Origin of the sequence: Pelosinus propionicus DSM 13327, assembly GCF_900114615.1 — a bacterium.
Classification (GTDB): domain Bacteria; phylum Bacillota; class Negativicutes; order DSM-13327; family DSM-13327; genus Pelosinus; species Pelosinus propionicus.
Genome location: NZ_FOTS01000023.1, coordinates 1 through 57,671 on the forward strand (window position 1 = coordinate 1; position 57,671 = coordinate 57,671).

General features: G+C 37.3%; 57 protein-coding genes, 1 tRNA gene and 2 riboswitches. Of the genes, 53 read left to right on the plus strand and 5 right to left on the minus strand.

The features are described 5' to 3' along the window. Positions 1-133: 133 nt before the first annotated feature. The gene (locus tag BMZ99_RS13225; protein ID WP_090937971.1) at positions 134-1,888 is read right to left on the minus strand and encodes an Rqc2 family fibronectin-binding protein; all 1,755 of its coding nucleotides are present in this window, start codon (positions 1,886-1,888) and stop codon (positions 134-136) included. Positions 1,889-2,054: 166 nt separating this feature from the next. Between BMZ99_RS13225 and BMZ99_RS13230 the strand changes: the two genes are divergently transcribed. The 35 genes from BMZ99_RS13230 (at position 2,055) to fusA (ending at position 38,152) form a co-directional block, all read left to right on the plus strand. Continuing rightward, complete coding sequence (locus tag BMZ99_RS13230) at positions 2,055-4,805, plus strand: calcium-transporting P-type ATPase, PMR1-type (protein WP_090937974.1); 2,751 nt, start codon at positions 2,055-2,057, stop codon at positions 4,803-4,805. Positions 4,806-4,849: 44 nt separating this feature from the next. Continuing rightward, positions 4,850-5,686: a diaminopimelate epimerase gene (gene dapF / locus BMZ99_RS13235; protein ID WP_090937979.1), complete on the plus strand. Its 837-nt coding sequence runs from the start codon at positions 4,850-4,852 to the stop codon at positions 5,684-5,686. Positions 5,687-5,839: 153 nt separating this feature from the next. Then, positions 5,840-6,439 carry a hypothetical protein gene (locus BMZ99_RS13240; RefSeq protein ID WP_090937982.1) on the plus strand — a complete coding sequence of 200 codons (600 nt, stop codon included), beginning with the start codon at positions 5,840-5,842 and terminating at the stop codon, positions 6,437-6,439. A 137-nt stretch (positions 6,440-6,576) separates the two neighbouring features. Continuing rightward, positions 6,577-7,461, plus strand: coding sequence for a YicC/YloC family endoribonuclease (locus tag BMZ99_RS13245; RefSeq protein WP_090937985.1), 885 nt, complete (start codon positions 6,577-6,579; stop codon positions 7,459-7,461). Positions 7,462-7,502: 41 nt separating this feature from the next. Next, the gene (gene remA, locus BMZ99_RS13250) at positions 7,503-7,769 is read left to right on the plus strand and encodes an extracellular matrix/biofilm regulator RemA (RefSeq protein ID WP_007934670.1); all 267 of its coding nucleotides are present in this window, start codon (positions 7,503-7,505) and stop codon (positions 7,767-7,769) included. A 24-nt stretch (positions 7,770-7,793) separates the two neighbouring features. Continuing rightward, positions 7,794-8,408: a guanylate kinase gene (gene gmk / locus BMZ99_RS13255; protein ID WP_090937988.1), complete on the plus strand. Its 615-nt coding sequence runs from the start codon at positions 7,794-7,796 to the stop codon at positions 8,406-8,408. 20 nt (positions 8,409-8,428) lie between these two features. Beyond that, positions 8,429-8,635, plus strand: a complete 207-nt coding sequence (rpoZ, locus tag BMZ99_RS13260) for a DNA-directed RNA polymerase subunit omega (protein ID WP_090937991.1) — start codon at positions 8,429-8,431, stop codon at positions 8,633-8,635. A gap of 9 nt (positions 8,636-8,644) precedes the next feature. Further along, positions 8,645-9,841, plus strand: a complete 1,197-nt coding sequence (gene coaBC / locus BMZ99_RS13265; RefSeq protein WP_090937995.1) for a bifunctional phosphopantothenoylcysteine decarboxylase/phosphopantothenate--cysteine ligase CoaBC — start codon at positions 8,645-8,647, stop codon at positions 9,839-9,841. 56 nt (positions 9,842-9,897) lie between these two features. Further along, positions 9,898-10,001, plus strand: a riboswitch (SAM riboswitch). Positions 10,002-10,062: 61 nt separating this feature from the next. Then, positions 10,063-11,253 (plus strand): methionine adenosyltransferase, encoded by a 1,191-nt coding sequence (gene metK, locus BMZ99_RS13270; protein ID WP_090937997.1) that lies wholly within the window; start codon positions 10,063-10,065, stop codon positions 11,251-11,253. 224 nt (positions 11,254-11,477) lie between these two features. Continuing rightward, a complete protein-coding gene (priA, locus tag BMZ99_RS13275) occupies positions 11,478-13,910 on the plus strand; it encodes a primosomal protein N' (RefSeq protein ID WP_090938001.1) in 2,433 nt (810 codons plus the stop codon). A 41-nt stretch (positions 13,911-13,951) separates the two neighbouring features. Beyond that, entirely contained in the window at positions 13,952-14,446 is a 495-nt protein-coding gene (gene def, locus BMZ99_RS13280; protein WP_090938168.1) for a peptide deformylase, read from the plus strand. Between the two features lie 5 nt (positions 14,447-14,451). After that, positions 14,452-15,393 carry a methionyl-tRNA formyltransferase gene (fmt, locus tag BMZ99_RS13285; RefSeq protein WP_090938004.1) on the plus strand — a complete coding sequence of 314 codons (942 nt, stop codon included), beginning with the start codon at positions 14,452-14,454 and terminating at the stop codon, positions 15,391-15,393. Between the two features lie 13 nt (positions 15,394-15,406). Continuing rightward, complete coding sequence (locus BMZ99_RS13290; RefSeq protein ID WP_090938008.1) at positions 15,407-16,174, plus strand: DUF116 domain-containing protein; 768 nt, start codon at positions 15,407-15,409, stop codon at positions 16,172-16,174. 19 nt (positions 16,175-16,193) lie between these two features. Continuing rightward, positions 16,194-17,525, plus strand: coding sequence for a 16S rRNA (cytosine(967)-C(5))-methyltransferase RsmB (gene rsmB, locus BMZ99_RS13295; RefSeq protein ID WP_090938173.1), 1,332 nt, complete (start codon positions 16,194-16,196; stop codon positions 17,523-17,525). 8 nt (positions 17,526-17,533) lie between these two features. Then, positions 17,534-18,577 carry a 23S rRNA (adenine(2503)-C(2))-methyltransferase RlmN gene (gene rlmN, locus BMZ99_RS13300; protein ID WP_090938011.1) on the plus strand — a complete coding sequence of 348 codons (1,044 nt, stop codon included), beginning with the start codon at positions 17,534-17,536 and terminating at the stop codon, positions 18,575-18,577. Between the two features lie 221 nt (positions 18,578-18,798). Further along, entirely contained in the window at positions 18,799-19,563 is a 765-nt protein-coding gene (locus BMZ99_RS13305) for an FhaA domain-containing protein (RefSeq protein WP_090938014.1), read from the plus strand. Beyond that, positions 19,564-20,034, plus strand: a complete 471-nt coding sequence (locus BMZ99_RS13310) for an FHA domain-containing protein (protein ID WP_090938017.1) — start codon at positions 19,564-19,566, stop codon at positions 20,032-20,034. Positions 20,035-20,040: 6 nt separating this feature from the next. Continuing rightward, positions 20,041-20,760, plus strand: a complete 720-nt coding sequence (locus BMZ99_RS13315) for a Stp1/IreP family PP2C-type Ser/Thr phosphatase (protein WP_090938020.1) — start codon at positions 20,041-20,043, stop codon at positions 20,758-20,760. Positions 20,761-20,762: 2 nt separating this feature from the next. Then, positions 20,763-22,028 carry an FtsW/RodA/SpoVE family cell cycle protein gene (locus tag BMZ99_RS13320; RefSeq protein WP_090938023.1) on the plus strand — a complete coding sequence of 422 codons (1,266 nt, stop codon included), beginning with the start codon at positions 20,763-20,765 and terminating at the stop codon, positions 22,026-22,028. Then, a complete protein-coding gene (locus BMZ99_RS13325; protein WP_090938025.1) occupies positions 22,018-23,430 on the plus strand; it encodes a peptidoglycan D,D-transpeptidase FtsI family protein in 1,413 nt (470 codons plus the stop codon). The genes BMZ99_RS13320 and BMZ99_RS13325 overlap by 11 nt, the downstream gene beginning before the upstream one ends. 17 nt (positions 23,431-23,447) lie before the next feature. After that, on the plus strand, positions 23,448-25,328 hold the full coding sequence (gene pknB, locus BMZ99_RS13330) for a Stk1 family PASTA domain-containing Ser/Thr kinase (RefSeq protein ID WP_090938028.1): 1,881 nt from the start codon (positions 23,448-23,450) through the stop codon (positions 25,326-25,328). Between the two features lie 14 nt (positions 25,329-25,342). Further along, positions 25,343-26,218, plus strand: coding sequence for a ribosome small subunit-dependent GTPase A (gene rsgA / locus BMZ99_RS13335; RefSeq protein WP_090938031.1), 876 nt, complete (start codon positions 25,343-25,345; stop codon positions 26,216-26,218). 5 nt (positions 26,219-26,223) lie between these two features. Beyond that, a complete protein-coding gene (gene rpe / locus BMZ99_RS13340) occupies positions 26,224-26,871 on the plus strand; it encodes a ribulose-phosphate 3-epimerase (protein ID WP_090938033.1) in 648 nt (215 codons plus the stop codon). 42 nt (positions 26,872-26,913) lie between these two features. Continuing rightward, a riboswitch (FMN riboswitch) is annotated at positions 26,914-27,045 on the plus strand. Between the two features lie 111 nt (positions 27,046-27,156). After that, complete coding sequence (gene ribD, locus BMZ99_RS13345) at positions 27,157-28,287, plus strand: bifunctional diaminohydroxyphosphoribosylaminopyrimidine deaminase/5-amino-6-(5-phosphoribosylamino)uracil reductase RibD (protein WP_090938036.1); 1,131 nt, start codon at positions 27,157-27,159, stop codon at positions 28,285-28,287. Beyond that, positions 28,256-28,915: a riboflavin synthase gene (locus BMZ99_RS13350; RefSeq protein WP_090938039.1), complete on the plus strand. Its 660-nt coding sequence runs from the start codon at positions 28,256-28,258 to the stop codon at positions 28,913-28,915. Before ribD ends, BMZ99_RS13350 begins: the two co-directional genes overlap by 32 nt. A 15-nt stretch (positions 28,916-28,930) precedes the next feature. Next, a complete protein-coding gene (locus BMZ99_RS13355) occupies positions 28,931-30,139 on the plus strand; it encodes a bifunctional 3,4-dihydroxy-2-butanone-4-phosphate synthase/GTP cyclohydrolase II (protein WP_007934638.1) in 1,209 nt (402 codons plus the stop codon). A gap of 4 nt (positions 30,140-30,143) precedes the next feature. Next, complete coding sequence (gene ribH / locus BMZ99_RS13360; protein ID WP_090938041.1) at positions 30,144-30,608, plus strand: 6,7-dimethyl-8-ribityllumazine synthase; 465 nt, start codon at positions 30,144-30,146, stop codon at positions 30,606-30,608. Positions 30,609-30,647: 39 nt separating this feature from the next. Next, on the plus strand, positions 30,648-31,202 hold the full coding sequence (gene yfcE, locus BMZ99_RS13365) for a phosphodiesterase (protein WP_090938045.1): 555 nt from the start codon (positions 30,648-30,650) through the stop codon (positions 31,200-31,202). A 13-nt stretch (positions 31,203-31,215) separates the two neighbouring features. Beyond that, positions 31,216-32,091: an Hsp33 family molecular chaperone HslO gene (gene hslO / locus BMZ99_RS13370; protein WP_090938048.1), complete on the plus strand. Its 876-nt coding sequence runs from the start codon at positions 31,216-31,218 to the stop codon at positions 32,089-32,091. Between the two features lie 432 nt (positions 32,092-32,523). Then, positions 32,524-32,832 (plus strand): hypothetical protein, encoded by a 309-nt coding sequence (locus BMZ99_RS13375; RefSeq protein WP_245754961.1) that lies wholly within the window; start codon positions 32,524-32,526, stop codon positions 32,830-32,832. Positions 32,833-33,074: 242 nt separating this feature from the next. Next, positions 33,075-34,148, plus strand: coding sequence for a M42 family metallopeptidase (locus BMZ99_RS13380; protein WP_090938176.1), 1,074 nt, complete (start codon positions 33,075-33,077; stop codon positions 34,146-34,148). Between the two features lie 3 nt (positions 34,149-34,151). Further along, on the plus strand, positions 34,152-34,661 hold the full coding sequence (locus BMZ99_RS13385; protein ID WP_090938179.1) for a gamma carbonic anhydrase family protein: 510 nt from the start codon (positions 34,152-34,154) through the stop codon (positions 34,659-34,661). A gap of 21 nt (positions 34,662-34,682) precedes the next feature. After that, positions 34,683-35,099 (plus strand): nucleoside-diphosphate kinase, encoded by a 417-nt coding sequence (gene ndk / locus BMZ99_RS13390; protein ID WP_090938054.1) that lies wholly within the window; start codon positions 34,683-34,685, stop codon positions 35,097-35,099. 135 nt (positions 35,100-35,234) lie between these two features. Beyond that, positions 35,235-35,741 (plus strand): cob(I)yrinic acid a,c-diamide adenosyltransferase, encoded by a 507-nt coding sequence (locus BMZ99_RS13395; RefSeq protein WP_090938057.1) that lies wholly within the window; start codon positions 35,235-35,237, stop codon positions 35,739-35,741. Positions 35,742-36,067: 326 nt separating this feature from the next. Beyond that, a complete protein-coding gene (gene fusA / locus BMZ99_RS13400) occupies positions 36,068-38,152 on the plus strand; it encodes an elongation factor G (protein WP_090938060.1) in 2,085 nt (694 codons plus the stop codon). Between the two features lie 230 nt (positions 38,153-38,382). On the opposite strand, the gene BMZ99_RS13405 is transcribed toward fusA, so the two are convergent. After that, positions 38,383-38,458, minus strand: a tRNA-Gln gene (locus tag BMZ99_RS13405). 108 nt (positions 38,459-38,566) lie between these two features. On the opposite strand from BMZ99_RS13405, the gene BMZ99_RS13410 reads away from it, so the two are divergent. After that, positions 38,567-39,259 (plus strand): C40 family peptidase, encoded by a 693-nt coding sequence (locus tag BMZ99_RS13410; protein WP_090938062.1) that lies wholly within the window; start codon positions 38,567-38,569, stop codon positions 39,257-39,259. 145 nt (positions 39,260-39,404) lie between these two features. Here the strand turns inward: BMZ99_RS13410 and BMZ99_RS13415 are convergent, their stop codons facing one another. Beyond that, positions 39,405-41,084, minus strand: coding sequence for a DUF4127 family protein (locus BMZ99_RS13415; RefSeq protein ID WP_090938065.1), 1,680 nt, complete (start codon positions 41,082-41,084; stop codon positions 39,405-39,407). A 189-nt stretch (positions 41,085-41,273) separates the two neighbouring features. On the opposite strand from BMZ99_RS13415, the gene rsmD reads away from it, so the two are divergent. From rsmD to BMZ99_RS13430, 3 genes are all read left to right on the plus strand, one after another. Further along, entirely contained in the window at positions 41,274-41,843 is a 570-nt protein-coding gene (gene rsmD / locus BMZ99_RS13420; RefSeq protein ID WP_090938068.1) for a 16S rRNA (guanine(966)-N(2))-methyltransferase RsmD, read from the plus strand. Beyond that, positions 41,843-42,325, plus strand: a complete 483-nt coding sequence (coaD, locus tag BMZ99_RS13425) for a pantetheine-phosphate adenylyltransferase (protein WP_090938071.1) — start codon at positions 41,843-41,845, stop codon at positions 42,323-42,325. Before rsmD ends, coaD begins: the two co-directional genes overlap by 1 nt. Positions 42,326-42,544: 219 nt before the next feature. Further along, entirely contained in the window at positions 42,545-42,997 is a 453-nt protein-coding gene (locus BMZ99_RS13430; RefSeq protein WP_090938074.1) for an ATP synthase subunit B family protein, read from the plus strand. A 110-nt stretch (positions 42,998-43,107) separates the two neighbouring features. Here the strand turns inward: BMZ99_RS13430 and ylbJ are convergent, their stop codons facing one another. Beyond that, entirely contained in the window at positions 43,108-44,367 is a 1,260-nt protein-coding gene (gene ylbJ / locus BMZ99_RS13435; RefSeq protein ID WP_090938077.1) for a sporulation integral membrane protein YlbJ, read from the minus strand. Positions 44,368-44,498: 131 nt separating this feature from the next. Between ylbJ and BMZ99_RS13440 the strand changes: the two genes are divergently transcribed. Then, positions 44,499-45,323 carry a patatin-like phospholipase family protein gene (locus tag BMZ99_RS13440; protein ID WP_090938080.1) on the plus strand — a complete coding sequence of 275 codons (825 nt, stop codon included), beginning with the start codon at positions 44,499-44,501 and terminating at the stop codon, positions 45,321-45,323. Here BMZ99_RS13440 and BMZ99_RS13445 read toward each other — a convergent pair. Continuing rightward, on the minus strand, positions 45,265-46,512 hold the full coding sequence (locus tag BMZ99_RS13445; protein ID WP_090938083.1) for a nucleotidyltransferase: 1,248 nt from the start codon (positions 46,510-46,512) through the stop codon (positions 45,265-45,267). The two genes, BMZ99_RS13440 and BMZ99_RS13445, sit on opposite strands and share 59 nt — an antisense overlap. Before the next feature lie 283 nt (positions 46,513-46,795). On the opposite strand from BMZ99_RS13445, the gene BMZ99_RS13450 reads away from it, so the two are divergent. The 13 genes from BMZ99_RS13450 (at position 46,796) to rnc (ending at position 57,565) form a co-directional block, all read left to right on the plus strand. Continuing rightward, positions 46,796-47,992 carry an acetate/propionate family kinase gene (locus BMZ99_RS13450; protein ID WP_090938086.1) on the plus strand — a complete coding sequence of 399 codons (1,197 nt, stop codon included), beginning with the start codon at positions 46,796-46,798 and terminating at the stop codon, positions 47,990-47,992. Positions 47,993-48,090: 98 nt separating this feature from the next. Beyond that, positions 48,091-48,597, plus strand: coding sequence for a YceD family protein (locus BMZ99_RS13455; RefSeq protein WP_245754962.1), 507 nt, complete (start codon positions 48,091-48,093; stop codon positions 48,595-48,597). Positions 48,598-48,682: 85 nt separating this feature from the next. Beyond that, positions 48,683-48,865 carry a 50S ribosomal protein L32 gene (gene rpmF, locus BMZ99_RS13460; protein WP_090938091.1) on the plus strand — a complete coding sequence of 61 codons (183 nt, stop codon included), beginning with the start codon at positions 48,683-48,685 and terminating at the stop codon, positions 48,863-48,865. A gap of 148 nt (positions 48,866-49,013) precedes the next feature. Continuing rightward, positions 49,014-49,574: a transcription factor FapR gene (gene fapR, locus BMZ99_RS13465; RefSeq protein WP_090938093.1), complete on the plus strand. Its 561-nt coding sequence runs from the start codon at positions 49,014-49,016 to the stop codon at positions 49,572-49,574. A gap of 14 nt (positions 49,575-49,588) precedes the next feature. Further along, a complete protein-coding gene (plsX, locus tag BMZ99_RS13470) occupies positions 49,589-50,614 on the plus strand; it encodes a phosphate acyltransferase PlsX (RefSeq protein WP_090938096.1) in 1,026 nt (341 codons plus the stop codon). Next, on the plus strand, positions 50,598-51,617 hold the full coding sequence (locus BMZ99_RS13475) for a beta-ketoacyl-ACP synthase III (RefSeq protein ID WP_090938101.1): 1,020 nt from the start codon (positions 50,598-50,600) through the stop codon (positions 51,615-51,617). The genes plsX and BMZ99_RS13475 overlap by 17 nt, the downstream gene beginning before the upstream one ends. Next, positions 51,607-52,545, plus strand: coding sequence for an enoyl-[acyl-carrier-protein] reductase FabK (gene fabK, locus BMZ99_RS13480; protein ID WP_090938103.1), 939 nt, complete (start codon positions 51,607-51,609; stop codon positions 52,543-52,545). The genes BMZ99_RS13475 and fabK overlap by 11 nt, the downstream gene beginning before the upstream one ends. A 24-nt stretch (positions 52,546-52,569) precedes the next feature. After that, positions 52,570-53,514 carry an ACP S-malonyltransferase gene (gene fabD / locus BMZ99_RS13485; protein ID WP_090938106.1) on the plus strand — a complete coding sequence of 315 codons (945 nt, stop codon included), beginning with the start codon at positions 52,570-52,572 and terminating at the stop codon, positions 53,512-53,514. 1 nt (position 53,515) lies between these two features. Continuing rightward, positions 53,516-54,259, plus strand: a complete 744-nt coding sequence (fabG, locus tag BMZ99_RS13490) for a 3-oxoacyl-[acyl-carrier-protein] reductase (RefSeq protein ID WP_090938109.1) — start codon at positions 53,516-53,518, stop codon at positions 54,257-54,259. A 29-nt stretch (positions 54,260-54,288) separates the two neighbouring features. Then, complete coding sequence (locus BMZ99_RS13495; RefSeq protein ID WP_007934581.1) at positions 54,289-54,525, plus strand: acyl carrier protein; 237 nt, start codon at positions 54,289-54,291, stop codon at positions 54,523-54,525. 96 nt (positions 54,526-54,621) lie between these two features. Then, on the plus strand, positions 54,622-55,572 hold the full coding sequence (locus BMZ99_RS13500) for an NAD(P)H-dependent flavin oxidoreductase (RefSeq protein WP_090938111.1): 951 nt from the start codon (positions 54,622-54,624) through the stop codon (positions 55,570-55,572). A 16-nt stretch (positions 55,573-55,588) separates the two neighbouring features. Then, positions 55,589-56,830: a beta-ketoacyl-ACP synthase II gene (gene fabF / locus BMZ99_RS13505; protein ID WP_090938114.1), complete on the plus strand. Its 1,242-nt coding sequence runs from the start codon at positions 55,589-55,591 to the stop codon at positions 56,828-56,830. Between the two features lie 6 nt (positions 56,831-56,836). Continuing rightward, entirely contained in the window at positions 56,837-57,565 is a 729-nt protein-coding gene (gene rnc / locus BMZ99_RS13510) for a ribonuclease III (protein WP_090938117.1), read from the plus strand. Positions 57,566-57,671: the final 106 nt, after the last annotated feature.

The window sequence follows — 57,671 nt, forward strand, 5'->3', positions numbered from 1 at the left end:
TCCTCCGAAAGATTTAATACTATTGATTATAAACTCAAAAATACCCCTTGTATTGGACTTTTTCTAAAATGTCCAATACAAGGGGCTCAGTTCATAATGGCTAGCAAAGGTCTTTAATATTTGATAAAGATTATTAGTTTTTTATTAATGATGCAACTGTTTTTTCATCGGGTGTGATATAAATTGTATTTTGGTGATCGTAAATGACAAAGCCGGGTTTAGCACCAGTTGGTTTTTTTACATAACGTCGTTGGGTATAGTCAACAGGGACATTGGATGATTGATTCGCTTTACTATAGTAGGCAGCTAAGTGAGCGGCTGCTTCAATAGACTGTAGGGTGGGATTTTGAGAACCGGATCTTAAAATAACATGAGATCCTGGGATATCCTTAGTATGGAACCAGATATCATTATGTTGCGCCTGCTTAAAGGTGACAATATCATTTTGACGATTGTTTTTTCCAATTAATATGGTTAATCCTTCTGGGGTTACGGCTGTTAGCGGAGAGGAAGGAGGGATGGGCATACGACGTTTCGTTGCTTTTTTTAGATAGCCTGCGTTAATCAATTCTTCTCGAATATCACCAAGTTCAGAGCTATCAATAGCATGTTCAAGAGAAAAGGTGATACTTTCAAGATAGGCTATTTCTTCTATGCATTGACGTAGTTGTCCATCCAAAGATTCTTTAGCACGTTTTAATTTATTATACTTTGTATAATAAGACTGAGCATTTTCTAATGGTGAAAGCCTTGTATTAAAATTTATAGTTATTTTGTTGTCATCTAGTGAGTGGCTATATAAATTTTCCAAGGTAACTGTATCTTGATCTTGCGGCAAGTTATAGAGGTTTGCCATTAGAATATCACCGCATTCACGAAAGAAATCGGCATTGTCTGCATCAGCTAATTCTTGTATAAGAATTAGCTTTTTACGCTGCAAACGATTGTTTTCTTCGATGACAAGTTTTGATAAAATCGTCTGTTCAGGGAGCTGCTTTTTTCCGGAAAGGCTGTCTGTAAATTCAACTGCCTGACTCATAGTAGAGAAGTTGTGAACTGTGCATTTAGAAGCTAGATGTTCTAATGGAAAAGAGGAAATGCCAACAAGTTCGCCTTCTATATTAGTCATGACAGTGGGGAGCGATTCTCCCGATTTTATGTAAGTAATAATACTTTGTATTGCTTCATTTAATGCAAGTATATCTACATTGTCTAAGCTACGAGTGGCAATATCACTAGGTAAACCTGCTCTCCAAAGAATTTCCTTGGCAGTTATAGGACCAATGCCGATTCCTACCTGAATCATAGCTTTCGTGACAAGAGGTGTTGCTAGAGCTGTTATTGTATTGAAAAAATCAGATAGGGGCGCATTCAATACATTTAAACGCATTTGCCCAGGAGGAAATGTATATTCCATTCGAGGTAAGACTTGTCGTGAACGGCTTAAATTTGCGCCAATTCTTTTTATCGCATCCAGTATAATGTTATTTTGTTTGAGAATAATGTTACTATGTTTACCCATTAATTCTACTGTTAATTCTTTTGTTGTAATCGTGCCGTCTTCACCACGAAAATCAATAGAAATTAGTGCAATGCGATCAAGGCTATGCTGGTTGATGCCAGCAATACGTCCTCCCTCTAAGTGCTTTCGTAATAACATGCAAAAAGCTGGTGGTGTTGCTGGATTTTCCAAGGTTGCTTCAGTTAAATGGATACGGGGATGCTTAGGATTGACAGAGATGAGTAAGCGGAGATTTTCATTGCTCTGTCTAACCCAAAAAAGTAATGTGTATTTATCGGGCTGAAAGATTTTATCAATTCTGCCACCTGTAAGTTTATTATTTAATTCGATTAACAATGTTGATAGAGATAATCCATCTAGAGCCATATGACAGCCTCCATTTAATAAAATACGTACCATGATTCCTACTTCTAACTATGTCTTGTAATTTTCACTAGTATACCATTTTGCTATTGGACGGTCAATTTAGGTCTAATTAGAGGGGAAAGAGAATAACATGAATAAAAAAAGCACATGGTAGCGAGGTGGCATAGTGGCTGATAAATGGTATACGCGTACAGCGCAAGAAGCAATTGAATTTTGGAGAACAGATCCACATGATGGTTTGACTTCAAGTGAAGTAAAAAGTAGAATTGCTGAATTTGGCTATAATGAAATGGTTGAAAAAGAAAAGACACCATGGTGGAAACGATTTTTTGCCCAATTTCAGGATTTTATGGTTTTAGTTTTGTTAGCGGCTACGCTCATTTCAGCATTCTTAGGAGAATATGTCGATTCAGCAACGATTTTAGCAATTGTAATGATCAATGCTGTATTAGGCTTTGTTCAGGAACATCGAGCAGAAAAATCAATGGCAGCCTTAAGGACAATGGTTGCACCAGTAGCTCATGTCATTCGTAATGGTATACTGCAGCAAGTAAAAGCGCGAGAAATGGTGCCAGGTGACATTATGGCTTTAGAATCTGGAGATCGCATTGCTGCTGATGCCAGATTAATAGATGTGAAGAATATGGAAGTGGATGAAGCTACTTTAACCGGTGAGTCCATGCCTGTACGAAAAAACGTAGATAAAGAATATAAGGAAACTAGTTCTTTGGGTGATCGTAAGAATATGGTGTATGCTGGAACCAGTATAGTTAAAGGTCGAGGTAAGGCTGTAGTTTGCGCTACAGGCATGGCAACTGAGGTGGGACATATTGCTCATATGATTCAGGATGTGGAACATGAAAGTACACCGCTAGAACGACGCCTAGAGTCTTTAGGGCGTTGGTTAGTATGGGGGTGCTTACTGATTTGTGTAGTAGTCGTTGTGGCAGGCGTGCTTAAAGGGGAACCATTATTACTAATGTGTATGGCAGGAATTAGTTTGGCAGTAGCTGCGATTCCGGAAGGATTGCCAGCCATCGTTACAGTTGCATTGGCTTTAGGTGTACAGCGTATGATAAAGCGCAATGCCATTATTAGAAAGCTACCTGCTGTTGAGACGCTTGGCTGTACAACGGTAATTTGTTCCGACAAAACTGGAACTCTTACTCAAAATGCTATGACCGTAAAGAAAATTTTTACATCTGGGAATATTTATGAAGTAACCGGTACTGGCTATGAAATAAAGGGAAATTTTTTATTAAACAAGCAGGATTTTGATCCTACAAAGGATAAATGTTTATTACATTGCCTAGAAATTGGTGTATTGTGTAATAATAGTATTCTAAAGCATAATAATATAGGGATAACGGGTTTGTGGCGTCGTGACGCGAAGGGCGGCTGGTCTATTGAAGGTGATCCAACAGAAGGTGCTATTGTGATTGCCGCTGCTAAAGCCAACATATGGCGTTTAGCAGCCGAAAAACATCAGCAGCGATTAGCTGAAATTCCTTTTGAGTCAGAGCGATGCCGGATGTCGGTTATTTATGAGAAAAACAATCGAAATGTCATTTATGTGAAGGGTGCCCCGGATATCATTTTAGATATGTGCCAGCATTATAGCACTAATAAAGGAGAAGTCCTGCTGACGTCAGAAAAAAAAGCTGAAATACTGACAGCCAATGAAAACATGACAGACCAAGCTCTTAGAGTATTAGCAGTTGCATATCGCCAGTTAACTAAGGTAGAAGCTAGTCATGTCAGTGAAGAACTGGAAAAAGACTTGGTTTTCGTAGGCCTGATTGGAATGATCGATCCTCCGCGCCAAGAAGTCAAACCGGCGATTGCGTTATGCCGCCAAGCTGGCATAACGACAGTTATGATTACGGGGGATCATCGCAACACGGCTGTAGCGATTGCCAAAGAACTGCAAATTTTTAAAGAAGACAAAAATCAGGCTCTGACTGGTACCGAACTTGATGAATTAGACGATACGGAGTTAACTGCCATTATTAATCATGTTACCGTCTATGCACGTGTATCTCCTGCCCACAAATTACGTATTGTAAAAGCTTTAAAGCGGAAGGGGCATATCGTTGCAATGACTGGTGATGGTGTAAACGATGCACCAGCAATAAAGGAAGCGGACATTGGCATTGCAATGGGAACGGCTGGGACTGATGTCACAAAAGAGGCTGCTTCTATGGTGCTAGCCGATGATAACTTTGCAACGATTGTTGCTGCTGTGGAAGAGGGACGTGGCATTTATGATAATATTCGTAAATTTATTCGCTATTTGTTATCCTGTAATTTAGGTGAAGTACTTACGATGTTTATTGCGACCATTGCAGGATTACCATTACCCTTATTGCCAGTGCAAATTTTATGGGTTAATTTAGTGACAGATGGTTTGCCAGCAATGGCATTAGGTGTTGATCCTAATAATCATGACATTATGAATCGGTCGCCGAGAAATCCGAAAGAAAGTGTATTTTCTCGTGGACTTAGCCACAAGATTATTACCCGAGGTTTACAAATTGGTATGAGTACGGTATTTGTTTTTGCTATGGTGTACTTTTTAAAGAATGATTTAGCAGAAGCAAGAACGATGGCTTTTTGTACGTTAGTGTTCTCTCAAATGTTTCATGTGTTTGATTGTCGTTCAGAAGTATACAATGTCTTTGAAATTGGGATATTTAAAAATCAATACTTGATATTAGCAACCTTCTGTTCTCTTTTAATGCAGTTACTAGTTATTTATCATCCATTTATGCAAGGAGTATTTGCTACTGTTCCGCTAGGGGTAGAAGATTGGATCGTTATTTTAGTTGTTTCAGGGTGGACATTTATCATAAGTGCTGTAAGGCATTTGTTTTTCCGCAGACGTGTATCACGTTCTGCTTTTGGGCGGGTACATTAAATATATTAAATATATTATTTAATTCATAGTGAGGAGAATATAAGATGAAGTTTAATTTTAGCAAATGGCATGGACTAGGTAATGATTTTGTGATTGTGAATGGATTTGAAGAAACAATTAGCAATTACAATGAAATGGCAATTCAGGTTTGTGATCGATATTTTGGAATCGGTGCAGATGGGTTAGTCGTTATTTTACCTTCAGCAGTAGCTGATTTTCAAATGCGAATTTTTAATTCAGATGGTAGTGAGGCTGAAATGTGTGGCAATGTTACACGGTGCATTGCACGGTATGTTTTTGAATATGGTTTAACGAATAAGAAAAAAATTACTTTAGAAACGAAAGCTGGTCTTATCAAGCCAGAATTAATCTTTATTGATGGAGTGCTCAGTACTATACGGGTTGACATGGGAGAACCGCGTCTGAAGCGCGGGGAATTGCCGATGGTTGGTAATGAAGATGAGCAGGTTGTTAATGAGGTTTTAGAAATAGATGGCACTGAATATCGAATCACTGGTGTGTCAATGGGAAATCCTCATTGTATCCTTTTTGTTGATGATATTGCTGGCATTAATCTAAGTGATATTGGAGCTAAAATCGAAACGAATGCTGTCTTTCCCAAGAAAACGAATGTAGAGTTTGTGCAAGTATTAAATAAACAAAACTTACGTATGCGTGTTTGGGAGAGAGGGGCTGGTGTTACTATGGCTTGTGGTACAGGTGCTTGCGCTACTTTAGTTGCTGCCGTATTAAATGGTAAAACAGATCGTCAGGCTACTGTTGAATTAGATGGGGGACAATTACTGATTGAATGGGGGTTAGATAATCATATCTATATGTCTGGTCCTGCAGTAGAAGTTTTTCGGGGAACATACTTATAATCTTATCTGAATCAAGCTTTTTTATAGAAAGTAAGAAATCCAACTTCTTTAAACGTATGAAGTTGGATTTCTTTATCTCCTTACCTGTCTAAAGAGAACTTTATAGTTATCATTTGTGCTTTAAAATTATACTTCGTGAAATGAGGTGCTAAAATGAAATCTTTTATTTTGACAATTATTTTTTTCTTACTATTGGTTACTCAAACATTAGCGATCTCTCCTATCAATCAAGGTATCATTAAAGAGGCACAAGATCATGCTAAATTAAAAATTAAAGATTCGTTGCAAGAATTTTTGTTTCCATGGATAGCTTATGAAGAAAAAGCTGAAAAATTAAATGCCAAGACAGAGCATTCCTATTTATATACTCCTTATTTATTAATTGCTACAGATGCTAGGGAGAAAATTTTAAAGGGACATGATGTTACTATAGTTGAAAGTGAAGAAGTATTGGAAAATTATTCTGGATTATTGAGTTTTAGCACTTTGCTGTTTGGGGAGAAAGAAGATTTTGCGAAAGATGCAAGTGTTGTTATAAAACAAGCTACAAATATAATTAAGGCATATCAAATGATAATACCAGCAGAAGGAGAAAAAGTATATCTGGATAAAGGACAAACCGTATTTAATGCCCAATGTTACTTTTATTTCTTTGAAAGAGACATTAGGCTTGATCGCCCTATAGTATTATCGATTATAACTACTGATCAGAAAGAACATAATTTTTATTTTGATTTGGGAACAATGAAGTAGTCATATTAAAACCTTCACGTATCGATATTCAATGAAAAAGGGATTTTAGAGAAGTATGGAGAAGTATTTATAAAAGAATTGGATAATTGTGATTTTATCGTTAATAATAACATCCGTAAAGAGAGGAGCCAATTTACGTGATTAAAAGTATGACTGGTTTTGGACGTGGTGAATTTCAGGATAGTGAGCATCGGCTCATTGTAGAAATTAAAGCAGTAAATCATCGTTATAATGAGATTGTTATTCGAATGCCGAAAAATCTTGGTCCACTTGAGGATAAAATCCGGCGTAGCGTGTCAAGTATGCTTGTGAGAGGTCGGATTGATGTTTTTATAACGATGGATGAATATGCGCAAAAGAAAAAAGCGGTACGAATTGACAAAGAGCTGGCAATAGCCTATAATAATGCTTTAAAAGATTTAGGAGATTTATTTTCTATATCGGTAAATGATAATGTTTTGCAGATTGCTAAATTTCCGGATGTGGTTAAGGTTGAAGAAGTAACTGAAGATGTTTTAGCTTTGTGGCCAAAGTTACATCAGGCAGTTGACATGGCATTGATGAATCTTATGAGCATGCGCTTAGCGGAAGGACGAAATATTCAGCAGGATTTAACATTACGTATTACAGATATTGAATCCTATATCACTGCTGTAGAAAAACGTGCTCCGCAAGTTTTAGTTGAATATAAAGAGAAAATACTAGGTCGTATGCGAGAATTGCTAGCTACGATCGGTGAAGAACCTGATGCTGGTCGCCTGTTACAAGAAGCAGCTATATTTGCGGATCGCACCAGTATTACAGAAGAGTTAGTGCGTTTAAAAAGTCATTTAACTCAGTTTCGAGCTGCATTGAGTGCTGATGATGCAGTTGGCAGAAAATTAGATTTTATTGTGCAGGAAATTAACCGTGAAACTAACACAATTGCTTCTAAAGCCAATGATTTTAATGTTGCTAACATTGTAGTCGAAATAAAAAGTGAAATCGAGAAGGTCAGAGAGCAAATTCAAAACATAGAGTAAGATAAAGATAAATTGGGATACAAACATAAGGGGGATTTTTTGTGGAAATTAAACTTATTAATATTGGTTTTGGTAACATTGTGTCTGCCAATCGAATTATATCAATAGTGAGCCCTGAATCGGCACCAATCAAAAGGATTATTCAAGAGGCCCGTGATCGGGGAATGTTAATTGATGCAACATATGGACGTCGTACCCGGGCAGTGATTATAACCGATAGTGATCATGTTATTTTATCGGCAGTACAGCCAGAAACAGTAGCGCATCGTCTTGCCAGCAAAGAAACGAGTGAAGACACTGCAGAATAGCAGAAATTGAAAGGAGTAGCAGCTGTGGCAAAAGAAGGAATTTTACTTGTGTTATCTGGTCCATCGGGAGCAGGTAAGGGGACAATTTGTCAAGAATTGCTACGTACTTATCCTGGGTTACATTATTCTATATCGGCTACTACACGCAAAGCCCGTGTTGGAGAAGAACATGGAGTTAACTATTGGTTTGTATCTCATGACGAGTTTCAAAATATGATTCAAGAGGATGAACTCTTAGAGTGGGCTGAGGTTTATGGGAATTTTTATGGAACACCCTGTCATCAAGTAAAAAAATTACTAAATGATGGCAAGGATGTTGTCTTAGAAATTGATGCACAGGGAGCTACGCAGATTAAGAAGAAATTTCCGCAAGGTGTATTTGTCTATATAGCACCGCCATCTTTAGATGAATTGGCTAATCGCATACATAAACGAGGGACAGATAGCTTAGATGTAATCAAAAATAGGTTAAGTTGTGCTAATAATGAATTGTCATATGTACATAATTATAATTATGTAGTAGTCAATGATAAGGTGCAAGCGGCAACGAATAAAGTGGCTGCTATTATTACAGCCGAAAAATGTCAAGTAATACGAAATTGTAATATAGTAAAAGAAATTTTAACGAATATCAAATAAATATATTTAGGGGGACTACTATGATATATCCATCATTAGATGTATTAGTTACTAAAGTTGATAGTAAATACACTTTAGTGGTACTTGCGGCAAAACGAGCTCGTGAGATTATGGATGGAGCGGCTTCTTTAGTTGAGAGTAAATCCAATAAACAGGTGACGATTGCTTTAGAAGAAGTAGCGCAAGACAAGATTTCCTATGAACGGACCAAAAGTGGTATAAAATAGGAGGTTTCCATGCTGAAAGGAAAAAATATTGTAGTTGGTGTTGCTGGTGGCATCGCTGCTTATAAAATAGTAGATCTTGTAAGTCAGTTAAAAAAGCAAGGTGCAAATATATATGTTATCATGACTCAGTCAGCGGCTAACTTTGTTACGCCGTTGACTTTTCGTGAAATCAGTGGACAGCCCGTTGTTGTTGATATGTGGGCTGAAGTTGTCAATTGGAATGTTGAGCATATTGCTTTAGCGAGTAGAGCAGATTTATTCATATTAGCACCTGCCACAGGCAATCTGATTGGTAAAATAGCAAATGGTATTGCTGATGATATGTTGACAACTACGGTAATGGCAACGACTGCCCCGGTTTTATTTGTTCCAGCTATGAACACCAATATGTATTTGAATCCGATCGTTCAAAAAAATATCAGTAATTTAACAGACTTAGGATATCATTTTACAGTACCAGAGAGTGGGATGTTAGCATGTGGTGTCGAGGGAATAGGTCGATTACCTGATTCTAAGGTAATTTTAGAAAAAGTTAATCAGTTGATAGTTGTCCAAAATGATTTTGCAGGTAAAAAAGTTTTGATTACTGCTGGTGGTACGAAAGAGGCGATTGATCCTGTAAGATATATTGGTAATCGCTCTAGCGGTAAGATGGGATATGCTTTAGCAAGTGCTGCCGCTGCAAGAGGAGCAACTGTTACGTTAATATCAGGGCCCACCAATTTAAAAGCTGCTTGTGGAATTAAGGTTGAATATGTAGAAGCCGCATCAGATATGAGGGCGGCTGTATTGTCACACTATAATGAGAGTGACATTGTGATCAAAGCTGCTGCTGTAGCCGATTATCGTCCTCAAGCTACTGCAGAACACAAAATTAAGAAGACTGGCGATACGTTACAGCTTGTGTTAGAAAAAAACCCTGATATTCTACTAGAACTTGGTCAGTTGAAAAAAAAGCAGATGTTAATTGGTTTTGCTGCGGAAACTCAGCAGTTGGTTCTTCATGCGCAAGAGAAACTAGCCAAAAAAAATCTAGATATGATTATTGCTAATGATGTATCTGTTCCAGGTGTTGGGTTTAATGCAGATCACAATATAGCGAAAGTGCTATATCGTGATGGACGGATTGAAGAGTTATCCAAAATGTCCAAAGAACATATGGCAAACATTATTTTGGATAAAATTCTCTCAGAATGTCGAAAATAGGTTGATTTCTTCATTATTTTACATTAATATTTAATTTGATATAATTTTATATGACATGCTCATCAAGAGTTGGTGGAGGGATTGGCCCAATGAAACCGCGGCAACCATTTGGAAATCCAAAACGGTGCCAATTCCTGTGGAAGAATCCGCAAGATGGGAGAGTGTAAGCACCCTCCCTATGGGTGTTTTTTATTGTTTATTAATAAATGGGGGTATGATTTGTGAAGAAAAAGAGAGTTTTATTTACATCAGAATCAGTTACTGAAGGCCATCCAGATAAAATAGCAGATCAAATTTCAGATAGTGTATTAGATGCAATCATGGCAAAAGATCCAATGGGACGTGTAGCTTGTGAAACGCTCATTACGACAGGACAAGTACATGTAGTTGGTGAAATTACTACAAGTTGCTATGTGGATATTCCGAAAATTGTACGTGACACGGTGAAAGAAATTGGCTATACTCGTGCAAAATATGGTTTTGATGGAGATACATGTGGTGTTTTGGTTTCTATCGGAGAACAATCAGCTGATATTGCTTTAGGCGTTGATAAGTCTTTTGAGGCCAAACGAGGTCAAATGGATGAAATTGAATCCATTGGGGCTGGTGACCAAGGAATGATGTTTGGTTATGCTACCAATGAAACTCCTGAATACATGCCATTGACAATCGCTTTAGCTCATAAGTTGGCTCGTCGTTTAGCAGAGGTACGCAAAAATGAGGAAGTAAGTTATCTGCGCCCTGACGGAAAAACTCAAGTTACAGTAGAGTACGAAGATGGTAAACCTCTTCGCGTTGATACCATTGTTATCTCGACCCAACATGGCCCTGAAGTTGAACTGGCAACCATTGAAAAAGATCTGATTGAGAAAGTAATTGCTCCGATTGTTCCAGCAGAATTATTAGATGAGAAAACCAAATACTATATTAATCCGACAGGTCGTTTTGTAATCGGTGGACCACAAGGTGATGCTGGCTTAACCGGCCGAAAAATAATTGTTGATACTTATGGTGGAATGGCTCGTCATGGTGGTGGTGCTTTCTCTGGTAAAGATTGTACCAAAGTTGATCGCTCTGCAGCTTATGCTGCACGTTATGTAGCTAAAAATGTTGTTGCAGCAGGATTGGCAGATAAATGTGAAATTCAGCTAGCCTATGCTATTGGTATGGCTCATCCAGTATCGATTATGGTAGAAACTTTTGGGACTGCTAAGGTGGATGAGGATGTAATTGCTGAGCTTATTAAAAAGCATTTTGATTTGCGTCCGGCTGGTATTATTAAAGCGTTAGACTTACGCCGCCCTATCTATCGCCAAACCGCAGCTTATGGACATTTTGGTCGTACAGATGTGAATTTACCATGGGAAAGGACCGATAAAGCAGAAATTCTTCGTAAAGAGGCTAATCTATAAGTAATATGTTAGCTCTTTTAACAGGATTTTTCTGAATGTCATGGAAATTGTATATGCTATAGCCAAAAAGAGGGAACAATGAGCTTCCCTCTTTTTAATTTTATGATAATTATGAGACAAAAATCCAGCTATACGCTGCAATATCATGTTAAGATATAATAGGCAAGCTAATCCTTTAAAAGGAATACTTTTAAAAGACTATTTAATAGCGAATGGTGGTAAATATGCAACGTATTGCTCAAGTTCTAATAAACATTACAACTAAAAATATTAATAAAGCATTTTCTTATAGTATTCCTGAACATTTAGATTATGTTGATGCAGGATGGCGTGTTTTAGTACCTTTTGGAAATCGTAAATTAGAAGGTTTTGTTATTGCTATTATAATAGAGGAAGACTCGAGTAGTATTGAGTTAAAGCCAATTATCGATATACTAGATAATGACAGATGGTTTGATGAGCATATGATGAATACTGCTAGATGGATTAGTGAATATTATCTTTGTAATTTGGTAGATGCCATGCGTTTATTTATTCCAGGAAAATCGGGCGTGAAAAGTGTTGTTGCTTATTCCATCGAGATGGAAGTAGATACAGAAAAGGCATTGGTTGCCTTATCGGCTAAATATCCAGAATATAGTCAAGTATTGTCATATATAGAGATGCACAGTCCTATTCTTTCTGTTAAGCTAGAAAAGAAATTTGGCCCAAGCGTTTTAAAAGCGATAAGATACTTAGTGAGAAATAAGATCATATTCGCTGAATCCATTGCCAAAAGAATGGGTACACACCGTTATAAAACGGTAATAAGTTTACTAATGGATGCAAAAACAGCGCGAGAACAAATTAGCAAGTTGGCAAATAGACCAGCACAATGTCGTTTGCTGCAATATTTGATAGATCACGGGCAATTGGCATCTGATGAATTGAAAAAGAGTAATACCAGCCATGATACTGTAAAAAAATTAGTACAAGACGGCCTTATAAAACTTGAAAAAGTTCAAGTGCTACGTGATAGTTATGCTGATATATGTAAAGCAAAGAATGATATATCACTAACAATAGAGCAGCAGCAGGCATTAGAGAAAATTATGCTGAAAATGAAAGCAAAGGAGTTTCAATCTTTTTTACTGCATGGTATTACTGGCAGTGGAAAGACGCAGGTATATATTGAAGCGGTAGCGGCTGCGCGTCAAAAGAATCGCCAAGCTATTGTTCTTGTTCCTGAGATTGCTCTTACTAGTCAAATTGTATCAAGATTTAAAGCTAGATTTGGTAATGATGTTGTTGTAATGCATAGTAAATTGTCTACTGGTGAACGTTATGATGCTTGGCAGAGACTTCGAAGCAGGCAAGCTGGCATTGTAATTGGTGCACGTTCTGCTATTTTTGCTCCAGCGTCGGATCTTGGTATTATTATTATGGATGAAGAGCATGAATTTACGTACAAGCAAGAAGAAACACCTCGTTATCATACAAGACAAGTCGCTATTACGAGGGCTACATTGTCTGGAGCGGTGGTCATTATGGGCAGCGCTACGCCAGCGATAGAGACTTATTTTCAGACTCAAATGGGTCAACATACCTTGCTGCTTATGTCAAAACGCATTGCTAATGCAAATTTGCCTGAAGTCACTATCGTTGACATGCGAGAAGAATTGCGTAAGAAGAGACGAAATGTAATATCACTCTCCTTACAAGAACTACTGCAAGAGACTATAAGTCGTGGGGAACAAGCTATTATTTTACTAAATCGTCGTGGTTATGCTACCTTCGTCATGTGTCGGGAATGCGGACATATTGCACGTTGTAAGCATTGCGATATTTCTCTTGTGTACCATTCAGTAGGGAAGAAGCTGAAGTGTCACTATTGCCAGTGTATTGAAACGGTTCCGGATATTTGCCCTGAATGTAATAGCCGCTATATTCGGTTTTTTGGAACCGGAACTCAAAAGCTGCAAGAGGAAATAGTAACATTGTTTCCCCATATTCGCGTAGTGCGAATGGATCAGGATACAACAGGTGGAAGAATGGCCTATGATCGTATTTTAGAGGCATTTGCTAAAGGAGAATATGATCTTTTACTGGGGACACAGATGGTGGCTAAAGGGCATGACGTGAAAAATGTGACGGCTGTTGGCATTATAGCAGCTGATAGTATCTTAAATTTACCAGATTTTAGAGCAGCGGAGCGTGTATATGCGTTGCTGACTCAGGCAGCAGGTCGTGCAGGTCGCGGTGATAAAGCAGGAAAAGTCGTAGTACAGACTTATAATCCTGAACACTATGCAGTACAGGCAGGAGCCAATCAGGATTATCAAAGTTTTTATGAAGCTGAGATTGTGTATCGTAAAGCGCTTTGTTATCCACCTTATGGACAAATCATAAAATTAACAGTTCAGGCTAAAGAAGAAAGTATGGCTCGCAGCCAGGCTGATCAAATAATCAAAGAATTGCGAAGCTTAATGGCGGAAAGTAAGACTGTAGAAATAATAGGGCCATTTCCCGCTCCGATTGCCAAAGTCAATGATATATTTCGTATGAACATGATTATAAAAGCAAAGGATCTCGCTAGTGTGAGGACTCACATAACATCTATGGGATTAACCATACGTCCAGATGTTATGATTGATGTAGAACCTGTTAGTATCATGTAGAATAATTTGTTTAGTATAGGCGTGGATTTTTGTATAGTTCTATGATAAAATTTGGGCAGGATTTATCCAAGGTAGGAGGGTATTATAACTGTATGGAAATTAGAAAAGCTGGTGACAAAGTATTAAAAGAAATAGCTGAGCCTGTGGCTCGCGTTGATAAAAAAATAAGGAAACTTATTGATGATATGGCTCAAACTATGTATAATGCTGATGGAGTTGGATTAGCCGCTCCGCAGGTTGGCGTATCTCTTAGGGTTATTGTTTTGGATGTGGATAACGAGCTGATCGAATTAATAAATCCAATTATTATAAAAAGTGAAGGCTGTGAATTAGGTAATGAAGGATGTTTAAGTGTCCCTGGGGTTTTTGGTGAAGTTGAGAGGTTTTCTGAAGTTGCCGTTACAGGGTTAAATCGTTATGGTAAAAATATAACGATTACAGGGACTGGTTTGTTAGCTAGAGCCCTGCAGCATGAAATTGATCATTTGGATGGCATATTATTTATTGAAAAAGCAAAAACCATTCATAAGGGGTAATTGATATGTCAAAATTAAGAGTCGTATTTATGGGGACGCCAGATTTTGCTGTTCCTTGTTTAGATGCATTAGTTAAAGGAGAATATAATGTTGTTGCAGTGGTAACTCAGCCTGATCGACCTAAAGGGCGAGGACAAAAACTGGCAGAGTCCCCGGTGAAGCAGGCTGCAATTTCTTATAAAATACCTGTATTGCAACCTAATAAAGTAAAAGATCCTGGATTTCAAGACGTATTGTTTTCTTTAAAACCTGATATTATTGTTGTTGTTGCTTTTGGACAGTTATTGCCCAAAATGCTATTAGATTTACCTCCTTTGGGTTGTATAAATGTGCACGCATCTTTATTACCTTTATATCGGGGAGCTGCACCTATCCATTGGTCAATTATTAAAGGTGATAAAGTAACTGGTGTCACCACAATGTTTATGGATATTGGCATGGATACAGGGGACATGATATTAAAGGAGAAGGTATCCATTTCTGAAATGGATACTACTGGGGATATCCATGATAAGTTAAAAAATATTGGTGCCAAGGTGCTTAGTGAGACAATGAAATTAATTGTGGATAAGAAAGCTCCACGTCTTGCACAAAATAATGAAGAGGCTACCTATGCTTCTATGTTGACAAGGGAATTAGAACGTATCAATTGGCAAGAACCGGCAGTTGCCATTCATAATTTGGTTAGAGGTCTTAATCCCTGGCCTGGCGCTTATTGTTTCTATCAAGATAAAAACTTAAAAATCTGGCAAACTAGGATTTATCCAACAGATGATATAGTAACCCAGTCAGGGAGAATCGCTAAGATTACTGCAGAAGGTTTTGTAGTAGAAACAAGGCAGGGTTTGCTGGAAATTTTAGAAGTTCAGCCTGCCAGTAAGCGTCGTATGAGGGCAATTGATTTTATATGTGGTTATGGGTTACGGGTTGGCGATATCTTAGAATAGAAGGTGAATTTTCATGATAGAGGTGATGGCTCGTCCCAAGAAACGCTTGTTTTTGGCACTTATATTAGCTAGTTTGTTAGTGGCTACTCTTTCTACTTATGGATTGTGGATGGTAAGCTTCCCCGGATTAGCAAATATCAGCACTCACTTGCCGATTATTCTTGGCGTTTTCTTGGCATTATTTATCTTGGCTATTGGAATTGGAGTTGGTGGAATCATTCTAGCCATTTTAGGTTTTTCAACTCTAGCTTTATTCCAAGGACCTGCTTGGTCTGCTATTAATTTATTATTTCCTCTTGCCATTCGAATTGGTAAAATCTTTGATGTGGAAAAAGAAAGAGTCGAACGTTCCTTTATTGAAGTTAGTAATTACTTAATACAGCAAAAAAGAATTAAGGTTGCACCTGAGAAACTCTTAATTCTTACGCCACATTGTATTCAACAAGAGATGTGTCAGTATAAAGTGACTCACGATATTAGTAATTGCCGAAAATGTGGTGCTTGTCAGGTAGGGGATTTACTGACGATTTCAGAAAATTTTGGAGTACATGTTGCAATTTCTAATGGAGGGACATTAGCTCGTAAGGTGGTAAAGACATTACGTCCCCATGCTATTCTAGCCATAGCCTGTGAACGAGATTTAACAAGTGGTATTCAAGATGTGTTTCCGATTCCCGTTATTGGTGTATTGAATGAAAGGCCGAATGGACCATGTTGTAATACGCGAATTGATATGAAACGAGTTGAAAAAGCAGTACAAGATTTTATACTTAAAAAATAAAGATAGTAAAGGTGAACAAATGGACGCACGTGAAATTGCTCTTAAAATTATCAATGACGTGACAAGTAATCATGCTTATGCAAACATAGCCTTAGTGAGAGAACTTAATCGTCACAAGATTTCTGACCAGGACCGTCGATTTATTACAGAACTAGTATATGGTACGATTAAGGCCGGTGAAACCTTGGATTGGATGATTGGTCACTATGTAACTAGGTCATTAAATAAAGTTGCACCAGTTATTTTGAATATTTTACGTATGGGAATGTATCAGATCTTTTTCTTGTCCAAAGTTCCTGTATCCGCAGCTTGTAATCAAGCCGTAGAATTAACTAAAAAATATGGACATACTGGTACTGTAAAATTTGTAAATGCAGTGTTAAGGAATGCTGGTAGAGGACCTGAAAAAGTAATTTATCCTGACAGAGAAAAAGATATTGTCAAATTCTTAGCTTTAAAATATTTTCATCCTCAATGGATGGTGGGTCGATGGGTGAAACGTTTAGGCGCTGATGCTGCTGAAGAGTTATGTCAGATTAATAATGTGACTCCAGCTCTTTCGTTACGTACCAATACCCTGAAGAATACCAGAGAAGAGCTTTTGGATGTTTTGAATCAAGAAGGTGTAAGCGCGGAAGCCTCCGTATGGACTCCAGAAGGAATTGTATGTCATAGTTATCCAGCGCTTAGTACATTAAAGTCATTACGTGATGGATTATTTCAAATTCAAGATGAAAGCTCTATGCTAGTTGCTCACGTTCTGGCTCCTAAGCCAGGAGAGTTTATTATTGATGCTTGCGGTGCACCTGGAGGTAAGAGTACCCATATCGCAACATTAATGGAAAATAAGGGGCGGGTTTTGTCAACGGATGTTTATGAACATAAATTAGTTTTAACCAAGGAGAACGCTCAGCGATTAGGTCTGACGATTATTGATGTGCAGAGTCTGGATGCGACAACTTTAGGCGATCACTATACAAGACAAGCAGATAAAGTATTAGTGGATGCGCCTTGTTCTGGATTAGGAGTCTTACGGCGAAAGGCTGATTCTCGCTGGAGAAAGACTGAGGATATGTTTAAGGAATTACCGATATTGCAAATGGCAATTTTAAAAAGTGCTGCGGAATGTGTTAAATTGGGCGGCACCTTAGTATATAGTACTTGTACAACCGAGCCGGAAGAAAACCAAGAAGTTGTTGACAATTTTTTGAAGGAGAATCCGGATTTTGCTTTGCAGCATGCCGGGGAAATGTTTCCGGTTACAGAAAATAAGGCTGAGATGGTGCAGTTATGGCCGCATATTGATCATGTAGATGGATTTTTCATTTCTCGTTTAGTGCGAGTGAAATAGGTGAACAAATGAGTAACAATATTTTTGGAATGTTTATAGAGGAGATTGCAGCGGTCGTCCATCCCTATGGTTTGCCGAAGTACAGTGCTGGGCAAATTGCAAAATGGATGTATCAGGATGGAGTTTATGATTTTAAAGATATGACAAATATATCCAAAAAACATAGGGCATTATTAACGGAGCACTTTGTGATTCATTCTGTAACAGCGCGAGCTGTTGAACAATCATCAGACGGTAAAACTAGTAAATATTTGTTGGAGTTTCATGATGGAATGGCTGTAGAAACTGTTTTAATGAGACAGCATTATGGGAATAGTGTATGTATCTCAACTCAGGTTGGATGCGCCATGGGCTGTGTATTTTGTGCATCCACCTTAAATGGCGTTTCAAGAAATTTAACTGGTGGAGAAATGCTGGCCCAAGTTTTATTTATTAATAAAGTATTGCAGCAGGAAGGGAGCGCTGTGAATACCATTGTTATTATGGGATCAGGAGAACCCTTGGCCAATTATGACAATGTTTTAAATTTCATTAAATTATGTCATGCCGAATATAGCCTTCACTTAAGTTACCGAGGCATAACATTATCTACATCTGGTTTAGTGCCAGAAATAAACAGATTAGCAGCAGAGGGACTGCCTCTGACGCTGTCTATTTCTCTCCATGCATCGAATAACGAATTACGTTCTTTATTAATGCCAATTAATAATCGCTATTCTCTGCCGGAGGTTATGGCTGCAGGCGATTTTTATGCTGAACAAACAGGCAGACGAGTGACATACGAGTATATATTAATTGCTGATCTGAATGATAAGATAGAGCATGCTAAAGAGTTGGCAATTTTAATGAGGGGACGTCTAGCCAATGTTAATTTGATTCCCGTTAATCCAGTAATTGAGCGTGGATTATTACGACCTGACAGCAAAACAATTCAACACTTTGAGAAAATTCTTCTTGAAAGAAGAATTAACGTTACAGTTCGTCGTGAAATGGGAACAGATATACGCGCTGCCTGTGGGCAGCTTCGAAATAAAGTTTTAAATGATAATTAAAAGCTAAGAAAAAATAGCATCTTGACTTTCTTATAATCACAAGTATCTATAATTTCTTATAAGGAAATAGTTGAGGTCTATACCTGCCAAATAAGGACTTGGTACAAGCCAAGTCCTTTTATGTTACTGATTTAAATGAAATGGGATAATATTACCTTATTTTGACTATGCTGATAATATAACGTATAATAAAATAGATTAATCTATGGTGAGGTAATAAAATGAAGTTTGTAAGAAGTTTAGAAAATATGTTTGAAAAATATATTGAAGGCTTTTTTAATAAAAAATTTTCCAGTGGGTTACAGCCTATTGAAATTGGTAAGCAATTAGTTAGGACAATGGATGATGAAAAAACAGTGGGTATTTCTAAAACCTATGTTCCTAATTTATACATCGTTTATTTAAATAATGCAGATTACAGTCGAATCGTTTCTTATAGCCAGACGATTTGCAAAGAGTTATCCCTTTATATAGCAGATCAGGCAGAGCAAAGGCAATATACGATTATGGGTACACCTGTAATCGAATTTAATGAGGATATAGCGGTTACAAAAGGTAATTTCCGCGTGGTTAGTTTCTTTAGTGAACCACTGCCAGAAGAAAATAAGTTAGAAAGTGAAGATCTTGGATGTCTTGCTTCGGATACACGTGTGTTTGATAAAGTAGAATGTAACATGATCGGTAGGGAACCATGTTTATTAGGGACATTAAAAGTTTTAGAAGGGCCTGATATAGGAGTAAAAGTTGATGTAAAGAATAATCGAGTGAATATTGGTCGAAGGGCCAGTAATGAATTACCTCTTACGGATTTAAACACATCTCGTTTACAAGCTTATGTGATTGTAGAGAATAAAAATCACATCTTATATGATGCTAAAAGCCTTAATGGCACATATGTTAATGATCATCGGATTATGCGTAAAGAATTAGAAAATGGTGATCATATAAAAATAGGTAATACTGTTATTTTATATGAGGTGAATTAAATGCCTAATAAGGAGGCTATTTTCAACTATATTGGAATAGTATTACAATATAGTTTACTAGGATTAATCTATTATTTTTTAAGCAAAGTCATAAAAATTATATACACAGATTTAGACCGATCAGGACAAAAAAAAATATCTATAGGAAATGAAGGCAATCAATCTAATTTTCGTAAGCGGGCTAACCTGCTTGTTGTTGATAGCGGGCATATTCAATTATCCCAGAATAGTTTTTTTTTAGATGATATTACATATCTTGGACGTAATGAGCAAAATGAAATTATCATTGATGATTCATTTGTATCTCATGAACATGCTAGTATAAATAAAGGACAGCAAGGATATTTGCTGACAGATTTGAACAGTACCAATAAAACGTATTTAAATGGTCAGCCTATAGTGGAGGCGACTTTATTGAAAAATGGTGATTTAATTAAAATTGGAGCGGTAACATTTAGCTTTAAGGGGTGAGGGGTATTGCTAGCACATGTAATTTCTGATATTGGGTTGGTTAGAGAAACAAATGAAGATAGCTATATCTGTGATCCGCCGCATTTATTTATTGTGGCGGATGGCATGGGAGGCCATGTGGCTGGAGAAATTGCAAGTAAGCTTGCAATAAGCACAGTTAATGGTTATATTCAAGAGCATGTGGGGAAGGATAATCTTGAAATATTGTTAAAAGACGCGATAATACAGGCAAATACCTCAATATATCAAATGGCACTATCTAAAGAAGAGTTTAGTGGTATGGGAACCACTGTTACAGCTTCTTATATAGATGGAGATACAATATACTGGGGTCATGTTGGCGATAGTCGTATGTATCTCTTGCGTAATGGGAAACTTAATCAACTAACAAATGATCATTCCTTAGTTTGGGAATTGGTTCAAAGTGGTAACATAACTAGAGATGAGGCTTATGTTCATCCTAAGAGGAATTTGTTAACTCGTGCAGTTGGTACTAGTTGCCTTATTACAGTTGATACTGGTTTTGTACAATGGAAACCAGGTGATATTGTATTAATGTGTACAGATGGATTAACAAATATGGTTAGTGAGCAGAATATCTGTACACTAATGCAGAAGACAGATTGTGAAATTTCTTCTATTGTAGAAGAATTAGTAAATCAGGCTAAAGATGCTGGTGGGTTTGATAATATTACTGTGATCTTGTTAAAAAACGAGGACCTATAGACATGATTAACAGACGACAACTGGAGCGTAACTTGCTTATGGTTGCAGGTATAATTATGTTAAATGGTATTTTAGCAGTTAACTTAGCTCACGGTGTTCTAAATTACCAGACCCTAGGGGCAGTCACTTTCATCTTTGCCGGATTTATGGCTGCCAACATAGTATTGTGCAAAGTTGGACATACTGGTGATCCTTTGTTTTTGCCTTTGGCATCTTTATTAGTTGGAATAGGGCTAATTATCATTTTGAGACTTAAACCAGAGCTTTTCATGCTGCAAGTAATGTGGGTAGGTGTGGGTTTAGTCGCCTTTCTAATTTCAGCAATTCTTGCTAAGCGGTTAGAGCAAATAGCTTACTTTAAATATATCTGTGGTTTTATTGGTGTTGGATTACTACTATCAGCGATACTATTTGGAGTAGACATTGGTGGGAATAAAAATTGGATTATCATGGGGCCTGTTCGGTTTCAGCCTTCTGAGTTTGCAAAGATCTTTATTGTATTGTTTTTAGCGGCCTATTTGAGTGAAAGGCGGGAATTACTTACTCTTGCTACGAAGCATTATGGCCCTTTTGTATTGCCTCATCCAAGATTTATTGCACCTCTTATTGCAGTGTGGAGTCTTGGAATGTTAATGTTTGTTTTGCAGCGGGATATGGGTGCCGCTTTATTATATTTTGGTCTTGCCATTATCATGACATATATGGTTAGTGGCAGATCCAGTTATGTGATAATTGGTATGATTGCGTTTCTAGTTGGCTCTGTAATCTGTTACCATTTATATTCTCATATTCAACTGCGCGTTGATATTTGGCTTAATCCTTGGAGTGATCCCTCGGGCGGGGCTTATCAAATTGTTCAATCATTGTTTGCTTTAGGATCGGGAGGAATCATGGGAAGTGGTCTTACTTATGGATTTCCTACGATGATTCCTGAGGTTCATACAGATTTTATTTTCGCAGCGATTGGAGAGGAAATGGGGCTTATTGGTGCGGGAGCTGTCATCTTGCTTTATATTCTTATGATTTACCGTGCTTTTCGAACATCTTTGTTGTCGTTAATGCCTTTTAGTATGATGGTTGCCGCTGGACTAGCAGTTTCCATGGCATTGCAGACTTTTTTGATTATTGCTGGTGTCATTAAATTTTTTCCTTTAACAGGCATCACTTTACCTTTCATTAGCTATGGCGGGAGTTCCATTGTTTCTAATTTTATTTTACTCGGTATGTTATTTTCCATATCGGAAGTGAGAGGCTACGATGCGAAATGACATGAATGATTTGGCTAAGAATATTCGTAAAGTTGCTTTGGGATTATTAAGTTTATTGGTTATTTTACTTTTCTATTTAACGTATATTCAAGTAGTTCAAAGTGATTTTTTAATAGCACATTCCTTAAATCGCCGTACTCTTGAAGCTTTTCGGATGATTCCCCGGGGGATGATACTCGATAAGAGTGGTGAAAAGCTAGCATATAGTAAAAAAGTAGGGGATAGTTTTAAACGGGAATATCCTTATGGATCAATCGCTGCTCAGGTAGTGGGCTATGATAGTATTACTTATGGCCGGAGTGGTATTGAGAGTACTTTCAATAGAGACTTAACAGGAAATAATACCTCCATTGCGCATTTAGGTGCTGTAAGCCATTTGTTAACGAACAGGTCTGGTAATAATGTAGTGTTAACATTAGATGCTGCTGTGCAGGAAACAGCCTATAAAGCGCTTGGTAATCATAAAGGTGCAATTGTAGCGATTAACCCTAGTACAGGTGCTATATTAGCTATGGTTAGCAAACCAAGCTTTGATCCCAATGAAATTGATCAGCAATGGAAACGTATTTCTACTGATAAAAACAGTCCTTTACTAAACCGAGTAACCCAGGGGTTGTATCCTCCAGGGTCTACGCTTAAGGTTATGATTGCAGAAGCAGCACGAAGGGAAAAAGTAATCGATTTAAAGGAAAAAATATATTGTGAAGCCGCTTTAAAGATTCCTCCAGACTATGTTTTACAAGAAAGCCATTTAGAAGCTTATGGGAATATTAATTTAGAAGAAGCATTAGCTGTTTCGTCCAATGTATTTTTTGGCACATTATCTTTAAAATTAGGATATAAAAAAATGGAAAATACCTTTGATCGATTTGGGTTTAAGCGTTCCGTTGGTCAAGAATTGCAAGAGGTTGCATCTCATTTGCCTGATTTTTCTTCTTTAGGAGATGGAGATCTAGCGCAGACAGGTATTGGACAAGGAAGTTTATTAGTTACTCCTTTACGGATGGCTATGTTAGCAAGCAGTTTCGCAAATGAAGGGAAAATTATGAGACCTTATCTTGTTGACAAAATAACAGACTTAGATGGGAGTCTAATAAAAACGTTTGCACCTGCAGAATGGCTTACTCCCACAACTCCTCAATTAGCTGGTGAGATTAATAAGATGATGGTGAGGGTAGTTCGCGATGGTACAGGTACAGCGGCCTCTTTACCAGGAGTATTAGTAGCAGGTAAGACTGGCACAGCAGAGAATGCCCAAGGAGATTCTCATGCTTGGTTTATTGGTTTTGCACCAGCGGATAACCCCCAAATTGCAATTGCGGTAATTGTTGAGAATTCTGGATTTGGGGGAAGCATTGCAGCGCCGATGGCGCGTCAAGTATTTAAGGCGGCATTACAATAAGGAGGTGATAGTTCACCATGATTGATCGAACTCTTGATAAAAGATATACTATTTTGGAACATATTGGCGGCGGCGGTATGGCTGATGTTTATCGTGCTCATGATAAACTATTAGATCGCTCTGTAGCTGTAAAAGTGCTACGCTCGCAATTTGCTAATGATGAAGAATTTGTTACTCGTTTTCGCCGCGAAGCGCAGGCTGCTGCCCGGCTATCTCATCACAATATTGTGAATATGTATGATGTTGGAAAAGATGATGAAATACATTATATTGTTATGGAATATATTTCAGGTGAAACTCTTAAGGAACGTATTTTGCGAGGGCCACTGCCGATTGAAATGGCCGTGAGAATTGCTGCGGATATTGCAGAAGCATTAGAACATGCTCATCAAAATAATTTAGTACATTGTGATATAAAGCCTCATAATATTCTTATGACTCGTGCAGGACGTATTAAAGTTACAGACTTTGGTATTGCAAGAGCTGTAAGTTCTGTGACGATGCATCATACTGCGACGATTATTGGATCAGTGCATTACTTTTCTCCAGAACAAGCGAAAGGAACTGCAGTAGGAGCAAAGTCTGATATTTATTCTTTAGGGGTAGTTCTTTACGAAATGCTGACAGGTACAGTGCCGTTTAATGGTGAAACACCGATTAGTATTGCATTAAAGCACTTACAAGAAGAGCCTCGTCCTATACGAGAATTAAAACCAGAGGTACCTCCATTGTTAGAAGCTATTGTATTAAAGGCAATGGCTAAAGATGTATCTAACCGTTATAATGATATTGGCGAAATGATTACAGACTTAAAGTCCGTACAAAATTATTTCAGAGATGATCATACGCGACGCTTATCAAGGGGAGATTTCCCCACACAGATATTACCACGTTTAGATGAGCCTATTATATCTCAAGCCAATACGGGGACTGCGCTAGAAGCGGATAATAATCATTTGCAGAAAAAAAATCATTCTAGACGAGTAGTATGGGGATTGGTATTATTGCTGCTATTTGGTTTTATGATAGGTGCCTTTTTCGCATTTGGTAAGTTCTGGAGCAACAATGAAGTTACTGTGCCTAATGTTATTGGTAAGCAAGTTGAGGTTGCCCGCAGTCTTTTAGTAGATCAAAACTTGCGAGTGAATGTTTCTGAATCATTTAGTGATAAAATACCAGCTGGACATGTTATTTCGCAGTCTCCAGATGCTGGAAATGTTGTGAAAGAGCAGCGCATGATTAATCTTGTCATTAGCAAGGGTGGCGAAATGACTGTAGTACCTGATCTTAGAGGGCTTAGTCGGCGAGATGCAGAGCTGCAAATTAAAAATGCAGGACTTGTGGTAGGAAGAATTGATGAGCAGTTTAATGCTGATACGCCTGTTGATGTTATTATTAATCAGCAGCCGCGGCCACCTGCACAGGTTAATAAAAATACAGCGATTGATCTTGTTGTAAGTAAAGGGGCTGGTCCGCGCAAATTTGCTTTGCCAGATTTCCGTGGAACGCCAATTAATACTGTAAATACGCAATTTGAAAGTTTAAAATTAAAGGTTGGTAAAGTAACAGAAGAAGTGAGTGACAAATATCCTGCTGGGACGATTATTGGACAAAATCCTAGTCCTGCTGCTGAGATTGCAGAAGGTGCAGCCGTTGATTTAACAGTAGCAAAAGGAAATACTAGTTCTACTAAAAAGGCTGTAGTGCAGATCACTGTACCTGAGGGAGCAATACGGCAGGCTGTACAAATCGTCATAACAGATTCAAATGGACGGCGTGTAGTTTATGAAAATGTACACAAGCCTGGTGATAAGGTTGAAAAAACAGTTGATGGTGTAGGACAAGTTAGAGTACAGGTATATATAAATGGTGTATTGTTGCAAGAGCAAACAATATAACAGGAGGCAAAATAGTGCTGCATGGGGTGATATTGAAAACATATAATAGTTTTTATTATGTGAAGACCAATGCGAAGGTAACAATGTGTACTTTACGAGGACGTTTTAAGAAAGAGCGTTTTTCTCTTCTTGTAGGGGATGAAGTAGAGTATAATGTAACAGAAAATGGCAAGGGAATCATTGAAAAGATTTTACCGCGTCGTAGTATGCTGCAACGACCGATGATTGCGAATATTGATCAAGTGATCATCACATTTGCAGCAGTAAGCCCAGATATTAATACTATATTAATAGATCGATTTCTAGTATTAGCTGAAATGTCAGATCTAGATATTGTCATCTGTATTAATAAGATTGATTTAGCGGATAGTGAGGAATTAAAACCGATTCTCGAACTATATCGTAGCATTGGTTATCGTGTGATTACGATATCTGCTAAGATGGGCGTTGGCATAGAAGAATTACGTAATCAGCTATCTGGTAAGATTAGCGTATTTGCCGGTCCCTCTGGGGCTGGTAAATCTACTATCTTAAATACTGTAGAAGAGGGTCTTACATTGGTAACTGGTCAAGTCAGTGAAAAGATAGGACGTGGTAAACATACGACTCGCTTTGCGGAATTGTTACCTCTTTCTAGTGGCGGATTTGTAGTAGATACTCCAGGTTTTAGCTTTACTGAGTTTGAGAATGTGAAAAAAAATGAGCTGATGTATTATTTTCCTGAAATTGCAGCCGTGGTGCATGAATGTAAATTTAATACTTGCCTACATTTAAAAGAGCCTCAGTGTGCTGTAAAACAGTTAGTGACAGAGGGGCGTATTCAGGAGCAACGCTATCATTCCTATATTGAAATATTGGCAGAAATTCAAGATAAGAAGAAAGGATTTTAAATTGTATGATTAAAATTTCACCATCAATTCTTTCAGCTGATTTCTCGAAGTTAGCTGAAGATATAAAACTAGTAGAGGCAGCAGGTGCTGATATGTTGCACATCGACATAATGGATGGTCATTTTGTGCCGAATCTTACTTTTGGACCACCTGTTGTAGCTGCGATTCGTAAGGTTACTACCTTGTTATTTGATGTACATTTAATGGTTAATAATCCTCAAGATTTCATTGAACCCTTTGCTAAAGCAGGAGCCGATCTTTTAACAATCCATGTTGAAACAGCTCCACACTTACATAGAATCCTGCAATGTGTTCGAGAACTAGGGCTAAAAACAGGAGTATCCCTTAATCCGGCAACACCGCTATCCTCAATCGAAGAAGTACTTGGAGACGTGGATATGGTCTTGTTAATGACTGTAAATCCGGGATTTGGCGGTCAAAAATTTATCCCTAGTATGATTCATAAAATAGCGAAACTAAAAAAAATGATTGATGAACGTAATCTGAAGGTTGATATACAAGTTGATGGAGGCATAAATCCAGTAACGGCTAGAGAAGTTGTAGCAGCAGGTGCCAATATTTTAGTAGCAGGTTCTGCGATATATCAGGCAGATGACATAAAAAAAGCGATTTGTGAAATTAGAGGGACTTGATTATTTTCCTTAATGCTGGTAACATATACAGTAATTGAATAAGTAAGCCTTTGGGGCAAGGTGAAAAAGAGCAATCTTTTAACTCCTTACCGGCGGTGATTAGCCCGCGAGCCGTATGGCTGATCCGGTGGAATTCCGGAGCCGACAGTATAGTCTGGATGGAAAAAGGTGATGATTTAAGTCTTTTATAAGGCTTAATCAATGTTGCATTCTTCTAATGTTCTATGAGGCTGTTAAAAAGTTTTTAAACTTTTTTAACAGCTTAATTTTTTTGGAGGGTCAATTATGGATGAAAAGTATATGGGGCAGGCATTAGCTTTAGCTCAGTATGCCAAAGGTCGTACCAGTCCAAATCCTATGGTTGGGGCGGTGATTGTTCGTGATGGACGAGTAGTTGGCGAAGGATGGCATAGAAAAGCTGGTACGTCCCATGCTGAAATTAATGCATTGCAGCAAGCTGGAGATTTAGCCTATAATGCCAGTATCTATGTTACATTAGAGCCTTGCTCTCATCATGGCAGAACAGGGCCATGCGTGGAAGCTTTAATTGCAGCGGGTATAAAAAAAGTAATTATTGCCATGACAGACCCTAACCCCTTAGTAGCCGGTCAAGGCATTTCTAAGCTGCGTGAGGCTGGGATTGAAGTAGTAGAGGGTGTCTTGGCAAAGGAAGCAGCAAAGCTAAATGAAACGTTTATTAAATGGATTTCTACGAGAAAGCCCTTTGTACTTTTGAAAAGTGCTATGTCTTTAGATGGGAAAATTGCTTCTTATACAGGACATTCAAAATGGATTACAGGGGCCGAATCACGAATTTATGTTCATCAATTACGAGATACTTATGACGCTATCTTAGTTGGGATTGGTACGGTGCTCGCTGATAACCCTACTTTAACTACTCGTCTGACGTACCAGGGGAAAAATCCGATTCGTGTGGTCGTTGACAGTATGGCACGCACACCAATTCATTCTAATGTCGTTACGGATGGATTAGCGCGAACGATAATTGCTGTTACCGATAAAGCACCTCAAGAAAAAATTGATGTCCTCAGAGCTTGTGGTGTGGAAGTAATCGAGTGTGAGAAGACGACGGCTGGTGTGAATTTGTCTCATTTATTTAAGATATTAGGTGAGCTGCAAATTACGAGTATCTTGATTGAGGGTGGATCTGCCATCAATGCTTCCGTTCTAGAAGATAATTTGGTTGATAAAATCAATTGGTTTATTGCTCCTAAAATAATTGGTGGCATAGATGCTCCAGGTCCAGTTGGCGGCAAAGGGATAGCTGATGTAAATGACGCCAAGGGATTTGAAGATATACATATGGAGGCAATTGGGGAAGATATATTAATTAGCGCATATCTGCGTAACCGGGAGGGACGAGATGTTTACCGGACTTGTGGAAGAATTAGGTAAAGTCAAAGCCATTGCACGTGGTGTAAAATCTGTGCGTTTAACGGTAGCTGCAAAGAAGGTCTTACAAGATGTTAAATTAGGCGATAGTATTGCTGTTAATGGAACTTGTCTTACGGTAGTTGAATATGATGCAAATTGCTTTACGGCTGATGTTATGCCAGAAACAGTGGATAGTACAGCTCTGGCAAGTTTACAAATTGGTTCTAAGGTAAATCTTGAGAGAACTCTTAGTATTGGTGATCGCTTTGGCGGTCATATCGTAAGTGGACATATTGATGGTATTGGAATCATTCGAGCTAAAGATAATAATGATAATGCCGTAATTGTTAAAATAGAGGCTGGTTCCGAGGTTATGCGCTATATTGTAAAAAAAGGTTCCATTGCAATTGATGGTATCAGTCTCACTATCGTAGATTATGGACAGGATTGGTTTACTGTATCATTAATACCTCATAGCGCCTCTGCCACTACATTAGGATTTAAGAAAACGGGGGATGTCGTAAATCTAGAAGCAGATGTTATTGGAAAATATGTAGAGAAGCTGTTAAATTTAGACTCAGCTCAACAAAAATTTAAAACTTCTGCTATTAACATGAATTTTCTAGAGAAAAATGGGTTTACACTATAAATTGGAGGACTGAACATGAAATTTAATACGATTGAAGAAGCAATTGAAGACATTAAAAATGGTAAAATCATCGTGGTAGTTGATGATGATGATAGAGAAAATGAGGGCGACTTATTAATGGCTGCGGATAAAGTGACTCCTGAGGCTATTAATTTTATGGCGACTCATGGACGTGGGCTTATTTGTATGCCAGTTATTGGTTCTAAATTGGACGAACTGGGTATTGGCGCGATGGTATGTGACAATACGGATCCAAATTGTACTGCTTTTACAGTATCGGTTGATGCACATACTGTGACAACAGGTATTTCAGCCCATGAAAGAGCAGAAACGATTAGGGCCATGTTAGACCCCAATGCCCTTCCAGAACATTTTAGAAGACCAGGCCATATTTTCCCATTACGGTATGTGGAAGGTGGGGTCTTAAGACGTGCAGGGCATACGGAAGCTGCAGTTGACTTGCCAAAGTTAGCTGGATGTTACCCTGCAGGTGTAATTTGCGAAATTATGAATGATGATGGCAGAATGGCTAGAGTTCCAGACCTGCTGGAATTCGTTGCGAAGCATAATCTGAAGATCATTTCCATTGCAGAATTAATTAAGTATCGGAAGGCTAATGAATCCTTTATCATACGCGGTGCAGAAACAAAAATGCCAACTAAATATGGTGATTTTCAATTAGTTGCTTATGAGAGCAAATTAGATAATCAATGTCATGTTGCTTTAGTGAAAGGTGAAGTGGCTGGTAAAGAAAATGTACTGGTGCGCATACATTCAGAATGCTTAACGGGTGATGTATTAGGATCAATGCGCTGTGATTGCGGCGAACAACTAGATAATGCATTAAAACGTATTAGTCAGGAAGAAGCAGGAGTCCTGGTTTATATGCGCCAAGAAGGTCGTGGAATTGGTCTCGCCAATAAAATTCGTGCTTATGCATTGCAGGATCAGGGCAAGGATACAGTAGAAGCAAATGAAATATTGGGTTTTGCACCTGATCTCAGAGATTATGGGATTGGGGCTCAAATATTAGTCGATTTGGGGTTAACAAGTATCAAGCTGCTTACCAATAATCCTAAAAAAAGAGCTGGTTTAGAAGGTTATGGATTAACGATTACGGAAAGAGTACCTGTGGAAATTAAAGCGAATAAATTCAATCAACGTTACTTATCGGTTAAAAAAGTAAAGTTAGGGCATTTACTTAAACAATATGGGGAGGAATAAGAATATGGTAAGATTTATTGAAGGACAATTAGTAGCTGAAGGATTAAAAATTGGTGTTGTAGTGGCGAGATTCAATGAGTTTATAAACAGTAAGCTGCTGGATGGAGCATTAGATGGTCTTAAAAGACATGGTGTGAAGGAAGATGATATTGAAGTTGCTTGGGTACCTGGTGCATTTGAAATACCCTTAGTAGCACAGAAAATGGCTAACAGCAATAAATATCAAGCTGTGATATGCTTAGGTACTGTTATAAGAGGCAGTACTAGTCATTATGATTATGTATGTGCAGAAGTATCTAAAGGAGTAGCTCACGTAGGTATGGCTACAGGTGTTCCTACTATCTTTGGTGTTCTTACCACAGAAAGCATTGAACAAGCAATTGAAAGAGCAGGTACGAAAGCTGGAAATAAAGGTTTTGAGTCTGCAGTAACCGCTATTGAAATGGCTAATTTATTAAGACAAATATAGTGAAAGTAAAATATTTCCAGGGAAATGGTGAGTGATTACATGAATATTGGTATTATCAGTGATACTCATGGTTGTGCAAAAACATGGGGAACAATTTATGATAAATATTTTACACAATGTGATTTTATTATTCATGCTGGAGATATACTATATCATGGTCCACGAAATGATATTCCGGCAGAATACAATCCTAAGCAATTAGCAAAGGTACTGAATGATTGTCCGATTCCTATCATAGCAGTGTGCGGTAATTGTGATGCTGAGGTGGATAGCATGGTATTAACTATGCCTATACAGTCACCCTACGCTTATATGATGGTAGATGGTTTACGTATTATTGCTACGCATGGACATAATCTTACAGATGATGCTAAGAAAGAAATAGCGATCAAGTTTAAGACGAATTTATTTATTACAGGGCATACTCATATAGCAATGCTGGAAAAAAATAATAATATTGTGTATTTGAATCCTGGGTCGCCAGCGATGTCCAAGAGAACCGATGGCCTTGGTACATTTGCAAGGTTAATAGAGGATACTATTGAGGTTTTAGATGCTACAAGTGGCCACGTTTTAATGTCAGAAAGGTTATAAAGGAGGAGGAATCATGGGGGACCATATTACAAGGGGAACTATAGTAGGTGGAGTAAGGGCTTTTGCTGCAGTGACTACAACATTAGCAGAAGAGGCTAGAAAACGCCATGATTGTTATCCGGTAGCAGCTGCTGCTTTAGGACGGACTATGACAGGAGCTCTATTATTAGCTGCAAATCTTAAAACAGATGAAAGCATTACAATAAAAATAAGTGGAGATGGTCCTCTAGGTGAGGTTGTAACTGATGCGCATGTTAATGGAAGCGTTCGTGGATATGTTAAAAACCCACATACCCACCTACCCTTACGAGAGGGAAAGTTAGATGTTGGCCATGCTATTGGTAAGGGGCAGATATCTGTTACTCGATTTACAGGTTTAAAACAGCCGTTTACAGGTAGTGCAGAATTAGTGAGTGGTGAAATAGCTGAAGATATTACTAATTATTTATATATATCAGAGCAAACTCCGTCAACGATCGCTTTAGGTGTTTTAGTACAGCCCGATATGACTGTTACTGCGGCTGGAGGATTTATGGTGCAAGCATTACCTAATGCTGATGATGAGGTTTTAAGTAAAATTGAAAAAAATATAACTTTATTACCACCCGTTTCTCAATTGATAAACGAGGGATTAGATGCAGCTGGTATCATAAATCGAATTTTTACGGGCTTATCAGCTACTATTTATGAAGAAGTTCCTTTGGAATTTAAATGTACTTGTTCCTTGGAAAAGGTGCAAAAAGTACTAGTTAGCCTTGGTGCAGAAGAGATCAACGATATTTTAGTTGAGGATGGAGAAGCTGAAGTTTGTTGTCCTTTTTGTAGTGCTAAATATCAATTTAATAAAAGTAATCTAGAAGAAATAATCGACATAATTGAAAAACAATAAAAAGACAAGGTTATACAATGAAAAAGGTACTTTATGCTTTGCGTAAAGTACCTTTCATTGTATAAATAGATTTCCTAAATTAATTTTAAAAATATCAGCAAGAGGAAAAATCATCAGATGAACAGCAGAAAAATAACAAAATGATGATAATGATAATAATGGACCAATTACCACCACAGCCGTTGCCATTACCTCCAAACCCGAAGCCCATAATTATTCCTCCTTTTTTCATACATAGTCTTGTGACTTACTACATTGTATGCTTACTAGGCGGAGTAGGTGATACTGGAACGAATAATCTTAGCTAAAAGAAACAACCATTTTAAAATTTTCTTTTTCTAGATATTCTCAAGACGTTAAGTACGTGTGCAGGAGTTTATAACATCTCGCCGAATTTTGTACATAAAAATTAGAAAGAAAAGAGAGTTGCAAATGATAATTAAAAATGCTTTAGAGCAGATTGAGATTTTAGTGCGTAATTTCAAAAAGGAAAATAAGATCGAAAGACTATTATGCTTTTCTGCAGTTATTACCATCCTTAATCGTATCGAAGATATTACAGAAGAAGAGAAAATACCCAATTACGTAATCTATAAAAAAGATTTATTGGAAAGTTGCGAAAAAATTTGCGAATTAGAAGATAACAGTGAAGATGTTGGTCAACTTATTGGAAAGGCATTGGTAGCAATCCGTAATTTGAAGTCCTATCAATGTTTTAATGTAGATAATCACCATATTTAATTGTTGAATCAATATAAGATACAAGTTTGATTCGGTTATCCTAGCAATGGGATAACCTTTTTATGATTTTGAAAAAAGTATAATGGAATTTCATTTAAGTAGTCCTTTTATGAATTAAAGTGAGCAAAAGAGGAATTTTATTATGAAAAATAGAAAACAATACCAGGAGAAAATCAGTTCCTTTTTTGGATGTATGTATGGCAACAGAAGATATTATAGGCGCAATTATAAAGGAGGATATTGTGGATAAGACATTAGTATGGTTAAAGAAAATATCGGAAGTTCCTGGAGTATCGGGATTTGAACATCGTGTAAAGGATTTACTGTTAGAAAAAATCAATAACCATGTAACGGTATCCTATGATAAGTTAGGTAGTATTATATTTGAAAAAGAAGGCCAACAACCTGGCCCTAAAATTATGTTAGCTAGTCACATGGATGAAATTGGATTTATGGTGAAAAATATTAGTAAAGAGGGGTTTATTAAATTTGTTACTCTCGGGGGTTGGTGGGAACAAGTTATGCTAGGGCAAAAAGTGACATTGTTATCTACTAAAGGAGATATTCCAGGTGTTATTGGCAGTAAGCCGCCTCATGTTTTGACTCCAGAAGATCGTAAGAAGGTTGTACAAAAGCGTGAGATGTATATTGACGTTGGGGCTAGTAGTGAAGAGGAGGCAAAAGTGAATTTTGGAATTCGTCCTGGTGATGCCATTGTTCCATATAGTGAATTTACAGTTATGGCGAATGAGAAACTTTTAATGGCTAAAGCATGGGATAATCGAATTGGTTGTGCCATAATGGCGGAGGTTATGGATCAACTTGCTTTAGAAAAACATTCAAATACCGTGTATGGGGTAGGAACTGTCCAAGAGGAAGTTGGTTTACGGGGCGCAACAACTAGCGCAGGTGCTGTCAATCCAGATCTTTCATTCGCAATTGACACCTGTATTGCTGGGGATACGCCGGGGATTTCTGAAGATCAGGCATCGAGTAAGCTAGGTAAAGGCGTTGCAATTTGTATTTATGATGCGAGCATGATTCCACATATAAAATTACGTGATTTTGTTATTGAAATTGCTAATGAAAATCAAATTCCTTATCAATTGCAATTTACAGAAGGGGGCGGGACTGATGCTGGGCGTATTCATGTTCATGCAAAGGGAGTACCCAGCTTGGTGTTGAGTATCCCTACTCGTTACATACATAGTCATCACAGTATTATCCATCGGGATGACTACCAGTCCGCAATCGAATTATTAATGGCAATCTTAAAGAAGTTAGATGCTACTACATATAATAAGTTGGTGAATTAAATGTTGAAAGACAATGTAATACCTTATAAAGGAACCCTTCCTCAAATTGAGGATAATGTATTTTTGGCTGGTGGCGCATATATTATAGGTAATGTTACAATTTCTTCCCATGCCAGCATCTGGTTTAATACTGTAATACGCGGTGATGTTCATCCTATCAGCATCGGTAGCTTTACGAATATACAGGATAACTCCACAATTCATGCAATGCATGACTATGAAACGATTATTGAAGATTATGTTACTGTTGGTCATGGAGTGATCTTACATGCTTGTCATATAGGCAGTAATTGCCTTATTGGTATGGGATCTACGATATTAAGTTATGCAGAAATCGGAGAAAATTGCATTATCGGTGCAGGATGCTTAATTACAGAGCATAAAAAAATTCCTCCTAATTCTTTGGTGATGGGAGCGCCAGGAAGAGTGATCAGAACAGTTACCAAAGAGGAAATTGAAAATATTAGGCAATCTGCACTTAGTTATTATAAAGAATCATTACATTATCGTTAATAATTTGAAGAGGTGATACTCATGGAAAAAACCTTACTTCTATTAAAACCTGATGCTATCGATAAAGGTGTAAGTGGGCAAATTATTGATCGTTTTGAAAAACGTGGTTTTAAAATTGCAGCATTAAAGATGGTGCAATTAACTAGGAATCAAGCTGAATTGCATTATTGTGAACATACTGATAAACCCTTTTTTGAAGAATTAGTCGATTTTATTACCTCTAGTCCTCTTATTGCTATGGTAATAGCAGGAGAAAATGCAATTAAAGCTTCAAGAATTATGATGGGGTCGACTAATCCCATTGATGCAGCAGCAGGTACGATTCGAGGAGATTTCGCGTTAAATATTAGAAAAAATATTATTCATGGCTCGGATAGTTTGATAAGTGCAGAAAGAGAAATTAAGAATTTTTTTACTGAAAAAGAGCTTTATTTATAAGGGGCTATAGCCATACAGGCAAAGGATGAACACAACTAGAAGCGTAAGGGAAGTAAAACGGTGAGTATTAGTTATCATTCTTTGATTTTTTAGTGAAGTCGCAGACTGCGATAAGATTTAAGGGGGAGATATTTCATGAAAGTATATACAAAAACTGGCGATAAAGGAACCACAGGTTTATTGACTGGAGAACGCATTGACAAAGATAGTTTGAGAGTAGAGGCTTATGGTATAGTTGATGAAATTAATTCTGCTTTGGGTTTAGCAAGGGTGTGGTGCTGTAAAAATGAGAATAAAGATATTATTTATAGCGTACAGAAAATGCTAATGATGGTCATGGCAGATCTTGCTAGTGTTAATAAGGAATCATATTATATTACGGAAGCGCATGTAAAACAATTGGAGCAATACATTGATGCACTTGATGCTAAATTAGCTCCATTAAAAGAATTTATTATTCCAGGAGGAAATGCCGGGGCAGCTGCTTTGGATCTAGCTCGCACTACTGCTAGAAGAGGGGAGCGGCAGACCATTAAATTATCAAAGCAAGAAGACGTAAACGAACAAGTTTTAATTGCTTTAAATCGGTTATCTGATTTATGCTTTATGTTATCTAGAGCAGAACTTGAACAAAATCAATAATAAATATCAGATACACCAATGCCCCCATCGCAGCATACAATATAAGTATATAATGTGTGTATCATGTTAAGTAATGAGGGAGGCGAGCGCGGTGAAACCTTTAAAAATCTATGTTATGTCAGTTCCTAAGCCACTGCGTAAAATTATGCAGCTGTTTTGCAAAAGTTCGTAAGCTGATTAAAGAATAACCGCCTATAATAGGCGGTTATTAATTTTTATAATGAATAAACTGAAAAGAAGGAATGTTCAGTATTCATGAAGAAGTTTTAAAAAAGTTATATTAATTAGTATGGGTAGAAGGCTAAATTAATATAGGGGGAATTAATTTGAAAGAGTACAGAAGTGATAAGCTAAGAAGCGTGGGAATTGTGGCTCATGGCGGGGCAGGAAAAACAAGTGTTGCTGAAGCTTTATTATTTAATGCAGGAGCCACAACTCGCATCGGACGTGTGGATGATGGGACAACGACTACAGATTTTGAGCCAGAGGAAATCAAACGAAAAGTAACGATTAGTGCGGCGTTAGCGCCGTGTGAGTGGCTTGATCATAAAATTAATTTTATTGATACTCCTGGATATGCTGATTTTGTTGGAGAAGTGAAAAGTACATTAAGAGCTGTTGATAGTACTTTAGTTGTGGTATGCGCTGCATCTGGCGTTGAAGTAGAAACAGAAAAAGCATGGCAATCTATTAGTGAATTAAATTTACCTCGTATAGTTTTTATTAACAAAATGGATCGTGAGAATGCGGATTTTTATAATGTAATTCAAGAGATGAAAGATAAATTTGGCTCCATTATTTTGCCAATTCAATTACCCATTGGCGCAGAAGAAAACTTTAAAGGGATTATCGATTTAGTAAAAATGAAGGCAATTTTACCTTCTCCTAGTCAACGCTCTCAGGGAACGGAAGAAGAGATTCCAGAGGATTTAAGAGAAACGGCTTTGGAACTTCGTCAGAAATTGATTGAAGTTGCCGCTGAGGCTGATGATGATCTTTTAGCTAAATACCTGGATGGAGAAGAATTATCGGATAATGAAATAAAAATAGGGTTACAAAAAGGTGTCTTTCAAGGAAATATAATTCCTGTTATGTGCGGGGCAGCCTACCCAAATATCGGCATCCAACAAATTATGAATGCAGTATTGGATTATACTCCATCCTCTGAAGCTAGTAGTTTCTTAGGGATACATCCTGTTTCAAAGGAAATTGTGGAGAGAAAAACTTCTGATGGTTTTTCAGCATTAGTATTTAAAACCACTGCTGATCCGTTCGTTGGACGTCTTAGCTATATACGTATATTTTCAGGATCTATGAAAGCTGACAGTATGATATACAATGCATCTAAGGAAAAAACTGAGAGGATCGGAAATCTTTTTACATTGCGTGGCAAACATCAAGAACCTTTAAGTACTATATATGCTGGTGATATTGCTGTTGTTGCAAAACTACAGGAGACAGGAACAGGTGACACCCTATGTGAGAAAGATAAACCTATGATTTTTGAACCAATAATGTACCCGAAACCGATGTTTACGATGAGTATTGAAGCGAAAAATAAAGGTGATGAAGACAAAATCGGAAATGCTTTAAATCGCCTTATGGATGAAGATAAAACAATTAAAGTTGTAAAAAATGTAGAAACGAAACAACTATTGATTAGTGGTATTGGGGAATTACATACGGATATTATGGCAGAACGTATGAAACGAAAATTTGGTGTAGATATAATTCTATCAAACCCTAAGGTCCCGTATCGGGAAACTATTCGTGGTTCTGTCAAAGTAGAAGGAAAGCATAAAAAGCAAAGTGGTGGTCATGGGCAATATGGGCATGTATGGCTACAATTAGATCCATTACCGATGGGGACTAATTTCGAATTTGTTGATTCTATTTTTGGTGGAGCTGTACCGCGTCAATATATCCCTGCTGTTGAAAAAGGGGTGCGAGAGGCGCTTTTTGGTGGTATTTTAGGTGGCTATCCAATGGTAGATGTAAAAGTTACTCTATATGATGGTTCGTATCATAATGTTGATTCTTCAGAAATGGCATTTAAAATTGCTAGTACAATGGCTTTACGTAAAGGTGCTTTACAAGCAAAGCCAGCATTATTAGAGCCAATTTGCAATGTTAATATAAATGTACCAGATTCTTTTATGGGAGATGTAATTGCTGATTTAAATGGCAAACGTGGACGAATTCAAGGAATGGAACCTATTACTAAAGGTGCTGGTATTATTAAAGCACAAGTTCCTATGTCTGAAATGTTTCGTTACGCGATTGATTTACGTTCTATCACCCAAGGGCGAGGTGATTTTGATTTAAACTTTTCCCATTACGAAGAAGTGCCTCAACGTATTGCAGAAATGATAATTGCCGCTAGCAAAAAGGAAAAAAATGAAGAAAATTAACTCCAATTGAAAAGCAGGCTAAAAGTCTGCTTTTTATTTTATGCCAAATAATAAAAAGCATTAATTGAAGGAATTATTAGATTATTTAGTTAATATTATAATATATATGTGTAAGGAGCACTTGTCTTTTGTGTGAATTTAGAATAAACTATAAGAATAATTATTGGGATATGTAAAATAGCATCCAGTAAAAGACTGAATGCTATTGGGTTTATATTTTAAGTTATAAATGGCAGGGGCAGCTGGACTCGAACCAACGGATGCGGGAGTCAAAGTCCCGTGCCTTACCAACTTGGCTATGCCCCTGTAAATGGATACCTTAAGAAGTATATTATATAATATTATATTCTTTACCCACGAATATTAATTATACGTATCTAATATAGATATGTCAATATAATTTAAGGAGAATCTATGATAAAAATATCGAAAAATATAATAAGGTTAGTTGTATGCTGCGCAATGTTTTTTATTATATATGGATCAGCTGAAGCGCAGAGTTTGAAATTGCAACTAGGCATGTCTGGGGAAGCTGTATATTTATTACAATGTAAGCTGCAGGAACTGGGATTTTACTCAGGAGAACTTGATGAAGTATTTGGTTCAGGTACGCTAAATGCCGTTATTCAGTTTCAAGAAGCCTGCGGACTTGAAACTGACGGTATTGCAGGCAGTCAAACACTTGCTGCGCTGTATCAGTATAAAACAGGCAACATAAGCAGCCGAGGTCAGACAAGAAGGCCAGAAAGAAATATTGGTTCTTTTGCACAAAAGTTTATTAATATTCCTTATCAATGGGGCGGTTCTTCTCCTAGTGGGTTTGATTGTTCGGGATTTATATACTATATTTTTAACCAATATGGTATCTTTATGCCTCGTATGGCCGATGAACAATTTAGAGTTGGATTGGCAATTCGTGTATCTGAGCTACAAGCTGGAGATTTAGTTTTTTTTAGCACTTACGAGCCAGGTCCATCCCATGTGGGAATATATATTGGCAATGATCAGTTCATTCATGCTAGCTCTGCTGCAGAGCGGGTAACAATAACAGCTTTATCAAAGCCCTATTATCAAGCAAGATACCTTGGTGCGCGAAGAATGTTATAATGGCGGATGAACCCGATATAAAAAACAACCAGTAGCCTGGTTATTTTTTATATTATCACTAACTAAGGTGCTCTGAGGTCACCTTCTACAAATGGGAGTTAAAAGAGTAGCTAAGTAAGTCAAAAAGTTGAAAGTTCATCGCTGCTTAACTCTTCTTTATAGCAGTGAGAGCTAATGTTGGTTTTATCCATATTTCAAATGTACGCTGCCAAGGTAAATAGGTTTGTGTTTCTAAATCCGTTATAATAATTTGTTCTAATCCTTGATCTGTACGAATTGTTATAGGATAATTCACCAATCCTTCACGCAATAAATGATTTGCTTTACTAACCATCATCTTTTGTACTTGAATATTTGTTTGATAATAAACCGTTTGTAAATGATAAGGGTCTATTTTTCGTCTTTGTAATTGTTTGTTTATATACGGATTAATTTCTTTTTGGTAATATAAATCATCTAAGAACCTTGCTGTTAAAAACTCTAAATTTTCTTTGTATATAGCCATTATTTCTGCTAAGTTACCGTCTTTTTTTAATGCTTTCGTAAAGATACTAGCTTGAGTGACAGCAGTTCCAATTGAGTTACTGGTAGTATTCCATCCTGCGTAAGCAATAAGTTTAGGAATAGCAACTTTTTGTGCTAACAACACAGGTAATAGTGTTTCAGAAACTTGAAAATGCTCTGTTAAGTCGACTAAGGCTACTCGATACCCCTGATCTAATAGAGTTCTTACTTGTTCAGCCGAAGATGAAAATGTTGATTGATTATTCGAGGTACCAACATGTATATAAAGAATAAAATCAGCATCATCTATCTTTTTTGCCTCTACGGCACCAGCAATCCTCATTTTTTCTTGCACTGTTTTGGCTACAGTGTGAGGCATAAAGGGCATAATAATCTGTGCAGCATCGTGATCGGAATACATCACAAAAACTTTGGGACGATCGTTGGAATTTTCCATTACAATGTGTCCTAAAAGGCTTATGGCTACTTCATCGGTACCACGAGTAATGAATACTTTATTTGCGAGTGAAGGTTTCTGTGATAGTTGATGCTGTAATTGTTGTTTATTCATGTTGGGAATGCCAAAAGGTTGACCATCATCTTGTCCAATCACTAAGCCGGCAAGCGTTCCTTGTTCGACCATATTCAATAGTGCTAGATTTAGTGTAGTATTTTTTTCATATAGAGCGGTATAATGTTGTATAACATTAGCTGGAAGTTGCTTTTCTAGCGAATGTGTTGTCTTAATATCTTCAGCATTCTCAAAAGTATAAACTTGGTCTTTGATTACGGAGTATTTTAACATATTTCTTTGATAAGTAATATTTTCTTGATTATCCGCAATTAATAATCGAGGTATAATATTAAATGCATACATTTTCAAATAGGGGTTTTCTTGGTGTATAACAGTTAGCAGATCAAGGACTTCATTTGTGTCTTCATTGCTTCCCATAGATAGGCGCGATGCTAGTAGACTCCCGTGGATTAGCATATCAGTTGAAATAATAGCTGCATCTGCCTGTGAGCTTACTTGCCTTAGCCAGATGCGCAGTTCTTTTTTATTAGCGGGAGTTTGATAGTTATCCAATAATTCTTGTTGAGGAAGTAATACGCGAATTCCTGTGATTTGACCTAATTGTTCAACGAATTGTGTACAGGGTGGTCGGCTATCTAAAGGAAGTAACACTACAGTTAGCCAATAATTCACGTTGAGCTTCCATGTCATAATAGGATCTGATCTCCAAGGGGAAATATGTAAGAGGCTTGTCGTTGCAATAAAGAAAGAAATGATAAGAACAAAATATTTAAAGTTCTTGGACATAATAAGGCACCTCATTATGAAAATATACAACATAATCATACCATATGTTTTGTAAATCGTAAAAGATGATAAGCAATATGTGACCTACCAAAAAGACAAAATTAAAAGTATTATAGTTGTATAGTAAAAAATATGTAGTATACTATAAAAATATGCTACAATAAAAGATGTGATTATGGGTGATTTAAGATGAGAATAATTACAGGAAGTGCCAAGGGTACAAAACTAAGCGCACCACGCGGTCATGGAACGAGACCTACAACTGATCGAGTTAAAGAAGCGGTCTTTAATATTCTGGGAGATATTGTTGTTGATGCTCAGGTGCTGGATATTTTTGCAGGTACAGGGAATTTGGGGTTGGAAGCATTGAGCCGTGGTGCGTCAACTGCCGTTTTTATTGACAGCAGCATTGATAGCATTACAAGCATAAAAGAAAATGCTCAGCGTACTAAATTAATTGGACAAGTTGAGATTCTTAAAAATGACGTAATAAGGGCTCTAGATCGATTTGCAGGGACTGGTCGTTCATTTGACTTAATATTTTGCGATCCTCCTTATAATAAAGGATTTGTTCAAAAAGTATTAGAAAAAATTGAAACAAATGTAATAGTAAATCCAAAGGGGATACTTGTTATCGAACATTCTAAGCATGAAGAAATAAAAAATCAATGGGATCATTTGCAGCTAAGACGTGTTGAAAAATATGGAGAAACATTAATCAGTTTTTTATTATATAATACCAATCAGGAGGTTAGATAGTGCGCATTGCAGTTTGTCCAGGAAGTTTTGATCCAGTAACTAACGGTCATATTGATATTTTTGAAAGGGCGAGTAAGTTATTTGATGTATTGATTATAGCCGTATTTCATAATCCCAACAAAAAACCTCTTTTTGATATGGCGGAGAGGGTAGAATTATTAACATTAACAACTAAGCATATCCCTAATATTCGCATTGATTCTTTTTCAGGTTTACTGAATGAATATGCTCATCAACAAAATGCTAATATTATTGTTAGAGGTTTGCGGGCATTAAGCGATTTTGAATATGAATTCCAGCGGGCGTTATTAATAAAAAAAATTGATTCGACGTTAGAAACAGTATTTATTATGACTAGTAGTGAATATTCATTCATAAGTTCAAGCGGGATAAAGGAATTGGCGAGCTTTGGTGGCTGTATAACAGGATTGGTGCCTAAGGGCGTAGAAGATAGAATTGGTAGTCGGATTAAAAAAGTCTAACTTATGCGTGATAAACCATTCCAAGACTTCGACCCTCTTGCATGTGGGAGTTATGAGTGGTTAAGTCCTAAGGATATAAGTGTGACTAAGACTCAGGTGGAGTTTAATCTCCATTTGGATCAAGTTCATAGCATCAGCGTTGTGATATATACGGAGTTTACACCAAAACATTTTTAATGAAGAATGTATTGCAAGTAATACCGAATGGGGAGAGGTTTTATGACTATTGAAGGAATATTAGATGAATTAGAAGGACTGTTAATCGATGCTGCACGTGTGCCTTTTACAAATAAAAGAGTTTTAGAAGAAGATGATGTTGCAAGGTTGCTTGATGAATTACGAGAGGCATTGCCAAAGGCAATTTCTGATGCTAGTAAGATCATGGAAGAACGGCAACGTATTCTGGAAGATGCGCAAAAAGAAGCTCAAAATATTGTTGAAAAAGCTAAAAGCTATACGATTAAATTAACTGATGAAAATATGATTACCAAACAAGCACAAGAACAGAGTGCTGAGATTCTTACTCAAGCGCATAAGCAAGCATCCGATTTACATGATGATGCAGTAGCATATGCGGATCAAGTTTTTAAACATCTTTCAGGGAATTTAGAAAAAGCATTGGAAGTTGTTAAGCAGGGGCACAGTGAACTTCACCAACAACAAAAGAAATAAGATAAGATTCACCTGCAAGGCAGCCGTAAAAGTAAGGAAGAGTATGCTTTCCCTTATTTTTACGGCTGCTTTGTTTTGCAAATCTTATAAGTGTCATAGATTATAATGATTTAATAACTTTTTCTTCTTATATATCCATATAATTCTCTACTAATGTGTATCGCAATAGATAAGGCAATCATAATACTTAACAATACTAAGATCTGATAACTTACTTGTTCAATTCTTGTAAGAAATGAACTAACAGGAGTTGAATTAGGGGTTAGTAGAACTGGCAAAATAAATAGTTGTGTGGCATTGAGAAAGGAAGATTTCATTAAGAATATTGTAATGATCGCTGCCAAAATCGCGTGCAAAAGCCTTCCAACCATATAAGGTAACATTCGTATTCCTGACTCAATAACGATGCTGGCTACTTGCCCGTGTACTGAAAGGCCGCTCCATGCAATGATTATACTTGCGACTACTGTTTTCTCAAGTAATGATCCATCGGCTTGACTTGCTGCTAATGCACCTAAATCGATTTCAAACAAACCGCTCACTAAAGCAGGAGCAAGATTTGTGGTGAAGCCGATCAATCCTAATAATCCCGCAAAAACAGTTGTTAATAGATCAGTAATGCCAACAATAGATAGAATGCGCAAAAAGACAGAGAAAAGGATAATAAAGCCACCAATTAATAAAATTGTGTTCATAGAATTCTTTACAGAGTCACCTAATAATTGTCCAATAGAGCGTTTATCCTCCTGTTTAGCGGCATATAAAGCTCGAAAAGCTCTTAATAAGATATTTCCCTTTACTATTTTTGTTTCGTTAGCATAATGATCTCGTTCGCGGCCATGAAAGCGAAAAATAATTCCAACAAGGAAGCTAGAAAGATAATGCGCCAGTGCAATAACTGCACCTAATTCTGGCATCCCGAACATACCAACAGCAACGGCGCCAAACATAAATAGGGGGTCGGCTGTATTGGTAAAAGATAATAGACGTTCCGCCTCAACAGCAGTACAGAGTCGATTTTTTCGAAAATTGCCTGTTATTACAGCATCCATAGGGTAGCCAGAGGCCAACCCCATGGATAAGGCAAAGGCTCCTACTCCTGGTACATTAAAAACAGGTCTCATTAATGGCTCTAGTAAAATACCGATAAAATGAACTACACCTAATCCCATTAGAAGTTCAGATAAAATAAAAAAAGGTAACAAGGAAGGAAAGACAACACTCCACCATAAATTTAGTCCCATAATCGCTGAATCAAATGCTTCTTTTGGGTAATTTACCATAGAAATAGTAATAAAAACGACACCAAACGCCATAAAATATGCTAGTAGACGTGAGTGATAACGTTTGCCTCTGCTGAAAATTCTCATATAATTATCTCCTCTCCTATCAGGCGGTCTTTAATATATATTGAAATATGAGAGATAATATAACTATATGAGATAGGAATTGAAAAAATAGCTGGAGTGTACCTCTTGCTGTTTCCTAAGGAGTGTTTTCGATGCGGCCTAAAATTGGTGTGGTTCTTGGATCTGGCGGATTAAGAGGGTTAGCGCATATTGGTGTGTTGAAGATTCTAGAAAGAGAAAAAATTCCTATTGATTACATTGCAGGTTGTAGTATTGGTAGCTTAATTGGAGCTCTATATTGTTCAGGACATACGCCAGAAATCATTTTACAATTAGCGAAACACTTAAAACCTCGTCATTGGATGGATTTTATGATTTCAAAAATGGGAATTGTTTCTGGTGACAAAGTATTGGAAATTATACATTTACTAACAAAAGGGAAAAATTTTTCGGATTTGAGGATTCCGCTAGCTATCGTGGCTACGGATATAAAACAAGGCAAGGAAATTATCTTTACGGAAGGTAATGTAGCTGTTGCTGTAAGAGCAAGTACTTCGGTGCCAGGTTTTTTTGTGCCCTTTATCTTAGGTGATATGCTACTCGTTGATGGTGCAGTGCTTAACCCCACTCCTATTGACATAGTCCGAAAAATGGGGGCTGATATTGTAATTGCCGTTGATTTAGCACATGCAGGAACAATATGCAACATTACGAATATTTTGGATGTTATTATACAATCAATCGACATTATGGAACGGGAATTATTCAAATATCGACAACATAATTGGGACATATTAATCCGGCCAGACGTTGCTCATATTCAACCAAGTTCATTTGAATATATGGATGAAAGCGTACTATTAGGCGAACAAGCTGCAGAGAAGATGATCTTAGATATCAAACATTTATTAAATCATTCTATGTTGGAATATAAAGAGCTGGATAACGAAAATCCCATGCACCCATATTCAAATTAGAAGAAGGGATTCCTAAGCTATAAATATCACTTGCTAAAGTATCAACAGAAAGCATTTGCTGCAGTGGAGTGAGAATATTGTTATCACGTTGTTTGCTACTTAAATAATGAGTGGTTTTCGTTATCACGGGAATTGTGTTGTGTTGATTCATCTTTTTTATAAGTAAACGTCCATTTTGATTAAAGGCTAAAATTCGAGCATATAAGGGACCTTCCTTATCAAAGTTTGCCAATTGCTCCTGAGTAGTTCCCAATAAAGCGTGAATTAGTATGCGCTGTAAACGTGTATAAGTGTAACGCTTACTTTTTAACAGTGATAACAAATGGTCTATATTTGTTGCTAACAGAGAAGAATCATGGATTTTATAATGCAGACCTTCTGACACACCTGGTATTTTTTCCAATTGCTTGGAGTTGTTTAGTCTTAGCTGAGCTAAAATAATAGAAGAAAAATTATGTAAAGTTACTGGTCCATATTTTTGCAACAGAAGGTCATAAAGAACTTCTGACGTTGTTTCAGGGACAGCTAATTTTATTTTATCAGTAACGGTAAGATATTCTATAATCGCTTGTCTTATTGCAGTGGCACTCGCAAAGGATGAGGTAATCGTAGTATCATTATATTTTGAAATTTGTCTAGTAACAGCAATTGGCTGCAATGCCGGTGAAAATTCTTTTATAGCCCGTAAATATTCTATTGCTAAAATATTATTAGAAGAAGATGTAATATTTTCAGCAACGTTATAATGCTTTCTTAAGGCTTGTCCTAATGCTGAGGCATATGTATTACCTAAATGCAAATTTATATGCATCTGGTTCATTATATTTACATCACTTGTAGCTGTTGCAATTTTTTTCAATAGTTCCAAGTCGGCGTGTTCTGCTCCAAAGCAAACATGACTGACAATACCTAAAGAATGTAAAAGACGAATGCTTCCAGCAGCAAAATACTGAGCGCTGCGCACTGCAAATACAGTAGGAAGTTCAATAATAAGATCTACACCACCCCGAATTGCCATTTCGGCTCGTTTCCATTTATCAAATATTGCTGGTTCGCCTCTTTGTACAAAATTTCCACTCATAACACCTATGACAAAGGGACAACCAGATCTTTTTTTTGCAGCATCTATTTGCCATTTATGACCGTTATGAAAAGGATTGTATTCAACAATAACACCAACTGCTTGCATAATAATATGGTCACTCCAGTTTCAAAAGATTATTATAACTGTGTATTAAGTTATAATATCCATTATACTGATAAAACTCTACAAAAATAAATAAAAATACCCAGATCTCTACTTCTTTTTGTAATTTATAAAAGAAAATTGCTAATACTATAGGAAAACAGTTTTTTTTAGTAACTTTGTATAAAATTAAAGGAAAAAATAGTACTGTGTCGAAACTTAAGTACTTGTATGATCGTATAAAGAGAATAGTAAAGAAGAGAAGAATACGAGGAGGAATTGAATTATGAAAGTTTTAGTAGTGAATTGCGGAAGTTCTTCTATCAAATATCAATTATTTGAGATGAATGATGAGTCAGTAGTAGCAAAGGGGTTAGTTGAACGTATCGGTTTAGATGGAGCAGTGTTAACTCATCAGCCTGCTGACAAAGAAAAAGTTGTTATTAATGCTAATATTTCAAATCATACAATCGGTATTAGCTTAGTATTAGAGGCATTAACTGATGCCAAACATGGAGTCATTTCTAGCATGAAGGAAATTGATGCGATTGGACATCGTGGTATTCATGGTGGTGAAAAATTTTCTGACTCTGTGCTGGTAGATGCAGGTGTAATAAAGGCAATTGAAGATTGCATCGAAATGGCACCTCTTCATAATCCGCCAAGTATTGCAGGAATTAATGCTTGCACTGAATTAATGCCAGGAATACCACAAGTTGTAGTTTTTGATACTGCTTTTCATCAAACGATGCCTAAGAAAGCTTTCATGTATGGATTGCCTTATGAAGCGTATGAGAAATACGGAATTCGACGTTATGGCTTCCATGGAACTTCTCACAAGTATGTGTCACAACGAGTTGCTGACTTAATGGGTAAAGATTATAATGATTTAAAAATTATTACTTGTCATTTAGGTAACGGTTCTAGCGTAGCTGCCATTGCAAATGGTAAATGTGTTGATACCAGTATGGGGTTCACGCCACTAGAAGGACTTTTGATGGGAACACGCTGTGGCAATATAGATCCAGCTATCATTCCATTTTTAATGAAAAAAGAAAATATGACGATGGAAGAAATTGATACTTACATTAATAAGAAGTCGGGTGTTTTAGGGGTTTCAGGTGTATCAAGTGACTTTAGAGATATTGAAAAAGCTGCTCAAGAGGGCAATGAACGTGCTCAATTGGCATTGGACATGTTTACATATGAAGTTGTAAAATTTGTTGGGAGCTATGCAGCGGCAATGAATGGCGTTGATGCAATCATCTTTACAGCTGGTGTTGGTGAGAACTCTATCGAAATGCGTGCAAACATTTCAAAGGGGTTAGAATATTTAAATACTAAAATTGATAATGAAAAAAATAATGTTCGTGGTAAAGAAAGAGAAATTAGTATTGACGACTCTAAAGTAAAATTGTTTGTAATTCCAACAAATGAAGAATTAATGATTGCTAGGGATACAAAAAGTATTTGTAGTAAGTAATATTATTGTCAGTAAGAAAAGACTTGGCATTAGCCAAGCCTTTTCTTGTTGACAAAATATAGAGGGGTAGCTATAATTAATGAAGGTTGAGGTGGAAAATGATGAAAATTAATGTCTTACAGGCTAAAAAGGCTATTGGTAACGAACAAACATTTGAATTTGTCACTTCTGCTGAAGAACTAGCTATCGAGGGGGAAAGTCCCTGGAAAAGTAGTGTTATACACGTTGAAGGTAAATTGATAAATAATGGGCGAGTAATTGCTGTTGAAGGTGTAATCTCTGCTAATGCCCAATATCAATGTAGTTGTTGTTTAGAGGATTTTTCTGCAAAGATGGAAATCCCTTTTAGTGATAACTATCAACAATCTAGTGATGAAGCTATTGATGATGAAGCTGATTTAGCTTATTATACTGGTGATGAAATTGATATTGCTGATTTAGTTCGTGAGAGCTTAATATTAGCAGAACCATTGAAAAGCGTATGTGGTGAAACTTGTCTAGGGTTGTGTCCTCATTGTGGTATTAATCTTAATACTGCACAATGTGATTGTCAGGGGAAGTTAATCGACCCAAGACTCGCAGTACTTCAAAAACTTTTAAAATGAATTTAAAGGATTTTCTAACTGCGTCGTTTGAATTTTATTTTTCCGATAACTATAGTTGAAACCCTGTTAAGGAGGTGTGTAGTAAATGGCAGTACCTAAGCGTAAGATGTCCAAAGCTCGTCGTGACAAACGTCGTGCGAATTGGAAATTAACCGTTCCTGGCTTTGTAGCATGTCCACAATGTCACGAATTGAAAATGCCTCATAGAATTTGTCCTGAATGTGGTCATTACAATGGTAAGGTAGTAATAAAAGCAAAAGCAGAATAAGATCTTACTTAGTGAGCAAGATAAGAGTTAATGAACTTTTTTCTTGCTCACTGTTTTTTCTTGCATTTTAGTTGCTAAGTGATTATAATAGTAACTGGTTATAGTAGCAACTACTAAAAATCAGTGTAATGAAATAAAACTAGGTGATATGATGGCGCGTATTCATAAAAAGCTACGGCAAGAAATACTTAAGGAAAAAATAGAATCAAACCCATTTCTTACAGATGGTGAATTAGCAGTATTGTTAAATGTAAGCATTCAAACTCTGCGACTAGATCGTTTGGAGTTGGGTATACCTGAATTGCGAGAACGTACGAAACAAATGGCAGAACGTGCTCAAGATAAATTAAAAGCAATTGCCAGTAATGAAATTGTAGGCGATTTAATTGATTTAGAGTTGGATAAACAAGGTATCTCCATTTTACATATTACGCCTGAAATGGTTTTTGAAAAAACACAAATTGCTCGTGGCCATTATGTATTCTCGCAAGCAAATTCCTTAGCTCTTGCCGTTATTGATGCGCCTACAGCACTGACTGGTGTAGCTAATGTAAAATATAAAATGCCGATTCATATTGGAGAAAAGTTAATAGCGAAAGCTGAAGTAATTCGAAAACGTGGAAATAAATCGTTTATTTGGGTAAAAACTAGAAATGAAAAGCAGGAAGTATTTCGTGCTAAATTTATTATGGTATCTTTAGAGCCATGAAAGGGAGACTATCAATGAAAGTTGCCGTTGATGCCATGGGTAGCGACTATGCGCCAGAAGAAATTGTATTAGGAGCAATACAGGCCGCTAGCGAGTATCAATGTGAAATTGTTTTAGTTGGAGACGAAATCCAAATTAAAAAAGTATTAGATAAGGCAGGGCAGTGGGGTCATTTAAATATCAGTGTCCAGCACGCTAGCGAAACAATTGAAATGCATGAACATCCTGGAGCAGCAGCTCGTAAAAAAAAGGATGCATCGATTGTTGTGGCTACACGCTTAGTAAAAGAGGGCTTATGTGATGCTGTTGTTTCAGCAGGTAGTACAGGTGCTGCAGTAGCGGCTGCACTATTTGGACTTGGACGCATTCCAGGTGTGGAAAGACCCACTATTGCTACTCCTATTCCAAACCTTAGTGGGACTACGGTATTATTAGATTCTGGCGCTAATGTGGATTGTAAGCCAAAACATTTAGTGCAAAGTGCAATTATGGGTTCAATATACGCTCAATATATTTTGGATATAAAAACCCCTCGTGTGGGTTTGTTAAATATAGGTGAAGAAGAGACTAAGGGAAATGAGCAAGCTTTAGCTACGTACCCGCTTTTGCGTCAATTGCAGACAGTAAACTTTATTGGTAATGTAGAGGGAAGAGATATTCCGAAAGGAACTGTTGATGTAGTTGTGTGTGATGGCTTTGTGGGTAATGTAGTGTTAAAGTTGGGAGAAGGTTTAAGTAGCGCTATTATGCAGTTAATAAAAGAAAGTATTAAAAATAGCGGTATTTTAACTAAAATGGCATCTTTGATGGTTTTGCCTGCACTGAAAGGTTTAAAACGAAAGCTTGATTATGCAGAGTATGGAGGAGCTCCTCTTTTAGGTGTTAATGGATGCTTTATTATTTGCCACGGTAGCTCCAAAGCAAAAGCTATAAAAAATGCAATTCGGGTTGCAACTGAATTTACGCAAAATAATGTTGTTAAACATATAAGCGAAAATATTGCAAAGGAAGGAGTTATTACGAATGCAGGAGATGAATAAAGGAGTAGGAATTATTGGTATTGGTAGCTTTGCTCCTGAGAAAATAGTTACAAATAAAGATTTGGAGAAAGTAGTAGAAACTTCTGATGAGTGGATTGTTAGCCGAACTGGTATCAAGCAGCGTCATGTTGTTGAAACTGGAGTTGCTACTTCTTCTTTGGCAGCGCTGGCTGCTGAAAGAGCTCTAGTGGATGCCGGTGTAACTGCAGATGAAATTGACTTGATTATTGTGGCTACGGCTACTCCTGACATGTTATTTCCTTCTACTGCATGTCTGGTACAAGATAAAATTAAGGCAAGTAAAGCAGCTGCTTTTGATTTATCAGCAGGATGTTCTGGCTTTGCCTATGGTTTGGTAACCGGTAGTCAATTTATTAAAACCGGACTGTATAAAAAAATTTTGGTTATTGGGGCAGAAACATTATCCACTATTCTCGATTGGAATGATCGCAATACTTGCGTGTTATTCGGTGATGGTGCTGGAGCTGTAGTTTTAGGAGAGGTTCCTGTAGGTTATGGGATTTTAGGGGTTGAACTTGGTGCTGACGGATCAGGTGGAGAACTATTAAAAATGCCTGCAGGCGGTTCACGTATACCGGCTACAAATGAAAGTATTGAGCAGCGTTTGCATTATCTTCAAATGAGTGGGAATGATGTTTTTAAATTTGCTGTTAAAGTAATGGGAGAAGCTGCGATTAAGGCTTTGGAACACTCAGGTTTATCTCATACGGATGTAGATTGTTTAATTCCTCATCAAGCAAATATTAGAATTATTCAATCCGCGGCTAAACGACTAAAGTTGCCTATGGAAAAAGTCGTTATAAATGTTGATAATTATGGAAATACTTCTGCTGCATCCATTCCTCTTGCAATGGATGAAGCAATGAAAAGTGGTAAGCTTAAAAATGATGATATAGTTGTATTAGTTGGATTTGGTGCAGGACTTACATGGGGATCTTGTGTCATCAAATGGTACAAGGAGGATAAAACTGTTGAAAAATAAACTTTGCCAAATGTTAAATATTAAGTATCCTATATTGCAAGGTGGAATGGCTTGGGTAGCTACTGCTGAACTTGCTGCTGCTGTTTCCAATGCTGGTGGCCTAGGTATTATCGGTGCTGGTCATATGCCACCAGACGTGCTTCGCAAGGAAATACAAAAAACAAAATCGTTGACCAAAAAAGTTTTTGGTGTTAATATCATGCTTATGTCACCATTTGTTAAAGAAGTGATGCAAGTAGTGATCGATGAGAAAGTAGCAGTAATTACTACGGGTGCTGGTAACCCTGCAGAATACATACCCGCTTTAAAAGCGATCGGTAGTAAAATCATACCTGTGGTTGCTTCTGTAGCATTAGCTAAAAGATTGGAGCGGACGGGTGTAGATGCTATTATTGCTGAGGGGCAGGAAAGTGGCGGGCATGTTGGCGAAATTAGTACCATGTCTTTGATTCCGCAAATTGTCGATGCAGTAAGTGTACCTGTAATTGCAGCAGGTGGTATTGCTGATAGTAGAGGCATGACAGCAGCTTTAGCCTTAGGGGCTCAAGGTGTTCAAATAGGCACTCGTTTTGTGGCATCTTTAGAATGTATTGCACATTCTAATTATAAAAATGCTATTTTAAAAGCAAAAGATCGTTCTACGATAGTAACTGGTATTGCAACTGGTCATCCTGTTAGGGTGCTTACTAATAAATTTACCCGTGAATACCATGCCATGGAGAAAAATGGATCTTCACCTGAAGAGCTTGAACAGTTAGGTGCAGGTAAACTACGCATCGCTGCTCGTGAAGGTGATGTAGATCATGGTTCTGTTATGGTTGGACAAATCTCAGGTATGATTACAGATATTAAGTCTGTAGAAGAGATTATCCAAGATTTGGTTAACGGTCTACCAAAGGTTTTATCTGGTATATCTGATAATATTTAACTATAGTTAAAGGGAAGGTATAATATGAAAAAGATAGCTTTTGTTTTTCCTGGTCAAGGCTCGCAAACTGTAGGAATGGGAAAAGAATTATATGAAAACTTTGATGTAGCTAAAAAGATATTTCAGGCGGCAGATGAGGCATTAGGATTTTCAATTACTCATATGTGCTTTAATGGTCCAGAGGATGAATTGCGAAAAACAGTGAATACACAACCTGCCATTTTGACAGTCAGTATTGCTTTATATGAAGTACTAAAAGAACATGGTATCGTACCTACAATTGTAGCTGGACATAGCCTAGGTGAATATTCTGCTTTAGTAGCAGCTGGTGCTATCTCTTTTAGTGATGCTGTACAATTGGTCCACAAACGTGGATTGTTTATGCAAGAAGCAGTTCCATTGGGAGAAGGTAGTATGGCAGCAATACTTGGTAGCGATCGTCAAATTGTTATTGATATTTGTCAAAAAGCAGAGGCTGAATTTGGCGCTGTCCAAGCTGTGAATTTTAATTGTCCGGGGCAAATCGTTATTGCGGGAAAAACTAAGGCTGTTGAAAAAGCAGCTGAAATGTTAAAAACGGCTGGTGCGAAACGAGCTGTAATACTACCAGTAAGTGCTCCTTTCCATAGTACATTAATGAAACCAGCTGCTGAGAAATTAGCAATAGAGTTAAGTAAAATAACGATCAATGACGCAGCAATTCCAGTTGTAGCTAATGTTAATGGACAAACTCTTATCAAGAGTCAAGATATTGAAGTTTCTTTAGTAAAGCAAGCAGATCATCCTGTAGAGTGGGAAGAATGTGTAGCCGAGATCGTGAGTTTTGGTGCTGATACGTTTATTGAAGTAGGCCCTGGAAAAGTATTATCATCTTTTACTAAAAAAATTGCTAAAGAAATAGCGAATCTAAATGTAGAAGATAGTAATAGTTTAGAAAAAACCCTTGATTATTTCAAGGAGGTTCGTTAAAATGCATTTAGATGGAAAAGTTGCAATTATCACTGGTGCTTCTAGAGGTATTGGTCGTTCTGTTGCAATTGAATTAGCAAAATTAGGTGCCAAAGTTGTAATTAACTATGCTGGTAATGAAGCAGCAGCAGAGGAAGTTAAAAACATAATAGTCGCTGCTGGCGGTCAAGGGATTGTTGTAAAAGCAGATGTTGGTGATGTAGAAGCAGTAGATGCGATGGTTAAAGAAACAATTAATACTTTTGGTAAAATTGATATTTTAGTAAATAATGCTGGAATTACTCGTGATAATCTTTTAATGCGTATGAAAGAGGAAGATTGGGATGCAGTTATGAATATCAATTTAAAAGGTGTCTTTGTTTGTACAAAAGCTGTTTCTCGCATTATGATGAAGCAAAAATCCGGTAAGATTATCAATATGACATCTGTTGTTGGTTTAATGGGAAACGCAGGTCAAGCAAATTATGCTGCAGCTAAAGCTGGCGTCATTGGATTTACTAAATCTATGGCTAAAGAATTGGCTTCGAGAGGCATTACTGTAAATGCGATTGCTCCAGGGTTTATTAGTACTGACATGACTGCTGTTTTATCTGATCAAGTTAAGACAGAGTTAACTGAAAAAATACCTGCCGGAAGATTAGGTAGTCCTGAAGATGTTGCAGCTGCTGTGACGTTCTTGGCGTCAGACTCGGCAAATTATATTACGGGTCAAACATTGAACGTTGATGGTGGTATGTTAATGTAAATCTTTGCCTTTGAAAGGAGGTGAATATCGTGACAACATTTGACAAAGTTAAACAAATTTCAGTAGAACAACTTGGTGTTGATGAAGCTGATGTTACTATGGATTCTACTTTTATAGATGATTTAGGTGCTGACTCTCTTGACATCGTTGAGTTAATTATGGCTTTTGAAGAGGAATTTAACATTGAGATTCCTGATGAAATTGCTGAAAAAATTAAAGCTGTAAAAGATGCGGTAGAGTACATAGAAAAAGAAAAACAAGGTTAATTTTCTAGTATTAAAAATGGAAAGTCCCGTGAAATAATGATTTTTTCGCGGGACTTTCTTAAAAGACAATGTCCTATCGAATGGAGGAGTTATAACTTGAAACTTCCAGAACTTAAAATAGGTAATTTAGTAGCAAAAATACCCATCATACAAGGTGGAATGGCAATTCGAATATCTACAGCCCCTTTAGCAGCTGCTGTCGGTGAAGCGGGTGGTATTGGACTAATTGCTGCTTCTGGCATGAGCTTTGATGAGCTGCGCAAAGAAATTCGCTTAGCGCGTTCACTTACTAGCACAGGTATCATTGGTATCAATGCAATGGTTGCAGCAAGAGAATTTGCAGGTCTTGTAAAAACTGCAATTGAAGAAGGCATTGATTTGGTAGTCGCGGGTGCAGGATTTTCTCGTGATATGTTTGGATTAGGAAAAGAATCAGGTACACCGATTGTACCCATTGTCTCTTCTGCAAAATTAGCAAAAATTTCGGAATCATTAGGCGCTTCTGCCGTAATTGTTGAAGGTAAAGAAGCTGGTGGACATTTAGGTACAGATCAACCCCTGCATTCATTACTTCCTAGTATAAAAAATGCAGTAAAAATACCAGTGATTGGTGCTGGTGGCATCATTAGTGGTCAAGATATTGTTGATACACTAAGGCTGGGTGCAGATGGTGTGCAAATGGGAACGAGATTTGCTGCCAGTAAAGAATCAAATGCTGCCCCTGCTTTAAAAGAGTTTTATTTAAAAGCTAAGCATGAAGATATTGTTTTAATTAACAGTCCAGTAGGATTACCTGGTCGTGCTTTGAAAAATCCATTTGCAGAGAAAATTATTGGAAGTACTGCACCTGTTCCTGAAAGTTGTGATGGATGTTTAAAACATTGTGCAAGAAACTTTTGCATTATTAAGGCATTGATTCGCGCTCAACAGGGTGATGTAGAAACTGGATTAGTGTTTACCGGTGAGTACATTCATAAAATAGATGAAATACTACCTGTTAAAGAGATTTTCAATAGACTTCTTGCAGAGGTTGAAGTTATAAATTAACGTGAGGTGATTCCATTTGAAAAAACGAGTTGTGGTAACAGGACTAGGTGCGATAACACCTATCGGAATTGGTAAAGATGAATTCTGGCAGTCTCTTCTAGCCGGTAAATCTGGTATCGGTAAAATCACCCATTTTGATGCGAGTGAATATACTACCCAGATTGCGGGTGAGGTTAAAGATTTTGATCCCACAAAATATATCGATAAAAAAGAAGCGAAACGTATGGACCCCTTTACTCAATTTGCTGTTGCTGCTAGTAAAATGGCATTTGAAGATTCGGGTATTAATTTGGATACCGAAGATCTTACCCGAATTGGCACCATGATTGGTACTGGTATTGGTGGAATGGATACGTTAAATGAACAGTACAAAAATTTATTTGATAAAGGGCCAAATCGTATCAGTCCGTTTTTTATCCCAATGATGATTGGTAATATGGCTGCTGGACAAACATCGATTACCTTTGGTTTACAGGGGCCATGTAGTTGTATAACTACAGCTTGTGCAACAGGAACCAATGCAATTGGTGATGCTTTTAAAGTCATCCAACGCGGCGATGCAGATGTCATGGTGGCTGGTGGTACGGAAGCGGCTATTTCTCCTATCGCAGTAGCTGGTTTTTGCTCAATGAAAGCCCTGTCAACGCGTAATGATGAACCAGAAAAAGCTTCACGTCCTTTTGACAAGGACCGTAATGGCTTTGTAATGGGTGAAGGAGCAGGTGTAGTAATTCTTGAATCTTTAGAGCATGCAGTTGCTAGAGGAGCGCATATATACGCAGAAGTTATCGGTTATGGTTTTAATGCTGATGCTTATCATATTACTGCACCTGCCCCTGAAGGAGCACAGGCAGCAAAATGTATGGAGATGGCTCTTAATGATGCTGGTATCGCTCCAGAAGTTGTTGATTACATTAATGCCCATGGTACTTCGACTCCTCTTAATGACAAAAATGAAACATTGGCAATTAAATCATTATTTGGTGAGCATGCTTATAAATTAGCTGTTAGCTCTATCAAATCCATGACAGGACATTTACTCGGTGCAGCAGGTGGCATCGAATGTATTGCTACTGTTTTAACTTTAGAGAATGATATGATTCCTCCTACTATTAATTGTGATGCGCCCGATGAAGAAATGGATTTGGATTATGTTCCGCATACATCTCGCAAACAAGTCGTAAATGTAGCATTATCTAATTCTTTAGGTTTTGGCGGACATAACGCAACTATCTTATTAAAAAAATTCGAAAATTAATATGATATGATTGAAATGCTTACGAAGAAAAGAATGGACGCATTATCCAGGTTATCGAATACATTAGGTGTGCAATTTAGAGATATCAATTTATTGCATCAAGCCCTTACCCATACTTCTTATGCCAATGAGTGTAAAAAAACACTTATTTCTCATAATGAGCGGTTGGAGTTTCTTGGTGATGCCGTATTGGATTTGATAGTTAGTGAATACTTATTTCGCCAATTTAGTCATCTTCCTGAAGGAGAGCTGACAAAGGCTCGAGCAGTTATTGTTTGCGAGCCTACTTTGGCTCGGTGTGCGGCTAAACTTGGAATTGGAGAATATTTATTTTTAGGAAAAGGTGAGACTAGCTCAGGTGGTCGTGAACGCGTTTCTATTTTGGCAGATTCATTTGAAGCTGTAATTGGTGCTATATATTTAGATAGCGGTTTTCTTCAGGTTAGTAATTTTGTGTTAAGACAGCTTCAGCCAGAGTTACATTTAGTTGCGCGTGGTGAATACGTGAAGGACTATAAGACCGTACTGCAAGAAGTTGTTCAGAAAAAAAATGACAGTAGAATCACTTACGAAATTATCTCTGAAAATGGACCTGATCATAATAAACTATTCGAAGTAATTGTATTAGTAAATGCAGATTTATTTGGTAAGGGCTTAGGCAAAAGTAAAAAAGAGGCTGAACAATATGCTGCAAAGCAAGCATTAGTGAAGTTAGGAATTATAAATAATAATTAATGTAGGCGACCACATGGTCGTCTACATTAATTATTATTTATAATGAAGTCACGATCCATTGGAAGGATGTGATAGATTCTCGCCTTGAAAAAGAAGAAGGAGTTTT

Coding starts and splice junctions, on each gene's coding strand:
- priA (WP_090938001.1), top strand. CDS start 11,478: ATGCAACGTATTGCTCAAGTTCTAATAAACATTACAACTAAAAATATT.
- ribH (WP_090938041.1), top strand. CDS start 30,144: ATGGTAAGATTTATTGAAGGACAATTAGTAGCTGAAGGATTAAAAATT.
- BMZ99_RS13395 (WP_090938057.1), top strand. CDS start 35,235: ATGAAAGTATATACAAAAACTGGCGATAAAGGAACCACAGGTTTATTG.
- BMZ99_RS13450 (WP_090938086.1), top strand. CDS start 46,796: ATGAAAGTTTTAGTAGTGAATTGCGGAAGTTCTTCTATCAAATATCAA.
- BMZ99_RS13375 (WP_245754961.1), top strand. CDS start 32,524: ATGATAATTAAAAATGCTTTAGAGCAGATTGAGATTTTAGTGCGTAAT.
- BMZ99_RS13415 (WP_090938065.1), bottom strand. CDS start 41,084: ATGTCCAAGAACTTTAAATATTTTGTTCTTATCATTTCTTTCTTTATT.
- rnc (WP_090938117.1), top strand. CDS start 56,837: ATGATTGAAATGCTTACGAAGAAAAGAATGGACGCATTATCCAGGTTA.
- BMZ99_RS13475 (WP_090938101.1), top strand. CDS start 50,598: ATGCAGGAGATGAATAAAGGAGTAGGAATTATTGGTATTGGTAGCTTT.
- BMZ99_RS13320 (WP_090938023.1), top strand. CDS start 20,763: ATGATTAACAGACGACAACTGGAGCGTAACTTGCTTATGGTTGCAGGT.
- BMZ99_RS13350 (WP_090938039.1), top strand. CDS start 28,256: ATGTTTACCGGACTTGTGGAAGAATTAGGTAAAGTCAAAGCCATTGCA.
- BMZ99_RS13290 (WP_090938008.1), top strand. CDS start 15,407: ATGATAGAGGTGATGGCTCGTCCCAAGAAACGCTTGTTTTTGGCACTT.
- rlmN (WP_090938011.1), top strand. CDS start 17,534: ATGAGTAACAATATTTTTGGAATGTTTATAGAGGAGATTGCAGCGGTC.
- BMZ99_RS13410 (WP_090938062.1), top strand. CDS start 38,567: ATGATAAAAATATCGAAAAATATAATAAGGTTAGTTGTATGCTGCGCA.
- BMZ99_RS13325 (WP_090938025.1), top strand. CDS start 22,018: ATGCGAAATGACATGAATGATTTGGCTAAGAATATTCGTAAAGTTGCT.
- fabD (WP_090938106.1), top strand. CDS start 52,570: ATGAAAAAGATAGCTTTTGTTTTTCCTGGTCAAGGCTCGCAAACTGTA.
- rpoZ (WP_090937991.1), top strand. CDS start 8,429: ATGATATATCCATCATTAGATGTATTAGTTACTAAAGTTGATAGTAAA.
- rpe (WP_090938033.1), top strand. CDS start 26,224: ATGATTAAAATTTCACCATCAATTCTTTCAGCTGATTTCTCGAAGTTA.
- BMZ99_RS13355 (WP_007934638.1), top strand. CDS start 28,931: ATGAAATTTAATACGATTGAAGAAGCAATTGAAGACATTAAAAATGGT.
- yfcE (WP_090938045.1), top strand. CDS start 30,648: ATGAATATTGGTATTATCAGTGATACTCATGGTTGTGCAAAAACATGG.
- rsmD (WP_090938068.1), top strand. CDS start 41,274: ATGAGAATAATTACAGGAAGTGCCAAGGGTACAAAACTAAGCGCACCA.
- BMZ99_RS13225 (WP_090937971.1), bottom strand. CDS start 1,888: ATGGCTCTAGATGGATTATCTCTATCAACATTGTTAATCGAATTAAAT.
- BMZ99_RS13430 (WP_090938074.1), top strand. CDS start 42,545: ATGACTATTGAAGGAATATTAGATGAATTAGAAGGACTGTTAATCGAT.
- fabG (WP_090938109.1), top strand. CDS start 53,516: ATGCATTTAGATGGAAAAGTTGCAATTATCACTGGTGCTTCTAGAGGT.
- pknB (WP_090938028.1), top strand. CDS start 23,448: ATGATTGATCGAACTCTTGATAAAAGATATACTATTTTGGAACATATT.
- ribD (WP_090938036.1), top strand. CDS start 27,157: ATGGATGAAAAGTATATGGGGCAGGCATTAGCTTTAGCTCAGTATGCC.
- def (WP_090938168.1), top strand. CDS start 13,952: ATGATAAAATTTGGGCAGGATTTATCCAAGGTAGGAGGGTATTATAAC.
- rsmB (WP_090938173.1), top strand. CDS start 16,194: ATGGACGCACGTGAAATTGCTCTTAAAATTATCAATGACGTGACAAGT.
- BMZ99_RS13240 (WP_090937982.1), top strand. CDS start 5,840: ATGAAATCTTTTATTTTGACAATTATTTTTTTCTTACTATTGGTTACT.
- BMZ99_RS13305 (WP_090938014.1), top strand. CDS start 18,799: ATGAAGTTTGTAAGAAGTTTAGAAAATATGTTTGAAAAATATATTGAA.
- coaBC (WP_090937995.1), top strand. CDS start 8,645: ATGCTGAAAGGAAAAAATATTGTAGTTGGTGTTGCTGGTGGCATCGCT.
- rpmF (WP_090938091.1), top strand. CDS start 48,683: ATGGCAGTACCTAAGCGTAAGATGTCCAAAGCTCGTCGTGACAAACGT.
- plsX (WP_090938096.1), top strand. CDS start 49,589: ATGAAAGTTGCCGTTGATGCCATGGGTAGCGACTATGCGCCAGAAGAA.
- hslO (WP_090938048.1), top strand. CDS start 31,216: ATGGGGGACCATATTACAAGGGGAACTATAGTAGGTGGAGTAAGGGCT.
- BMZ99_RS13310 (WP_090938017.1), top strand. CDS start 19,564: ATGCCTAATAAGGAGGCTATTTTCAACTATATTGGAATAGTATTACAA.
- fmt (WP_090938004.1), top strand. CDS start 14,452: ATGTCAAAATTAAGAGTCGTATTTATGGGGACGCCAGATTTTGCTGTT.
- BMZ99_RS13440 (WP_090938080.1), top strand. CDS start 44,499: ATGCGGCCTAAAATTGGTGTGGTTCTTGGATCTGGCGGATTAAGAGGG.
- ylbJ (WP_090938077.1), bottom strand. CDS start 44,367: ATGAGAATTTTCAGCAGAGGCAAACGTTATCACTCACGTCTACTAGCA.
- ndk (WP_090938054.1), top strand. CDS start 34,683: ATGGAAAAAACCTTACTTCTATTAAAACCTGATGCTATCGATAAAGGT.
- dapF (WP_090937979.1), top strand. CDS start 4,850: ATGAAGTTTAATTTTAGCAAATGGCATGGACTAGGTAATGATTTTGTG.
- BMZ99_RS13445 (WP_090938083.1), bottom strand. CDS start 46,512: ATGCAAGCAGTTGGTGTTATTGTTGAATACAATCCTTTTCATAACGGT.
- fapR (WP_090938093.1), top strand. CDS start 49,014: ATGATGGCGCGTATTCATAAAAAGCTACGGCAAGAAATACTTAAGGAA.
- BMZ99_RS13455 (WP_245754962.1), top strand. CDS start 48,091: ATGATGAAAATTAATGTCTTACAGGCTAAAAAGGCTATTGGTAACGAA.